At 73.8% G+C, this 56,915-nt stretch carries 48 protein-coding genes and 1 riboswitch (2 of these 49 cut by a window edge); of the genes, 25 read left to right on the plus strand and 23 right to left on the minus strand.

Annotation, left to right across the window (positions count from 1 at the left end):
• From ACI1MP_RS11325 to ACI1MP_RS11350, 6 genes are all read right to left on the minus strand, one after another.
• Window positions 1-855, minus strand: partial view of a S8 family serine peptidase gene (locus ACI1MP_RS11325; protein ID WP_380342438.1) — the 5' portion only. Its footprint begins 633 nt before the window's first position; 855 of the gene's 1,488 nt are visible here — the first part of the coding sequence; its start codon is at window positions 853-855; its stop codon lies beyond the left edge, outside the window.
• Between the two features lie 194 nt (window positions 856-1,049).
• Window positions 1,050-3,959: a glycoside hydrolase family 48 protein gene (locus tag ACI1MP_RS11330; RefSeq protein WP_380342436.1), complete on the minus strand. Its 2,910-nt coding sequence runs from the start codon at window positions 3,957-3,959 to the stop codon at window positions 1,050-1,052.
• A 183-nt stretch (window positions 3,960-4,142) separates the two neighbouring features.
• Window positions 4,143-4,367 (minus strand): hypothetical protein, encoded by a 225-nt coding sequence (locus ACI1MP_RS11335; RefSeq protein ID WP_380342434.1) that lies wholly within the window; start codon window positions 4,365-4,367, stop codon window positions 4,143-4,145.
• Window positions 4,368-4,458: 91 nt separating this feature from the next.
• Window positions 4,459-5,625, minus strand: coding sequence for a damage-control phosphatase ARMT1 family protein (locus ACI1MP_RS11340; protein WP_404868582.1), 1,167 nt, complete (start codon window positions 5,623-5,625; stop codon window positions 4,459-4,461).
• Between the two features lie 66 nt (window positions 5,626-5,691).
• Window positions 5,692-6,969: a VanZ family protein gene (locus tag ACI1MP_RS11345; RefSeq protein ID WP_404868583.1), complete on the minus strand. Its 1,278-nt coding sequence runs from the start codon at window positions 6,967-6,969 to the stop codon at window positions 5,692-5,694.
• A 36-nt stretch (window positions 6,970-7,005) separates the two neighbouring features.
• The gene (locus ACI1MP_RS11350) at window positions 7,006-7,566 is read right to left on the minus strand and encodes a GNAT family N-acetyltransferase (protein ID WP_404868584.1); all 561 of its coding nucleotides are present in this window, start codon (window positions 7,564-7,566) and stop codon (window positions 7,006-7,008) included.
• Window positions 7,567-7,742: 176 nt separating this feature from the next.
• Between ACI1MP_RS11350 and ACI1MP_RS11355 the strand changes: the two genes are divergently transcribed.
• The 3 genes from ACI1MP_RS11355 to ACI1MP_RS11365 all read left to right on the plus strand — a co-directional run bounded on the left by ACI1MP_RS11355 (window position 7,743) and on the right by ACI1MP_RS11365 (window position 10,308).
• Window positions 7,743-8,372, plus strand: a complete 630-nt coding sequence (locus ACI1MP_RS11355; protein WP_404868585.1) for a hypothetical protein — start codon at window positions 7,743-7,745, stop codon at window positions 8,370-8,372.
• A gap of 138 nt (window positions 8,373-8,510) precedes the next feature.
• Entirely contained in the window at window positions 8,511-9,047 is a 537-nt protein-coding gene (locus ACI1MP_RS11360) for a SigE family RNA polymerase sigma factor (RefSeq protein WP_380342420.1), read from the plus strand.
• A 58-nt stretch (window positions 9,048-9,105) separates the two neighbouring features.
• The gene (locus tag ACI1MP_RS11365; RefSeq protein WP_404868586.1) at window positions 9,106-10,308 is read left to right on the plus strand and encodes a hypothetical protein; all 1,203 of its coding nucleotides are present in this window, start codon (window positions 9,106-9,108) and stop codon (window positions 10,306-10,308) included.
• Window positions 10,309-10,532: 224 nt separating this feature from the next.
• Here the strand turns inward: ACI1MP_RS11365 and ACI1MP_RS11370 are convergent, their stop codons facing one another.
• A complete protein-coding gene (locus tag ACI1MP_RS11370; RefSeq protein WP_404868587.1) occupies window positions 10,533-11,843 on the minus strand; it encodes a glutamine synthetase in 1,311 nt (436 codons plus the stop codon).
• A gap of 203 nt (window positions 11,844-12,046) precedes the next feature.
• On the opposite strand from ACI1MP_RS11370, the gene ACI1MP_RS11375 reads away from it, so the two are divergent.
• Entirely contained in the window at window positions 12,047-12,682 is a 636-nt protein-coding gene (locus ACI1MP_RS11375; protein WP_380342411.1) for a TetR/AcrR family transcriptional regulator, read from the plus strand.
• A gap of 124 nt (window positions 12,683-12,806) precedes the next feature.
• Complete coding sequence (locus tag ACI1MP_RS11380) at window positions 12,807-14,294, plus strand: MFS transporter (RefSeq protein WP_404868588.1); 1,488 nt, start codon at window positions 12,807-12,809, stop codon at window positions 14,292-14,294.
• Window positions 14,295-14,358: 64 nt separating this feature from the next.
• On the opposite strand, the gene ACI1MP_RS11385 is transcribed toward ACI1MP_RS11380, so the two are convergent.
• The gene (locus tag ACI1MP_RS11385; RefSeq protein WP_380342405.1) at window positions 14,359-14,925 is read right to left on the minus strand and encodes a Uma2 family endonuclease; all 567 of its coding nucleotides are present in this window, start codon (window positions 14,923-14,925) and stop codon (window positions 14,359-14,361) included.
• A 362-nt stretch (window positions 14,926-15,287) separates the two neighbouring features.
• Between ACI1MP_RS11385 and ACI1MP_RS11390 the strand changes: the two genes are divergently transcribed.
• From ACI1MP_RS11390 to ACI1MP_RS11430, 9 genes are all read left to right on the plus strand, one after another.
• Complete coding sequence (locus tag ACI1MP_RS11390) at window positions 15,288-17,063, plus strand: 3-hydroxyacyl-CoA dehydrogenase family protein (RefSeq protein ID WP_404868589.1); 1,776 nt, start codon at window positions 15,288-15,290, stop codon at window positions 17,061-17,063.
• Between the two features lie 194 nt (window positions 17,064-17,257).
• Complete coding sequence (locus ACI1MP_RS11395; RefSeq protein ID WP_043910116.1) at window positions 17,258-18,169, plus strand: TetR family transcriptional regulator; 912 nt, start codon at window positions 17,258-17,260, stop codon at window positions 18,167-18,169.
• 370 nt (window positions 18,170-18,539) lie between these two features.
• Entirely contained in the window at window positions 18,540-19,910 is a 1,371-nt protein-coding gene (ccrA, locus tag ACI1MP_RS11400; protein WP_380342398.1) for a crotonyl-CoA carboxylase/reductase, read from the plus strand.
• A complete protein-coding gene (locus ACI1MP_RS11405; protein ID WP_380342395.1) occupies window positions 19,910-21,934 on the plus strand; it encodes a protein meaA in 2,025 nt (674 codons plus the stop codon). The genes ccrA and ACI1MP_RS11405 overlap by 1 nt, the downstream gene beginning before the upstream one ends.
• 19 nt (window positions 21,935-21,953) lie before the next feature.
• Window positions 21,954-22,913 carry a CoA ester lyase gene (locus ACI1MP_RS11410; RefSeq protein ID WP_100589450.1) on the plus strand — a complete coding sequence of 320 codons (960 nt, stop codon included), beginning with the start codon at window positions 21,954-21,956 and terminating at the stop codon, window positions 22,911-22,913.
• A 3-nt stretch (window positions 22,914-22,916) separates the two neighbouring features.
• The gene (locus tag ACI1MP_RS11415) at window positions 22,917-23,414 is read left to right on the plus strand and encodes a MaoC family dehydratase (RefSeq protein WP_043910110.1); all 498 of its coding nucleotides are present in this window, start codon (window positions 22,917-22,919) and stop codon (window positions 23,412-23,414) included.
• A 135-nt stretch (window positions 23,415-23,549) separates the two neighbouring features.
• A complete protein-coding gene (locus ACI1MP_RS11420) occupies window positions 23,550-24,782 on the plus strand; it encodes an acyl-CoA dehydrogenase family protein (RefSeq protein ID WP_380342391.1) in 1,233 nt (410 codons plus the stop codon).
• A 437-nt stretch (window positions 24,783-25,219) separates the two neighbouring features.
• On the plus strand, window positions 25,220-25,897 hold the full coding sequence (locus ACI1MP_RS11425; RefSeq protein ID WP_043910107.1) for a phosphatidylserine decarboxylase: 678 nt from the start codon (window positions 25,220-25,222) through the stop codon (window positions 25,895-25,897).
• Window positions 25,884-26,762, plus strand: a complete 879-nt coding sequence (locus ACI1MP_RS11430; protein WP_369880776.1) for a phosphatidylcholine/phosphatidylserine synthase — start codon at window positions 25,884-25,886, stop codon at window positions 26,760-26,762. Before ACI1MP_RS11425 ends, ACI1MP_RS11430 begins: the two co-directional genes overlap by 14 nt.
• A 59-nt stretch (window positions 26,763-26,821) precedes the next feature.
• Here ACI1MP_RS11430 and ACI1MP_RS11435 read toward each other — a convergent pair whose 3' ends face one another.
• The 4 genes from ACI1MP_RS11435 to ACI1MP_RS11450 form a co-directional block, all read right to left on the minus strand.
• On the minus strand, window positions 26,822-28,318 hold the full coding sequence (locus ACI1MP_RS11435) for a hypothetical protein (protein ID WP_404868590.1): 1,497 nt from the start codon (window positions 28,316-28,318) through the stop codon (window positions 26,822-26,824).
• A gap of 218 nt (window positions 28,319-28,536) precedes the next feature.
• Window positions 28,537-29,652 (minus strand): alpha/beta fold hydrolase, encoded by a 1,116-nt coding sequence (locus ACI1MP_RS11440; RefSeq protein ID WP_404868591.1) that lies wholly within the window; start codon window positions 29,650-29,652, stop codon window positions 28,537-28,539.
• A 101-nt stretch (window positions 29,653-29,753) separates the two neighbouring features.
• On the minus strand, window positions 29,754-33,083 hold the full coding sequence (locus tag ACI1MP_RS11445) for a hypothetical protein (protein WP_404868592.1): 3,330 nt from the start codon (window positions 33,081-33,083) through the stop codon (window positions 29,754-29,756).
• Between the two features lie 436 nt (window positions 33,084-33,519).
• On the minus strand, window positions 33,520-33,909 hold the full coding sequence (locus ACI1MP_RS11450) for a hypothetical protein (RefSeq protein WP_404868593.1): 390 nt from the start codon (window positions 33,907-33,909) through the stop codon (window positions 33,520-33,522).
• A gap of 384 nt (window positions 33,910-34,293) precedes the next feature.
• A riboswitch (cobalamin riboswitch) is annotated at window positions 34,294-34,376 on the plus strand.
• A 53-nt stretch (window positions 34,377-34,429) separates the two neighbouring features.
• Between ACI1MP_RS11450 and ACI1MP_RS11455 the strand changes: the two genes are divergently transcribed.
• The 5 genes from ACI1MP_RS11455 (at window position 34,430) to ACI1MP_RS11475 (ending at window position 41,418) form a co-directional block, all read left to right on the plus strand.
• The gene (locus ACI1MP_RS11455; RefSeq protein WP_404868594.1) at window positions 34,430-35,380 is read left to right on the plus strand and encodes a cobalamin biosynthesis protein; all 951 of its coding nucleotides are present in this window, start codon (window positions 34,430-34,432) and stop codon (window positions 35,378-35,380) included.
• Between the two features lie 451 nt (window positions 35,381-35,831).
• A complete protein-coding gene (locus tag ACI1MP_RS11460) occupies window positions 35,832-37,379 on the plus strand; it encodes a cobyric acid synthase (RefSeq protein WP_404868595.1) in 1,548 nt (515 codons plus the stop codon).
• Window positions 37,376-39,427: a putative cobaltochelatase gene (locus ACI1MP_RS11465; RefSeq protein ID WP_404868596.1), complete on the plus strand. Its 2,052-nt coding sequence runs from the start codon at window positions 37,376-37,378 to the stop codon at window positions 39,425-39,427. The genes ACI1MP_RS11460 and ACI1MP_RS11465 overlap by 4 nt, the downstream gene beginning before the upstream one ends.
• Window positions 39,428-39,431: 4 nt before the next feature.
• Window positions 39,432-40,028, plus strand: a complete 597-nt coding sequence (gene cobO, locus ACI1MP_RS11470; RefSeq protein ID WP_100589440.1) for a cob(I)yrinic acid a,c-diamide adenosyltransferase — start codon at window positions 39,432-39,434, stop codon at window positions 40,026-40,028.
• A gap of 4 nt (window positions 40,029-40,032) precedes the next feature.
• Window positions 40,033-41,418 (plus strand): cobyrinate a,c-diamide synthase, encoded by a 1,386-nt coding sequence (locus ACI1MP_RS11475; protein ID WP_404868597.1) that lies wholly within the window; start codon window positions 40,033-40,035, stop codon window positions 41,416-41,418.
• A gap of 76 nt (window positions 41,419-41,494) precedes the next feature.
• Here the strand turns inward: ACI1MP_RS11475 and ACI1MP_RS11480 are convergent, their stop codons facing one another.
• Window positions 41,495-43,270 (minus strand): DUF4190 domain-containing protein, encoded by a 1,776-nt coding sequence (locus ACI1MP_RS11480; RefSeq protein ID WP_404868598.1) that lies wholly within the window; start codon window positions 43,268-43,270, stop codon window positions 41,495-41,497.
• A gap of 148 nt (window positions 43,271-43,418) precedes the next feature.
• On the opposite strand from ACI1MP_RS11480, the gene ACI1MP_RS11485 reads away from it, so the two are divergent.
• From ACI1MP_RS11485 to ACI1MP_RS11495, 3 genes are all read left to right on the plus strand, one after another.
• The gene (locus tag ACI1MP_RS11485; protein WP_404868599.1) at window positions 43,419-44,060 is read left to right on the plus strand and encodes a GntR family transcriptional regulator; all 642 of its coding nucleotides are present in this window, start codon (window positions 43,419-43,421) and stop codon (window positions 44,058-44,060) included.
• A gap of 4 nt (window positions 44,061-44,064) precedes the next feature.
• Window positions 44,065-44,544 (plus strand): OsmC family protein, encoded by a 480-nt coding sequence (locus ACI1MP_RS11490; protein WP_404868600.1) that lies wholly within the window; start codon window positions 44,065-44,067, stop codon window positions 44,542-44,544.
• Window positions 44,545-44,662: 118 nt separating this feature from the next.
• Window positions 44,663-46,165 (plus strand): alpha/beta hydrolase, encoded by a 1,503-nt coding sequence (locus tag ACI1MP_RS11495; protein WP_404868601.1) that lies wholly within the window; start codon window positions 44,663-44,665, stop codon window positions 46,163-46,165.
• 80 nt (window positions 46,166-46,245) lie between these two features.
• On the opposite strand, the gene ACI1MP_RS11500 is transcribed toward ACI1MP_RS11495, so the two are convergent.
• Together ACI1MP_RS11500 and ACI1MP_RS11505 are read right to left on the minus strand one after the other, a co-directional pair.
• Window positions 46,246-47,850 carry an ABC transporter permease gene (locus ACI1MP_RS11500; protein WP_404868602.1) on the minus strand — a complete coding sequence of 535 codons (1,605 nt, stop codon included), beginning with the start codon at window positions 47,848-47,850 and terminating at the stop codon, window positions 46,246-46,248.
• The gene (locus tag ACI1MP_RS11505; protein ID WP_363480776.1) at window positions 47,847-48,752 is read right to left on the minus strand and encodes an ABC transporter ATP-binding protein; all 906 of its coding nucleotides are present in this window, start codon (window positions 48,750-48,752) and stop codon (window positions 47,847-47,849) included. Before ACI1MP_RS11505 ends, ACI1MP_RS11500 begins: the two co-directional genes overlap by 4 nt.
• A gap of 134 nt (window positions 48,753-48,886) precedes the next feature.
• On the opposite strand from ACI1MP_RS11505, the gene ACI1MP_RS11510 reads away from it, so the two are divergent.
• Window positions 48,887-49,381, plus strand: coding sequence for a GbsR/MarR family transcriptional regulator (locus ACI1MP_RS11510; RefSeq protein ID WP_404868603.1), 495 nt, complete (start codon window positions 48,887-48,889; stop codon window positions 49,379-49,381).
• Between the two features lie 7 nt (window positions 49,382-49,388).
• Here ACI1MP_RS11510 and ACI1MP_RS11515 read toward each other — a convergent pair whose 3' ends face one another.
• The 8 genes from ACI1MP_RS11515 to ACI1MP_RS11550 form a co-directional block, all read right to left on the minus strand.
• Window positions 49,389-50,042, minus strand: coding sequence for a hypothetical protein (locus ACI1MP_RS11515; RefSeq protein WP_404868604.1), 654 nt, complete (start codon window positions 50,040-50,042; stop codon window positions 49,389-49,391).
• 3 nt (window positions 50,043-50,045) lie between these two features.
• Window positions 50,046-50,645 (minus strand): hypothetical protein, encoded by a 600-nt coding sequence (locus ACI1MP_RS11520; RefSeq protein WP_404868605.1) that lies wholly within the window; start codon window positions 50,643-50,645, stop codon window positions 50,046-50,048.
• Window positions 50,646-50,710: 65 nt separating this feature from the next.
• A complete protein-coding gene (locus tag ACI1MP_RS11525) occupies window positions 50,711-51,319 on the minus strand; it encodes a DUF3592 domain-containing protein (RefSeq protein WP_380343853.1) in 609 nt (202 codons plus the stop codon).
• 61 nt (window positions 51,320-51,380) lie between these two features.
• Window positions 51,381-51,566 carry a hypothetical protein gene (locus ACI1MP_RS11530; protein WP_404868606.1) on the minus strand — a complete coding sequence of 62 codons (186 nt, stop codon included), beginning with the start codon at window positions 51,564-51,566 and terminating at the stop codon, window positions 51,381-51,383.
• 50 nt (window positions 51,567-51,616) lie between these two features.
• Entirely contained in the window at window positions 51,617-52,249 is a 633-nt protein-coding gene (locus ACI1MP_RS11535; protein WP_404868607.1) for a hypothetical protein, read from the minus strand.
• Between the two features lie 56 nt (window positions 52,250-52,305).
• The gene (locus tag ACI1MP_RS11540) at window positions 52,306-53,388 is read right to left on the minus strand and encodes a TolB family protein (protein ID WP_404868608.1); all 1,083 of its coding nucleotides are present in this window, start codon (window positions 53,386-53,388) and stop codon (window positions 52,306-52,308) included.
• 65 nt (window positions 53,389-53,453) lie between these two features.
• Window positions 53,454-54,731: an MFS transporter gene (locus ACI1MP_RS11545; protein ID WP_404868609.1), complete on the minus strand. Its 1,278-nt coding sequence runs from the start codon at window positions 54,729-54,731 to the stop codon at window positions 53,454-53,456.
• A gap of 6 nt (window positions 54,732-54,737) precedes the next feature.
• A complete protein-coding gene (locus tag ACI1MP_RS11550) occupies window positions 54,738-55,628 on the minus strand; it encodes an alkaline phosphatase family protein (RefSeq protein ID WP_380343865.1) in 891 nt (296 codons plus the stop codon).
• Window positions 55,629-55,913: 285 nt separating this feature from the next.
• Here ACI1MP_RS11550 and ACI1MP_RS11555 point away from each other — a divergent pair, with 285 nt between their 5' ends.
• Entirely contained in the window at window positions 55,914-56,354 is a 441-nt protein-coding gene (locus ACI1MP_RS11555) for a cobalamin biosynthesis protein (protein WP_404868610.1), read from the plus strand.
• Window positions 56,351-56,915 carry the 5' portion of an Rv2231c family pyridoxal phosphate-dependent protein CobC gene (cobC, locus tag ACI1MP_RS11560; RefSeq protein ID WP_380343870.1) on the plus strand. Its footprint extends 476 nt past the window's final position, so the window shows 565 of its 1,041 coding nt (coding positions 1-565); the start codon lies at window positions 56,351-56,353; the stop codon falls past the right edge of the window. Before ACI1MP_RS11555 ends, cobC begins: the two co-directional genes overlap by 4 nt.

The following is a 56,915-nucleotide window of genomic DNA, read 5'->3' on the forward strand; positions in this document are numbered from 1 at the left end:
CTGGTCGGGGTCGCCCGCGCAGTTGAACATCCACGGGTCAACGTAGTAGCTGTTGTTGGTGAGGGTGAAGTGGTGCTCGGCGGCCCAGACGAAGCCGCAGATCGCGTACTCGGGGTAGATGAATCCGCCGTTGTCGACCACCTTCACGGCGGCCACCCGGACGCCGGGGGCGATGCCCTCGATGCCCTTGCCGTTCTTGGCGGCGGCGATGGTGCCGGCCACGTGGGTGCCGTGGCTGCTGCTGGTGGGCTGCCAGGACTGCCAGCTGGTGTCGGGGCGGCCGCTGAGGCAGGACGCGGAGAGCGCCGGGTCGACGGCGGCGGCCAGGTCCTCGTGGGTGGCGTCGATGCCGGAGTCGAGCACGCCGACCACCACGTCGCGGTTGCCGAGGGCGGACTTGTGCGCCTGGTCGACGCCGATCTGCCGCATGTCCCACTGGTTGGCCCAGAGCGGCTCGTTGCCGTCGGCGGCGGCGGCGGGCACCGCGGTCTCCTCGACGGTGGACTCGACGTCGGCGGCCTGGATCCCGGCGGTGCGGCTGGCGCCGACCGAGTCGATGGTCTTCGACTGGCGGAGCCGGGCGGCGAAGCCGGGGTCACCCGAGCGGGCGATCACCACGCCTATCTGCTCGTAGGAGGCGACCACGCTGCCGCCGGCCGCCTCGATCTCGCGCTCGGCCTTCTTGGTCTGCCCGTGGTTGGCCTTGGTGTTCACCACGTAGTTCATCGGCTGCCCGGTGGCGGCCGGGGTGGCCGCCACGGCCGCGCCTGCCGCGGGTCCGGCGAGGGCGCCGGCCGTGACCAGTGCGAGACCTGCGGCGAGGAGTGCGGAGCGGCGGATCCGGGGAACGCTCATAGGGGTTGACCCTCCCGACTGTCGGCGGACGCGATCGAGGGTGATCGAAGGCGCGCGAATGGCCGGGAGACTATTCATCCCATATGACAAAAATCAAGAGGTAGTAAAACAATCGGCCTAGAGCGGACGAGTGCCCGGTCCGCTGTCGGTCGGACCGGGCACTCGGGCTGCGGGGCGGTGCCGCCGGCGGTCGGTCAGCCGCCGAACAGCTCACCGTAGGCGGCCATCGCCGTGGCGATGTCGGCCTGCGCCCAGAACCGGTGGTACGTGAAGGTCGGCGCCGCACCGCCGTTCAGGTAGCTCTGCACCTTCGCGAACGACGGATCGTTCCGGTACCAGGACCGGATCGACAGGAAGGTCGAACTCCCGTTGATCGCATCGCCGTTGGGCATGGTGCCGGTCCAACCGCCGGGCACCGACACCGAGTCCTTGAACCGGCTGTAGTCGGTGCGGGTCTCCGGCACCGAGATGCCCAGCGCGTCCTGGTTGTTGGCCCACATGCCGTCCAGCAGCTTCTGCGCGGCGGTCTTCGCCGCCGCGTTGCCGGACTTGGCCGCGTAGTAGGACAGCAGCTTGGCGTACGAGCCGGCCACCCCGACGTCGTTGGTGAAGTCGACGACGCTCACGTGCAGACCGGTGTTGGCGCCCGGCGAGGTGGCGTTCCAGCTGTCCGGCTTGCCGCTCCAGGCCAGCGTGGACGGGATCCTGAAGCTGCCGTCGGCGTTGAAGGTGGTCTGGGACAGCGCCCAGGTCACCCACTTGTCCAGGATGGCCTTGGCCCTGGTGTCACCGCTCGACCAGTAGTACTCGGCCATCCGCTCCAGGCCCCAGGCCTGGAAGCCGAACCACTGGTTGGACGGCGGGTCGTGGTAGACCGGCGCCTCGTCGTAGAACATCCCGTAGAAGGTCGGGGTGCCGGCCGGCGGGGTGTCGTAGCTGCCGTTCCAACTGTTGGTGGCACCGCCCGCGATGGCGCCCTCGCTGGACTGCAGCCACTGGGTGAACTCGACCTGGCGGGCCATCGAGGTGGTCCAGTCGGTCTTGCCGGTGCTCGACATCGGCGCCATCGCCGGGTCGTTGACCAGCGCGTACGCGGCCATCGGGTTCTGGTAGCCGCCGTGCGCCGCGCTGTCGCCGATCCGCCAGGCCCAGCCGGCCGAGGTGTCGGTGGCGCCGCCCCAGGCGTAGTACCAGGACAGCAGGTAGTGCTCGGAGCTCTTGCCGCTGCCGGCCGCGCAGGCGGTCGGGCCGACGCAGTTGCCGATCTTCTTGAAGTACTTGTCGAAGAACGAGTACCGCAGGTAGTCGCCCATCTTGCCGGCCTTGGCCACCGTGGTCGCCACCTGTGCGGCGTTGCCCTGCGCCTTGGCCCAGGTGTCCGCCCAGTACGCGGCCTGGATGGCACGGGCGTCGGCGTCCGGCGCGTCGGTGTACTTCCACTGCTTGGCGTAGGAGCTGTCCTTGATGAACAGGTCCAGGTAGCCGTTCTTGCCGCCGTAGGCGAACTTGTCGCAGGTCGGCTGCGGGATCGTCTCCCACACCGACTCCTGCGCGCCGCGCTGGTAGGTGTTGATGAACGACGGTCCGGTGTCGGTCGGCCCGGCCTCGCACTTGCCGGGCGCGTTGCCGTAGCCGTACACGTTGTCGACGTCCTGCAGCCAGTGCATGCCGTAGACGTCGTCGGTGCCGTACGCGCTCTTCAGCTCCGCGGCGATCGGGTCGTTGCCCGGGGTGACGGCGGAGTCCATCGCCGACGGGTAGTCGCTCGGCAGCGGGTGCTCGGGCGCGTAGGTGGCCGGCTTGGACGCGTTGTACGCCGAGTTGGTGGGCTGGTCGGCGTGACCCGGGATCATGTACGTCTCCATGAGCGTCCACGCCGAGTTGAACTTCGACCAGTCCTTGGTCACCCGCCCGTACTGGGCCTCCAGCCACAGCAGGTACGAGTACGCCTCCGAGGTGGTCTCGTGCCCCTGGTCGGGGGCCTCCACCAGCAGGGTCTCCACCGAGTGGTACGGGATGCCCTCCGGCGAGAAGTACCCGTTCGCCGGGTCCTTGATCTTGTTGTACAGCTGCAGGAACCGGTCGTTGTACACCCCGGACGCGGCGGCCAGTTCGGTCACCGTCACCGCCGAGGAGGTGTAGCCGGTGGCGGCCGAGGTGAACGTCGCCGCACCGGTGGAGGAGGCGTCGGCGGTGAGTGTGACGGTCTGCGCGGTGGACCAGTTGCTCGGCGTGAAGGTCAGCGTCCCACCGGAACTGACGGACAGTCCGGTGTTGCCCGACGTCCGGGTGGTGGTGACGGTGACGTTCGCGCTCGGCTGGCTGCTCAGCTTCACCGTGAAGCTGCCGGTCTTCCCCTGGTTGACCGACAGCGTCACCGGAGTGGCGGTGACGGCCGGCCCGGCCGCGACCGTGATGCCCGCCGGGGTCGACTCGCTGCTCGCCCCGAGACTGTCGTACGCCTTCGCGTACACCGAGTGGCTGCCGCTCGCCGCGCCCGTCCAACTGAAGCTGTACGGGGCGGTGGTGGCGGTTCCGAGCAGCGTGGTGTTGTCGTAGAACTCGACCTTCGCGATGCTCGCGCCGTCCGCCGCGCCCGCCGTCGCGGAGAGCGGGATCACCGCGCCCGCCTGGTAGGTGGCGCCCGGGGCCGGGCTGGTCAGCGTGGTGGTCGGGGCCGCGTGGGCCCCCGTGCAGCTGGTCCCGTTGACCGCGAACGCGGTGGGGGCCGCGTTGCTGCCGCTGTACGAGAAGTTGGCGCCCGCACTGACCGAACCACCGGCCGGGATCGTCCCGTTCCAGTCGGCGTTCACCACCGTGACGTTCTTCCCGGACTGGCTCCAGGTGCCGCTCCAACCCGCCCCGGAGAGCGTCTGGTTGCCGGCGTACGAGTAGGTGAGCGTCCAGCCGTTGAGCGCGGCGGCGCCCTTGTTGTTGATCGCCAGATTCGCGGTGAACCCGCTGCCCCAGTCGTTGACGGTGTAGTCCACCGAACACTGGACGGCGGCGGCCGACGCGGGCACCGCCACGGCGGTGGACAGGCCGGCCGTGAGCAGCAGCAGGGCGGCGCTCAGCGCCGTGGCCCGGTTGCGGGGTGGAGACATGACGGCTCCTCGGGTGGGGGTAGGTGGTGGGAGCGCTCCCAAATATCGGGAGGGGTGCGGGCAGTGTCAAGGGAGTGCGCAGCCGGGAGAGGTATCAACCCCCTTGCAGCAAAGCAAAATTGGGCGTCAGCGGTGGGAGCGCACCCGATCTGCCGCTCCCCGCTGCCACCGCCGCCATGAAACTTACGCCCGCCCGGCCGGCGCCCGCGCCACCCGCCCGCGCAGCCGATTGTCGTTCCACGCCGAGTGCCGGACCCCGGCCAGCTGCGTCAGCGTGTCCGGCGGGGTGTGCGGGTTGGCGGCGAGCGCCTGGTCGATGAAGGGCAGGCCGGTGCCCGCGAGCGCGCGCAGCGCGGCCGGGTCGCTCGCGGCGCGGGCGGCAGCCAGGTGATCGGCGGGCGTGGGCACGGGTTCGGACTCCTCGGGGCGGTCGGGCCCGCATGGTCTCAGCCCCGACCGACCGGCCACCACGGCATTTCGCGCGCGGCGGCGCTCCCGGCTACGGGCGGGCGGCGACCTGGATCAGGGCGTGGCGGCCGTCGGTGCGCCAGGGGGTGGCGGTGTTGTCGAGGCGGGTGACGGTGGCGGGGGTGAGGCCCACGACCACCTCCGACTTCAGGGTGCGCAGGGCCGCGACGGGGGACGGGAAGTGGCGGACGGTGTCGCCGAACGGCGTGGTCGGCGGCCAGAGTTGATCGCCGACCAGGCGGCGGTAGTTGAGGTCGCCCTTGAGGATCGTCATCGTCGCGGCGGCGAGCTCGGCGCGGAGGTCGGCCGGCATGGCGTGGAACGGCAGCGGCGCGCAGAAGAACGGGTGGGTGCGGACGACCAGTGCGCCGTCGTTCATGGCGCGCCACAGCCGGCCGCCGATCGCCTCGGCGGCCGGCGTGGGCGCGGTGCGCAGGCGGTCGAGGGCGGCGAGGACGTCGGCCGTCGTCGCGTCGGACACGTAGTACGGCTGCGGCTTCACGTACAGCACGACCTGCGCCGCGAGGCCGCCGGCCAGCAGGTGGTCGATCAGGACCAGGTCCGGCAGCAGCTCCCGGCCTGCGTTGTCCGCGATGACGCAGACCTGCCCGCCGCGGACCCGTTCCAGCTCGGTCCAGAGCGTCGCACTGTCGTCGGCGACCAGGTCGGCGGCGGCCGTCCCGGTGGCGTCGGCGGTGATCCCGAAGCTGAGGTCCGCGCGGTTGCCCCACAGCGCGGACGACAGCAGCGCCGCCGCCCGGCGGGTCTCCGGCAGGCCGTCGAGCCTGCTCAGCGCGGCCAGTTCGTCGTCCACCGCCGACCCGGCCAACTCGGCGTCCTTGAACGGCGCGAACGGGTCGATGCCCTGCCACGCGCCGGGCCGGAAGTACCCGATGGCCTCCAGCAGCCGCCGGTAGAAGTAGCTCTCCGCCCACAGGAACGGCGCCTCGCCCCAGGGCCGCCCCCACCGGCCCGCTCCCCACTCCCGCCACTGCGCGACGTCCGCGGCCTCCTCCTGCAGCGGTTCCAGCACGCCGCCGGTGCTCTCCTCCAGCAGCCGCTCGACCGCCGCCCGCTCGGCGGGGCCGTACGGCAGCGCGTCGAGGACCTGCTGTACGAGCTTGGGGTGACGCTCGTGGAAGACGCCCCAGGAGAAGGACCCGGGGACGTCGCTGCGGATCACGGGGGCGTTCGACACGGTGGGGCTCGTCTCTTTCGTCGACAGCGGGCGCCGGGCCTGTCCGACAGTACTGCCGACCGGGGCTCAGCCCTGGTGCGCCACAGGTTGACCGGTGACGGCGTCGACGAACTCCACGGTGCCGGACGCCCGGGTCTCGCCGGGCTTGACGAGCTCGACCGCCCAGCAGGGCCGCCACTGCCCGTCGATCTGCTTGGCCACCAGCGACGCGGTGTCCGCGCGGGAGCCGATCAGGGTGGCGACGGCCCGCTGCTCGGCCGCCTCGGCGGTGACGGTGGGGTGCGGGAGCCGGGGATCGGCGTCCCGGCGGGCGGACGACGCCGTGACCCGGCCGGAGGCGGCGACGGTGATGTCGAGCCGCATGGGCATCAGGACGTTGTCGCTGTTGTGGCGGCGGTAGCTGAGCAGGTAGGCGCCGTCGGCCGGGGTGAGGGTGGGGCTCGCGGTCGGCGTCAGGTCGGCGAACCAGGTGGCCGCGAAATCGGCGCCGGCCTTGAGGATCCGGTCCTGGGTGACGGGCTCCGCCTCGGCCTGGCGGGCGGTCGAGGTGCTGACGAGCAGGCGTCCGCTCGGCCACTCGGCCTGGACCCTGCCGCGATCGGTGACGACGGCGAGGACCGGCTGGGGCGACACCTTGGGATCGGTGGCCAGACCGACGGACGTGACCCAGGTGCCCGGGCCGAACAGCTGCGTGGCGATCCGCTCCGCCGTCTCGTACTGCTCGTGCGCGGAGGGGTCCGAGACGAAGCCCGCCGGATCGTTGTGCAGCGGCACGTACAGCCAGACGACGACCGCGACGGCCGCGAAACCGGTGCCGGCCGTGCCGAGGGAGTGCAGGGCGTCCCGCCGCCCGGACAACGGCCTGTGGCGGCGCAGCCAGAGCCAGAGGACCGCGGCGACCGTGCCGACGAGCGCGCCGAGGACGTTGTCGACCAGGTCCGCGGCGTCGCACGAGCGTCCGGCCCCCAGCAGGGTCTGGCAGGTCTCGGTCACGGCGGAGAGCACCCCGCACCCCGCGAGGACGGTCAGCGGCCGGCGCAGGGTCAGCACGCCGAAGAACGCGACCGGCACGTACATGGCGAGGTTCATCAGCCCCTGCTGGGTGACGGCGGTGTCCCACACCCCGGAGCCGATCGAACAGGTCGCCGATCCCCAGCTCCCGCCGGTGGTCGGCGTCAGCGTCGCCGCGGTCTCCCCGGCCAGGGACAGGCCGAGGAGCACCGCCGCGACCGGCGGCCACTGCCGGCGCCGGGCGAGCCGTAAGGCCGTGAACCCGAGGATCAGACCCAGCACGGCGAAGGCGGGGAACAGGGCGGGGGCTGCGGAGAGGGAGGCTTCGACCATCGGTCTTCCAGGAGGTGACGGGGTGGCAGCAGGGGTTCAGTGCGGCGCGGAGGCGCCGTGGCGGGCGGTGAAGTCCTCGGCGAACAGGGCGAGCAGCACCACGTCGACGGGTCGGCCCCAGAGGAAGGCGTGGCCGCGCAGGCGGCCCTCCTCGGTGAAGCCGAGGTGGCGGTGGAGTTCCAGGGAGGGGTGGTTGTGGGCGAAGACCCGGGCGGTGGCCTTGCGGTAGCGCCGTTCCTCGAACTGGTGGCGGACCACCAGGCGGACGGCCTCGCCGGCGTAGCCGCGGCGGCGGTGCTCGGCGGCGACGGTGATGCCGTACTCGAACCAGCCGTTGCGCGGGTCGGCGCGGTGGACGCCGACCGAGCCCACGGGGGTGCCGTCGGCGCGCGACTCGACGATCAGGGTGTAGGTGTCGCCGGACGGGTCGGCGGTGGCGTGCTCGCGCGCGAAGGTCTGCCAACCCTCGGTGGAGCGCGGCGGGTTGAGCAGGTCGCCGAGGCGCTCCTCCTGCTCGGACAGTCGGGCCAGCAGCGGCCCGTCCTCGGTCTCGACCGCTCGCAGGCGCACTCGTTCACCCAGCCAATAGCTTGTCATCTGATCTTCGTACCATTCGGGCGCGGGGTGTGTCCGGCCGTTCGCGAACCGTCCCGGGTCGGCAAAACGGCCCCCGCGCCGGCACCGGGTGCCTAGAATCGGCGAGCCCGGCGCGCACCGAGCAACATCCGGACGCCTCCGGCCAGTTGACGGCACTTCGAAGCGAGGGGCGGACGATGGCGGCCGAGGAGATACCCGGGGCGCGGGAGGAGCTGCGGCGGCGCGGCGAGCGGCTGTACGCGGAGTTCGCGGCGCTGCTGGAGGCGGTGGCGCCCGGGATGGCGCCGCCGGCCGTGCTGCCGGAGCATCCGGACATCACCGCGTTCGGCAATCCGCTGAGCTTCGGCCACCACCGCCAGGTCGCCTTCGACCGCACCCCGACCGACCCCGACCCGCTGGCCCTGGCCGAGTCCGAACTGGCCGACTGGCAGCGGACGGTGGAGCGCACCGAGACCGGTTCGAAGGTCCTGCACGCGTGGCGGGACGGGATGACGATCCGGCTGCACTTCCACCCGGTGCGCGGCCTGACGCTGGGCCGGGCCGACCTGGAGCCGATGGCGCTGCACCTGCCGGAGGTGTTCGTCCGCCCCGAGCCGCTGCTCGCGCCGGAGGACGTCCAACCCGGCTACGAACTGTGCCCGGAGTGCGAGGGCCTGGGCTGGTGCGATCGCTGCTGGGGCCGCGGTTGGACGATGGGCGGCGTCACCTGGGGCGGCCGGACCGAGGGCCGGGCCCGCTGCGGCGACTGCCACGGCAGCCGGGCCTGCCCGTTCTGCCGCGGCGCGGGCGAACGCCCGGCCCGCTGAGGTCCGGACGCTCCGGGTCCGACCCCACGGAAGTCCGGCGGCGTCCGGCAGAAATTTCCGCGTCGGCCCCGTGACGCCCCCGGCGGTCCGTTCCGTCTGAAGGGTGACAAGGCACGGAGCCGGGGGAGAACAGCAGACGTGGCAGGAGCAGCAGGGCGCAGCGGCGACCTGGAGTACGCGGAGTTCGCCGCCAACCGGTCCGGCGCGCTGTACCGTTCGGCCTGTCTGCTGACGGGTGGTGACACCCATCTCGCCGAGGACCTGGTGCAGGAGACGCTGAGCCGGATGTACGTGGTGTGGCGTCGCCCTGGGCGGTTGTTCGGCGGACGGGCGATCGAGAATCCGGCGGGGTACGCGCAGGGCGTGTTGTACCGGCAGTTCATCGACCATCACCGGCGGCGCAGTTCGACCGAGCGCCCGGTCGCCGAACTGCCGGACCTGCCGGGTCCGCAGGACGACAGCACGCTGCGGATGACGCTGCTCCAGGCGCTGGCCCGGCTGGCGCCGCGGGACCGTGCGGTGCTGGTGCTGCGGTACTGGGAGGACGTCAGTGTCGAGGAGACGGCGGAGATCCTGCGCTGCCGTCCGGGCGCGGTCCGTTCCCAGGCCTCCCGGGCGCTGGCCCGGCTGCGGACCCTGCTGGGCGAGGGCCTGGCCGACCTCGCCCAGCGCTGACGCCCGGTCAGTGCCCGTCCTGTCCTTCCCCTGTTGCCCCCGGAGACGGTGATCACGCATGCCCGCACTGCCCGAGCACGACTTCGAGGACCGGCTCTGCCAGGTCTTCCACGAGACCGGGGAGAGCTTCGTCCCGGACACCCCGCGACTGGCCATGGGCGGCGCGACCCGGGGCCGCCGCCGTCAGCGCCGCCGGCTGGCGCTGGGCGCGGCCGCGGCCGTGCTGGCGGTGAGCGGGCTGGGCGCCGCCGTCCTGCCGTCCGCCCTGCACACGAACGGCACGGGGCCGGCGGCCTCGCCCGTCCCGTCCCCGCCCGTCAGCGACCCGCCGGACGCCGCCCGGATCCCGCAGGAGGCGCACCTGGCCTCGGCGGTGGCGGAGCGGCTGCCGAAGGGGCTGAAGATCGTCCGCTCGGACGGCTCGACGCAGGGCTCGGCGGCGTTCCCGACGAACCGGGCGTGGGCGGAACTGGTGCTGGACGACGGCCAGGGACAGAGCCTGCTGTCGGTGGGCGTCTTCAATCCCCACCGGGGGGCGATCCAGCCGTGCGACCAGTCCCCGTTCACCGAACTGGAGTGCCGGCAGACGCCCCAGCCGGACGGCGGCACGGTGGCCGTCATGCAGTACACCGGGAAAGACGCGAATCCGTCGCGGTTCACCGCCGTCGAGTGGGTCACCGCGGACGGGATGACGATCACCGCCACCTCGCACAACGTGGCCCGGCGGGGGGGCACCCCGGACCGGCCGGAGCCGCTGCTGAGCGCCGCCGCACTGTCCTCGCTGGCCACCGATCCCAGCTGGCGCACCATCGCGTCGCAGCTGCTGGCGGTGATGCCGGATTCAACGTCCACCAACGCCTCGGTCCAGCGGCCCGACCTGCTGCCGCCGGGTCTGAAGGTGGTGTCCAGCACCGCCGGCGCCGAGCAGACGGCGACGCTGGCCGACGGGGACCGGACGGTCGTCCTGCGGCTCCAGGAGGAGGCGGCCGACCGGTCGGTGCTGGACTGGTTCGCCGACGCCCCGACGCTGCCGGACGACACCCGCATCCGCAGCGTCGCCAACCGTCCGGTCCCCGGCACCCAGGGCTCCACCGAGACGGTCGTCGACGTGCTGCGCCCCGACGGCCGACGGGTCCGGGTCACGGCGGTCAACCCGGCGGGCGCGGGCAGCCCCGACGCCGGCCGGGCACCACTGCTGACCCTCGACCAGTTGACGGCGATCGCCCGCTGCCCGGGCTGGACGGTGCCCGCGCCGGACTGACCCGTCCCGGGTCCGGGGTGGAACAACGGGAGGACAGCACGGCCGACCGCGCATGGGCCCGTCCGCACCCCGACGACGACTCCTTCGAAGCTGCGCGGCACACCGGGCGGCGGATCGGCGTGAGGGGCCGACCACCCCGAGGCCGGCGCCGGCCTGGGCCCCGCGCGTCCGCGAGGCGCCGGCCTGGCTCGCGCTGCTGGACCGCTCGCCCAGCTGACGGGGCGTCAGTACCGGTAGCGGACCGCCTCGATGATCTCCGCCGGGCGGCGGTCCGCGAACCGGGCGATCTCCGCCTCCCGGACGTCGATCACCGCTTGCCACAGCGACTCCCCCATCGCGGCGCGCAGCACCTGGGACTTGCGCAGCGCGTCCACCGCCTGGCCGAGCGTGGCGGGCAGCCGTTCGGCGACGCCGTCGGGGTCGCCGGTGGTCTCGGCGGGCAGTCGCAGCGCGTCACCGAGGCCGGCCAGGCCGGCGGCCAGCACGCCGCCGACCGCCAGGTAGGGGTTGGCGGCGGCGTCGAAGCACTTGACCTCGGCGTTGGCCTGCTCGGGGGCCGAGCCGGTGATCAGCCGCAGCGCGGCCTCCCGGTTCTCCAGCCCCCAGCAGCGGTGCGGACCCGACCAGTGGCCGGGCACCAGCCGCAGGTAGCTGGCCACCGACGGGGCGCCGAGCGCGAGCAGCGCGGGCAGTTCGGCCAGCACCCCAGCGAGGAACGCCTCCATCTCCCGGGTGAGGCCGTGCGGGCCGCTGCCGCCGTGGCCCAGGTTCCGGCCGTCGCGCCACAGGCTCAGGTGCAGGTGGCCGCCGTTGCCGACGCCGTCGGCGGCGACCAGCGGCGCGAAGCTCGCGCGCAGCCCGTGCCGCAGCGAGACGGCCTGCACGGTGTGCCGGACCAGCAGGGCGGTGTCGGCGGCCTCGACCGGCCCGCCGGGGGCGACCGACAGTTCGAACTGGCCGTCGCTGTACTCGGGGTGCAGCTGGAGCACCGTCACCTTCTGCTCGCGCAGCGTGCGCAGCAGGTCGCGCAGGTAGTCGCTGTTCCCGATCAGGCGGCGCATGCCGTACGCGGGGCCGGCCTCGCCGCCCTCGACGATCCACTCGACCTCGATGCCGGCCTGCACCGTCAGCCCGCGCTCGGCGAGTGCCTCGGCGGCGCGGCGGGCGAACCGGCGCTGGCAGCCGGGGTGCGGCTCGCCCTGCTGGGTCCAGCGGTCGCCGGGGGCCCAGGCCCAGCCGGGCTGGGCGGCGAGCCGGTGCAGGGCGGCCAGGTCGGGCACCAGTCGCAGGTCGCCGACCGGGCTGCCGGACGGGGCGAGCGAGTCGTCGACCAGGAACGAGTCGAAGCAGGGCGCGGTGCCGACGCCCCACCGGGCGGCGCTCTCCAGGCCGCGGACGGGCACGGACTTGACCCGGGTGACGCCGGAGTTGTCGACCCAGCCGACGATCACCCCGTCGACGCCCTCGGCCTCGATCCTGGTGGCGGCCAACCGGGCCTCGGCGGCGCGCTCGGCGCGCGGCTTCACGGTGCTCATGCGCCCATGCTGGCCTGCGGCGATGCAGTGCGCGGGCGACCCCGCCGAGACGTCACTCGTCCGTGCAAACCTGAATGTGACGCAGCTCACATAAAAAGATGAAATTCCGGGGACCGAGTCCCCGTTTGAACCTCTGTCCAAGCAGAACCGGGGAATACCTCCCCACTCTCTGCCGCTCGCCGCTCGAAGGGAGCACCGCACTCATGACCACCGTCGCCGCTCCCCGCCGGCGCGCGGACGCCACCCGTAACCGCGCACTGATCGTCGCCGCGGCCCGCGAGGCCTTCGTCGAGTACGGGGCGATGGCCCCGCTCGACGAGATCGCCCGCCGGGCCGGCGTCGGCAACGCCACGCTCTACCGGAACTTCGCCGACCGCCGCGCCCTGATCCACCAGGTGTCGCTCGCCGTCATCGACCGGATCGTGGCGCACGCGCACGCGGCCACCGCCGAGGAGCCCGACTCCTTCGCCGCGCTGAGCCGCTTCGTGCACGCCGCCGCCGACGAACGGATCGGCGCGCTGTGCTCCCTGCTGTCCGGCACCATCGACCCGAACGACCCCGAACTCGCCGACGCCCGCGCCGAGATGAAGCAGGCCACCGACGACCTGGTGCTCCGCGCGCAGGCCGACGGGCTGCTCCGCGCCGACATCGGGGCCGGCGACATCGTGGTCGCCGTCTCCCAGCTCACCCGCCCGCTCCCCGGCACCGCCTGCCTCGACCTGGACCGACTGGTCCACCGGCACCTCCAGCTCCTGCTGGACGGGCTGCGCACCGCCGCCGCCCCGTCCACGCTGCCCGGCTGTGCCGTGACCCTGGAGGACCTCACGCAGCGCGCCTGACCTTCCTCGCGCTCGACTTCCGCTCCGCACGCACGACTTGCGGCAGACCGCCCGGCCGGGCCGGCTGCCGACCGCACGTTTTCGCACGTCTCGTACGCTCTCGCACACACAGGTGGGTACCTCCATGTCCGAAACCCTCCAGCCGGATCCACGTCGCTGGAAGGCCCTGCTATTCATCGCGCTGGCCCAGCTGATGGTCGTCCTCGACGCCACCGTGGTGAACATCGCCCTCCCGCGCGCCAAGGAAGACCTCGGCTTCGCCGACAGCACCACCCAGTGGGTCATCACGGCCTACGCGCTGGCCTTCGGCGGACTGCTGCTGTTCGGCGGCCGGATCGCCGACCTGTGGGGCCGCCGCCGGACCTTCATGGTCGGCCTGGTCGGCTTCGCCGCGGCCTCCGCGCTCGGCGGCGCGGCCGTCAACACCTCCATGCTGCTCGGCGCCCGCGCCCTGCAGGGCGTGTTCGGCGCGATGCTCGCCCCCGCCGCGCTGTCGCTGCTCGCGGTCATGTTCACCGACGGCAAGGAGCGTGCCAAGGCGTTCGGCATCTTCGGCGCCGTCGCCGGCGGTGGCGGTGCGATCGGCCTGATCCTGGGCGGCGCCCTCACCGAGTACCTGAACTGGCGCTGGACGTTCTTCGTCAACATCCCGTTCGCCGCGGTCGCCCTCGCCGGCGCGATCCTGGTGATCCGCGAGCCCGCCGTCGGCCTCAACCGCAACCGCCTCGACATCCCCGGCGTGCTGCTGGTCACCACCGGCCTGGTCTCCCTGGTCTACGGCTTCACCCGCGCCGAGAGCGAGGGCTGGGGCGACAGCAGCACCATCGGCCTGTTCGTCGCCGCCGCCGTGCTGCTCACCGCGTTCGCGTTCGTCGAGAGCCGGGTCAAGGCCCCGCTGCTGCCGCTGCGCGTCCTCACCGACCGCAACCGCGCCGGTGTCTACCTCTCGCTCGGCATGGCCGTGATCGGCATGTTCGGCCTGTTCCTGTTCCTCACCCTCTACATGCAGGGCGTGCTGGGCTACAAGCCGCTGGTCAACGGTTTCGCCTTCCTCCCGATGGTGGCCGGCATGATCACCGGCTCCACCCAGATCGGCGCCCGCCTGATGACCCGGGTCCCGGCCCGCTACCTGATGGCGCCCGGCTTCCTGGTCGCCTCGCTCGGCCTGCTGATCCTCACCCGGATCGACGTCGGCACCTCGTACTGGCAGATCCTGCCCGGCCTGATCCTGATGGGCCTCGGCATGGGCACCGCCTTCATGCCCGCCATGAGCCTGGCCACCTACGGCGTCCAGCCCCGCGACGCGGGCGTCGCCTCCGCGATGGTCAACACCTCCCAGCAGGTCGGCGGTGCGATCGGCACCGCCCTGCTCAGCACCGTCGCCCACAGCGCCGGCACCGAGTGGGCCAAGTCCCACGCGGCCACCGCCACCGACCCGAAGCTGTTCGCGCTCCAGGCCCAGGTCCACTCCTACTCCACCGCGATCTGGTGGGCCGTCGGCATCCTGGCCCTGGCCTCCCTCACCGCCTTCACCCTGATCAACGCCGGCAAGCCCGAGCACCACGACTCCGCCGCCGAGATCGAGGACGCCGTCCCGGTCATGGCGCACTGACACCGCAGCACGAACGAACGGCCCCGCCCGGAACCCTCCGGGCGGGGCCGTTCCGCATGCGGAGTCAGCGACTGAAATCCTTGAGTTCCTCGGTCTCCAACGTGACGTTCACCGGCTCCGGCAACTGCACCACGTGCCCGTGGGCCAGCGTCACGACGCTCTCGTAACGCCCGCCTCGGGGCTCGCTGAACACCATGACGACCCCGGCAACCCGATCGATCAGGAGGAACACCGGCATACCGGCCTTGGCGTAGGCCACCGGTTTCTCCTCCCGGTCGCACCCGCGGGCATGAAGGTCCTGCGAGGTCACCTCGACCACCATCAGCACCTCTGCGGGGTCGGACCACTCCCCATCGCCGACGAACGCACGCCGACGGGAAAGCACTCCGTCGGGCTTGGTGCGGCAGTCGCCGGAGAGCCGCAGGCGCCGACCGGGGTACAGGCGAAGATCCGGCCGCTGCGCCAGGCAGCGCTCCGTCAGCCACATGACGATCTCGGCGTGGTCGCCGTCGGGCATGGGCTTGACCCGGAGCCTGCCGCCGACGAACTCGAATGTCACATCGCGTCTGTCGGCCGCCTCCGCAATCGATTCGAACTGGTCGGGAAACATCTGCGGACGTTCGTCGGTCATGACGGCAACGTAGGGTCACCCGCCGTTGCGCGGCCCGCGATTGCCTCTTCCTACCCGCCAGTAGCTGGGCTACAGTGTCCGCACGCGCCAGCGCCGGGCTTCGGGAGCCGCACCGGTGGGCTGCGTCTCTTCTCTCGTGTGCGCGTCGGCGTCGCTTCATGATCCTGTCGGAGCGCCTGAGCACCACGGCACTGCCCCTCGACGGAACCGGAGCGGACCGGTCCGTACTGCGGGGTCGCCGCTGTTCTTCTTCCGTTCCCCCTCATTTCTCCCGTGCCGTCGGCACACCCTCCCCTGTCACGCCCGCTGCCCGGGCGGTGGCGGGGGCCGTCGGCGCGGGCCCATGACAAGGAGTCTGGACAATGGAGCGTCCCTTCCCCACTGTTGCCGTGGTCGGCCTGGGCACCATGGGTGCCGGGGTGGCCGTGGCGGTGGCCCGCAGCGGCCGTCGGGTGATCGGCGTGGAGGCCGGTCCGACCCAGGCGGTGCGGGCGCTGGCCCGGATCGAGGCGTCCACCGCCCGGGCGGTGGCCCGCGAGCGGCTGACGGCCGAGGAGCGCACCGCGCTGCTCGCGCTGATCGAGGTCGGTGACGACCTGGCCGCGGCCGCGCAGGCGGACCTGGTGATCGAGGAGGTCCCGGAGGACCTCGAGCTCAAGCGCGGCCTGTTCGCCGAGCTGGACCGGATCTGCCCGCCGGAGACGGTGCTGGCGACCGGCACCACCGCGCTGAGCGTGACCCGGATCGCGGCGGCCACCGCCCGCCCGGAGCGGGTGCTGGGGGTGCACTTCTTCAACCCGGTGCACTCGATGAAGCTGGTCGAGGTCGTCCGCACCGTGCTGACGTCCCCCCGGGCGGCCGAGCAGGTCGCCGAGTTGGCCCGGGACCTGGGCAAGGAGCCGGTCGCCGCGGGCGACCGGGCGGGGTTCATCGCCAACGGCCTGCTGTTCGCGTACCTGAACCAGGCGGCGGCGATGTTCGAGTCCCGGTACGCCACCCGGGAGGACATCGACGCGGCGATGCGGCTGGGCTGCGGCCTGCCGATGGGCCCGCTGGCGCTGCTGGACCTGATCGGCGTGGACACCGCCCGCACCGTGCTGGAGGCGATGTACGAGCAGTCGAAGGACCGGCTGCACGCCCCGGCGCCGATCCTCGGCCAGCTGGTCGCGGCGGGCCTGCTGGGCCGCAAGTCGGGCCGCGGTTTCTACACCTACGAGGCCCCGGGTTCGTCGACGCCGGTCGCCGAGGAGGCCGCGGCGGCCGAGGCCCGCCCGGCCGGCCGCGAGGTGCGCAGTGTCGGCGTGTGCGGCAGCGGGACGATGGCGACGGGCATCGTGGAGGTGTTCGCGAAGGCGGGCCTCCCGGTGCTGCTGGCGGCCCGCAGCCAGGAGAAGGCGGAGCGGGCGAAGGCCCAGCTGGCGAAGTCGCTGGAGCGTTCGGTGGCCAAGGGCCGGCTGACCGAGCAGGCCCGGGACGCGGCGCTGGCGCTGGTCACCCCGACCGGCGGCTACCAGGACCTGGCGGACGTGGACCTGGTGGTGGAGGCGGTGGCGGAGGACCTCGCGGTCAAGCGCGAGCTGTTCACCGCCCTGGACCGAATCGTCAAGCCGGGCGCGGTGCTGGCCACCACCACCTCCTCGCTGCCGGTGATCTCCTGCGCGACGGCGACCTCCCGTCCTCAGGACGTGATCGGCATGCACTTCTTCAACCCGGCGCCGGCCATGAAGCTGGTCGAGGTGGTCTCCACCGTGCTGACCGCCGAGGACGTCACGGCGACCGTGCTGGAGCTGTGCGCCAAGGTTCGCAAGCACCCGGTGGAGTGCGGCGACCGGGCCGGTTTCATCGTGAACGCGCTGCTGTTCCCGTACCTGAACGACGCGGTGCGGATGCTGGCGGAGCACTACGCGACGGTGGACGACATCGACACCGCGATGAAGCTGGGCTGCGGCTACCCGATGGGCCCGTTCGAGCTGCTGGACGTGGTGGGCCTGGACGTGTCGCTGACCATCGAGAAGGTGCTGCACCAGGAGTTCCGCGAGCCGGGCCTGGCGGCCGCGCCGCTGCTGGAGCACCTGGTGGCGGCGGGCTGCCTGGGCCGCAAGACCGGTCGCGGTTTCCGCGACCACGCACGGCGATGACCGGCCGTCCGGCGCCCTCGCCGGGCCGCCGGCCGCCGCCCGGCGAGGGCGTCAACCCGGCTGCGCCGAGGCCCCCTTGGGGTGCCGGCGCGGTCTCCTCGCGGTGGCCGCGGCCCGCGGTGGTGCCGCCCGCGGCGCCGGTGCGCAGGGCCAGGCCGGCGGGGGCGGCACCGGGGGCGTGTAGCGTTCCGGACATGGATCGCCAGACCTCGCCTTCCCAGCAGCAGCAGCCGGCCGCCGGGCCGGACCAGTCGCGGTCGGGGGTGGAGTCCGGGGCGGGCAGTCGCCGGGCCGCCGCCCAGCGGCTGCAGATGCGCCAGGACCTCACGGCGGCGGCCATGCAGCTGTTCGCCACCCAGGGGTACGAGGAGACGACGGTCGATCAGATCGCGGCCGCCGCCGGGGTGGCCCGGCGCACCTTCTTCCGGTACTTCCGGTCGAAGGAGGAGGCGATCTTCCCGGACCACGACGACACCCTGGTGCGGGTGGCCGACCTGCTGGCCAGCGCCGAGCCGGAGGAGCACCCACTGGACGTGGTGTGCCGGGGCATCAAGGAGGTGCTGCGGATGTACGCCTCCACCCCGGACATGTCGGTGGCCCGCTACCAGCTGATCCGGCAGGTCCCGGCGCTGCGCGAGCGGGAGATCGCGGTGGTCTCCCGGTACGAGCGGCTGTTCACCCGCTACCTGCTGGGCCGGTTCGACGCGGCCGAGCAGACCCCGCCGGGCTGGCAGCGCGGCGGGGACGACGACTCGATGCTGGCCGAGGTGTCGGCGGCGGCGGTGGTCGCGGCGCACAACCACGTGCTGCGGCGCTGGCTGCGGGCCGGCGGGCACGGCGACGTGGAGGCGCAGCTCGACCACTCCTTCGAGGTGATCCGGGGGACGTTCTGGCCGACCCCGCCGAGCGGCGCCCGCCGCCGCGGCACCACGCTGGCACCCGGTGCCAATGGTGACGGAGTGACGCCGGAGGACTCCGCTGCCGTGAGCGCACTGAGTGCCAGCCCGAGCGGTGAGGTACTGATCACAGTGGCCCGCACGGATGCCCCGCTGGAGACCGTGGTGGATTCGATCCGGGCCGCGCTGGCGGGTCGAAACACCATGTAATCCAGGCAGTTTCAGCAGGCGACAAGCAGAATCGAAGGCCCGTTCCCGGTTCCGGGAGCGGGCCTTCGGGCGTTCCCGCCAACCCTCCGGCCGGCGTGTCCTGACTCACTCAAGAAGTTGGCACCCCGTGTCTTTACGAGTGGCACAGGGTGCCACTACCTTGTTGCCACCGGTCGCGGCGCCGCGGCTCCCCACCTCGGCGCGCCGTCGTCCGGCGTCCCCCGACCCGGGGGACATGCACCTGCGACTCCACCCTTTCGTCGCACCACCGCAGTACCCGACCCCTCAGACCCTCAGCGAAGCCGGTGTCCGCTCCCGGCTCCCCCAGACGCCCTGTGTCCCTCGCACAGGTACGCCTTCGGAGGCAGCCATGCAGGAAATTCTCGACGCGATCCTCAGCGGCAACGCCACGTCCGCCGACTACGCGGGCCTCGCGCTGCCCGAGTCCTACCGGGCCGTGACGCTCCACAAGGACGAGGAGCAGATGTTCGCCGGCCTCGCCAGCCGCGACAAGGACCCGCGCAAGTCGCTCCACCTGGACGACGTCGCGCTGCCCGAGGTCGGCCCGGGCGAGGCCCTGGTCGCCGTGATGGCCAGCGCCGTCAACTACAACACCGTGTGGAGCTCGATCTTCGAGCCGGTCTCCACCTTCTCCTTCCTGGAGCGCTACGGCCGGCTCTCCCCGCTGACGAAGCGTCACGACCTTCCGTACCACGTGGTCGGCTCCGACCTGGCGGGCGTGGTGCTGCGCACCGGCGCCGGCGTCAACGCCTGGCAGCCCGGCGACGAGGTCGTCGCGCACTGCCTGTCGGTCGAGCTGGAGTCCCCCGACGGCCACAACGACACGATGATGGACCCGGAGCAGCGCATCTGGGGCTTCGAGACCAACTTCGGCGGCCTGGCCCAGCTCGCGCTGGTGAAGACCAACCAGCTGCTGCCCAAGCCCAAGCACCTCACCTGGGAGGAAGCCGCCTCCCCGGGCCTGGTCAACTCCACCGCGTACCGCCAGCTGGTCTCGCGCAACGGCGCGGGCATGAAGCAGGGCGACAACGTGCTGATCTGGGGCGCCAGCGGCGGCCTCGGCTCGTACGCCACCCAGTACGCGCTGGCCGGCGGCGCCACCCCGATCTGCGTGGTCTCCAACGACGCCAAGGCCGACATCTGCCGGGCCATGGGCGCCGAGGCGATCATCGACCGGTCCGCCGAGGGCTACAAGTTCTGGAAGGACGAGAACAACCAGGACCCGCGCGAGTGGAAGCGCCTGGGCGCGAAGATCCGCGAGTTCACCGGCGGCGAGGACGTCGACATCGTCTTCGAGCACCCCGGCCGGGAGACCTTCGGCGCGTCCGTCTACGTCACCCGCAAGGGCGGCACCGTCGTCACCTGCGCCTCCACCTCCGGCTTCATGCACCAGTACGACAACCGCTACCTGTGGATGTCGCTGAAGCGCATCGTCGGCTCGCACTTCGCCAACTACCGCGAGGCGTTCGAGGCCAACCGCCTGATCGCCAAGGGCAAGATCCACCCGACCGTCTCCAAGGTCTACTCCCTGGAGGAGACCGGCCAGGCCGCCCTCGACGTGCACCACAACAAGCACCAGGGCAAGGTCGGCGTGCTCTGCCTGGCCCCCGAGGAGGGCCTGGGCGTGCGCGACCACGAGCTGCGCGAGAAGCACCTGCCCGCGATCAACCTCTTCCGCGAGCTCGACGAGCGGAACAACAAGCCCAGCCGGAACGTCTGATGGGCGCTCAGGAACGCGACCGCCCCTGGCTGATGCGCACGTACGCCGGCCACTCCACCGCGAGCGACTCCAACGCGCTGTACCGGCGCAACCTCGCCAAGGGCCAGACCGGCCTGTCGGTGGCCTTCGACCTGCCGACCCAGACCGGCTACGACTCCGACCACGTCCTCGCCCGCGGCGAGGTCGGCCGGGTCGGCGTGCCGGTCGGGCACCTGGGCGACATGCGGACCCTGTTCGACGGGATCCCGCTGGAGCGCACCAACACCTCGATGACCATCAACGCCACCGCCATGTGGCTGCTGGCGCTGTACCAGGTGGTCGCCGAGGAGCAGGGCGCGGACATCGCGGGGCTCACCGGCACCACCCAGAACGACATCGTCAAGGAGTACCTGTCGCGCGGGACGCACGTCTTCCCGCCCGGCCCGTCCGTGCGGCTGATCACCGACATGATCGCCTACACAGTCGCGAACATCCCGAAGTGGAACCCGATCAACATCTGCAGCTACCACCTGCAGGAGGCCGGGGCCACCCCGGTCCAGGAGATCGCCTACTCGATGTGCACCGCGATCGCCGTCCTGGACGCCGTCCGCGACTCCGGGCAGGTCCCGGCCGAGCGGATGGGCGAGGTGGTCGCCCGGATCTCCTTCTTCGTCAACGCGGGCGTCCGCTTCGTCGAGGAGATGTGCAAGATGCGGGCCTTCAACCGGCTGTGGGAGAAGATCACCCGGGAGCGCTACGGCATCGAGGACGCCAAGCAGCGGCGCTTCCGGTACGGCGTGCAGGTCAACTCGCTGGGCCTGACCGAGGCACAGCCGGAGAACAACGTCCAGCGCATCGTGCTGGAGATGCTGGCCGTCACGCTGTCCAAGGACGCCCGCGCGCGCGCCGTCCAACTCCCGGCCTGGAACGAGGCGCTGGGCCTGCCGCGGCCGTGGGACCAGCAGTGGTCGCTGCGCATCCAGCAGGTGCTGGCGTACGAGTCGGACCTGCTGGAGTACGGCGACCTGTTCAACGGCTCGCACGTGGTCGAGGCGAAGACCGAGGAACTGCTGGCCGGCGCCGAGGCGGAGATCGCCAAGGTGCTGGGGATGGGCGGGGTGATCCCGGCCGTCGAGTCCGGCTACCTGAAGTCCAACCTGGTGGCCTCGCACGCCGCCCGGCGGGCCCGGATCGAGGCCGGCGAGGACCGGATCGTCGGCGTCAACTGCTTCGACACCACCGAGGACAGCCCGCTCACCGCCGACCTGGACACCGCCATCATGGTGGTCGACCCGGCGTCCGAGCGCTCCGTGCTGGCCAACCTGGAGGCCTGGCGCGGCAGTCGGGACGAGGGCGCGGTGCAGACCGCGCTGGCCCGGCTGAAGGAGGTGGCCGGCACCGAGGAGAACCTGATGGGGGCCACCCTGGCCTGTGCCCGGGCCGGCGCCACCACCGGCGAGTGGTCGTTCGCGCTGCGCGAGGTGTTCGGCGAGTACCGCGCCCCCACCGGGGTCGGCGGCGCGCCGGTCGCGGTCGCCGCCGAGCCGGGCGGCGAACTCGCCGCCGTGCGCGAGGCCGTGGCCGCCACCGCCGCCGAACTCGGCGCCGGCAAGCTCCGCCTGCTGGTCGGCAAGCCCGGCCTGGACGGGCACTCCAACGGCGCCGAGCAGATCGCCGTGCGGGCCCGTGACGCCGGTTTCGAGGTGGTCTACCAGGGCATCCGATTGACGCCCGAACAGATCGTCTCCGCGGCCGTCGCCGAGGACGTGCACTGCGTGGGCCTGTCCATCCTCTCCGGCGCGCACCCCGAGCTGGTGCCGGACGTCCTGCAGCGGCTGCGCCGCGCGGGGGTGGAGGATGTGCCGGTGATCGTGGGTGGAATCATCCCCGCAGCGGACGCCGAGGCCCTCAAGGCCGCCGGAGTCGCTGCCGTGTTCACACCCAAGGACTTCGGCATCACCACCATCATCGGCCGGATCGTGGACGAGATCCGGCTGGCCAACAGGCTTCAGCCGTGGGCCGCGACCACCGCCGCGACCAGCTGACCCGGAAGGAAACTCCCCAATGACTGTGAACCGTCTCCGTCCGCGCCGTTCCTGCCTGGCCGTGCCCGGCAGCAACCCGCGCTTCCTGGAGAAGGCCCAGGGCCTGCCCGCCGACCAGGTCTTCCTGGACCTGGAGGACGCCTGCGCCCCGCTGGTCAAGGAGAGCGCCCGCCACACCATCGTGGACGCCCTGAACAACGGCGACTGGGGCGGCAAGACCCGCGTCGTCCGGGTCAACGACTGGACCACGCACTGGACCTACCGCGACGTCATCACGGTCGTCGAGGGCGCCGGCAACAACCTGGACTGCATCATGCTGCCCAAGGTGCAGGACGCCCAGCAGGTGATCGCCCTGGACCTGCTGCTCACCCAGATCGAGAAGACCGTCGGCCTGGAGGTCGGCAAGATCGGCATCGAGGCGCAGATCGAGAACGCCAAGGGCCTGATCAACGTCGACGCGATCGCCGCGGCCTCGCCGCGCCTGGAGACCATCATCTTCGGCCCGGCCGACTTCATGGCCTCCATCAACATGAAGTCCCTGGTGGTCGGCGAGCAGCCGCCCGGCTACGGCGCCGACGCCTACCACTACATCCTGATGCGCATCCTGATGGCCGCCCGCGCCAACGACCTGCAGGCCATCGACGGCCCCTACCTGCAGATCCGCAACCAAGAGGGCTACCGCGAGGTCGCCCGCCGCTCCGCCGCCCTCGGCTTCGACGGCAAGTGGGTGCTGCACCCGGACCAGGTCGCCGCCGCGAACGAGATCTACTCGCCCGGGCAGGAGGACTACGACCACGCCGAGCTGATCCTCGACGCCTACGACTGGTGCACCTCCGAGGCGGGCGGCGCCAAGGGCTCCGCGATGCTCGGCGACGAGATGATCGACGAGGCCAGCCGCAAGATGGCCCTGGTCATCGCCGGCAAGGGCCGCGCCGCGGGCATGCAGCGCACCACCAAGTTCGAGATCCCGGAGAGCTGAGCCATGCAGTTCGGACGCACCTACGAAGAGTTCGAGGTCGGCGCGGTCTACAAGCACTGGCCCGGGAAGACCGTCACCGAGTACGACGACCACCTCTTCTGCCTGCTGACCATGAACCACCACCCGCTGCACCTGGACGCCAACTACGCGACCACCACCGTGCAGGGCCAGAACGTGGTGGTCGGCAACTACGTCTACTCGCTGCTGCTGGGCATGTCCGTCCCGGACGTCTCCGGCAAGGCGATCGCCAACCTGGAGATCGAGTCGCTGCGCCACATCGCACCGACCTTCCACGGCGACACCATCTACGGCGAGACCACCGTCCTGGCCAAGAACATCACCTCGAAGCCGGACCGCGGCATCGTGTACGTCGAGACCAAGGGCTACAAGCAGGACGGCACCGTCGTCTGCATCTTCCGCCGCAAGGTGATGGTGCCGACCGAGACGTACGTCAAGGAGCGCGGCGGCGAGCAGCCCGGACGCCCCGAGCCGCTGGCCTGACGCCCCTTCCAGACCCCGGACGGGCGGGCCGCCGTCATCGGCCCTGCCCCTACCCGGTTCCCGGGGGCTCCGCGGCAGCCACGCGCCGCGGAGCCCCCCAACCCCACCCCTCTTGAGCAGTCACGGAGCCGCACGATGGGACGCCTCGCACAGACCGACGGCCTCACCGAGATCCAGCGGGACATCCTCGCCACCGTGCGGGATTTCGTCGACAAGGAGATCATTCCGGTCGCGACCGAGCTGGAGCACAAGGACGAGTACCCGACCGCCATCGTCGAGGGGATGAAGCAGCTCGGCCTGTTCGGGCTGACCATCCCCGAGGAGTTCGGCGGCCTCGGCGAGTCGCTGCTCACCTACGCCCTGGTGGTGGAGGAGATCGCCCGCGGCTGGATGTCGGTCTCCGGCATCGTCAACACCCACTTCATCGTGGCGCACATGATCAACGCGCACGGCACCCAGGAGCAGAAGGACTACTTCCTGCCGAAGATGGCCGCCGGCGAGCTGCGCGGCGCCTTCTCGATGTCCGAGCCGGCCCTCGGCTCCGACGTCTCGGCGATCTCCACCAAGGGCGTCAAGGTTGGGGGCACCTCCCAGCCCCCTGGGGCTGGGGGAGAGTTCTACGTCCTGAACGGCCAGAAGATGTGGCTGACCAACGGCGGCACGTCCAGCGTCGTCGCGGTGCTGTGCAAGACCGACGAGGGCGGCGACACGCCCTACAAGAACATGACCACCTTCCTGATCGAGAAGACCCCGGGCTTCGGGCCGAACGAGTCCGTCCCCGGCCTCACCGTGCCCGGCAAGATCGAGAAGATGGGCTACAAGGGCGTCGACACCACCGAGCTGGTGCTCCAGGACGTCCGCGTCCCGGCGGACCGGATCCTCGGCGGCGTCCCCGGCAAGGGCTTCTACCAGATGATGGACGGCGTCGAGGTCGGCCGGGTCAACGTGGCCGCCCGCGGCTGCGGCGTGGCCCGCCGGGCGTTCGAGCTGGGCATCGCCTACGCCCAGCAGCGCACCACCTTCGGCAAGAAGATCGCCGAGCACCAGGCGATCCAGTTCAAGCTCGCCGAGATGGCCACCAAGGTCGAGGCCGCGCACCAGATGATGGTGATGGCCGCCCGCAAGAAGGACAGCGGGCAGCGCAACGACCTGGAGGCCGGCATGGCCAAGTACCTGGCCTCCGAGTACTGCAAGGAGGTCGTCGAGGACTCGTTCCGGATCCACGGCGGCTACGGGTTCTCCAAGGAGTACGAGATCGAGCGGCTGTACCGGGAGGCCCCGATGCTGCTGATCGGTGAAGGTACGGCGGAGATCCAGAAGATGATCGTGGGACGTCGCCTGCTGGAGGAGTACCGGCTCGCCGACTGAGGCAGTCCCCCGTACCGGGCCGGAGGACGGGCGTGCGGGCCCGCCGCCGGCCCGGCCGTGCCCGCCCCCGGCCTGGTCAGCCGGACCGCGGCGGGGCACGGCACTCGATGCGGTCGCCCGGCGCGTTTCCCCAGGTACGCGCCGGGCGACCGCTTCCGTGCACGGCCCGTGACCGGCGTGTCGCTGAGACGTGAATCACCCGTGACCCGAGACCTCTTGGGGAACCGGACTCGGTCCGGTTACGGTCGTACACATAGCAGGTGCCCGACTCGGCAGGCAGGCGTAGTTCCACTAGCAGGCGGCTTGCCCAGATACCGGCAGGTCCCGATAGCATCCACCGGGACAGCAGCCGTCCCAGACAACTCGATCCCCGCGGTGGCCCTCGTCCAGGGGCCATTCTGTGTTCCCCGCGCGGGGCCCGCGACTAAAGGTCCTCGATGCCCATCAGCCCGTCCTCTCACACCTCCGCCCAGGGATTCGCCCCCGAGGGTCGGCGTCCCCGCGTCACCATCGCGCGCGGTGCCACCCCCTGGTTCGTTCCCACGCTGGCCACCGCCGCCGTGACGACCGCCCTCACCCGGCGTTCCGGCAAGTGGGCCCTGGCGGCCGTGCCGGCCTGCGCGCTCAGCGCGGGCATGCTGTGGTTCTTCCGCGACCCCGAGCGTGAGATCGGTGCCGGCAGAGTGATCTCCCCGGCCGACGGCGTGGTCCAATCCATCGACGAGTGGCCGGACGGCCGCACCCGCGTCGCGATCTTCATGAGCCCGCTCAACGTCCACGTCAACCGCGCGCCGCTGGCCGGCAACGTGACGTCCGTCGAGCACATCGCCGGTGGATTCGTCCCGGCGTTCAACAAGGACAGCGACCGCAACGAGCGCGTCGTGTGGCACTTCGACACCGAGCTCGGCGACATCGAGATGGTGCAGATCGCGGGCGCCGTCGCCCGCCGCATCGTCCCCTACATGGACGCCGGCACCAAGGTCGAGCAGGGCGAGCGGGTCGGTTTGATCCGCTTCGGCTCCCGCGTCGACACCTACCTGCCGGCGGGCGTCGAGGTCGGCGTCACGGTCGGCCAGAAGACGACCGCCGGGGTGACTCGCCTTGACCGTGACTGATCCGGAGACCCTCGTGGGCCTCGGTGACGAGGAATCCACCGAACTTCGCCGACGCCGCTGGGCGCGGGACCGCGAACTCCGCGCCCCCCGCTCCCCGCAGCACCTGTCCACCGCCGACTTCCTGACGCTGGGCAACGCCGTCTGCGGCTTCCTGGCGATCTACTCGACCACCACCGGCATCCTGATGCCGCACCTCACCGGTGAGTCGAACGCCCCGGTCAAGCACAGCGCCGCCACCGTCGTGACGCTGCTGCTGATCGGCGCGATGTGCGACCTCTTCGACGGCCTGGTGGCGCGCAAGCTGCGCTCCTCCGCGCTCGGCGCCGAGCTCGACAACCTCGCCGACCTGATCAGCTTCGGCATCGCGCCGGCGTACTTCGTCGCGGTGTGGGGCCTGGTCTCCTCCGGCTCCAACCAGCAGCTGTCCGCGTTCATCGCGCTGACCGTGCTGCTGGCGGTGGTGCTGCGCCTCGCCAGGTTCTCGGCCGTGAAGATGCGACCGGGGATCTTCCAGGGCATGCCCTGCCCGATGGGCGCGATGACCGTCATCGCGATCGTGCTGCTCGACCCGCCGTTCCTCCCCGGCCTGCTGCTGATCTTCGGCGTGGCCTACCTGATGGTCAGCCGGATCGAGTACCCGAAGCCGCAGGGCCTGCTGGCCACCGCGACGGTGGCCTGGATCGTGGTCTCCATCGGCTGCCTGGCGGCCTGGGCCGCGGGCCTGCCCGGCGGCGACACCCTGATGCACATCGGCGCGCTCGCCCAGATCGCGCTGGCCGCGATGGCGCCGCTGCTGGTCATCCGCCGCAAGGTCGGCGAGAAGGTGGGCGTCGTCCGCGCCCGCCGCGCCGAGAACCGCGGCTGACCCGCACAGCACGAAGCCCCCCGTTCGAATCGAACGGGGGGCTTTCGCGTCACCTGGGCTCAGGCCCCGCCGGTGTGCACCGAGAAGGCGCTGCGGCGGGCGGCGCGGGCCACGGCCGGGTCGGGGTGGACCGAGGCGACGGCCGTCAGGACGCTCGCGGCGCGCGGGTGGCCGGACTGGCGGGCGCGGTGGAACAGGCGGACGGGTTCGCCGGCCGACGCGCCCTCGACGTGGCCGACCAGCAGGTCGGTCTCGCCGTGGTCGAGGACGGCGGCGGCGGTGTCCACCCAGAGCCAGGCGGCGTCCTCCGCGCCGAGCACGTCGGCCGGGGAGGCGCCCCCCTCGTCCAGCTGTTCGGCCAGCCAGAGCAGCGCGTAGGGCCGCAGCACGGCCTCCTCGACGGCGGCCCGGACGCCCTGCTCGGCGGTGGAGCCGGCCACCACCCGCAGCGCCTCGAAGGCCAGGCCGCGGACCAGCGCGTCCTCGCCGCGGGCGGCTTCCAGGAGTTCGGCGACGGCCCGGTCGGCGGGGCGGGCGGCGACCCAGGCGCGGAACTCGGCGCGGGCCGGGCCGGGGCTGTAGTCGGCGCAGGCGCTGAGCAGCTCCAGGGCGCTCTGTTCGATGTGCCCGGCGGCGGTCTGCGCGACGGTGCAGATCTCCTCCAGCTTGGCGCGCACCGCCCAGTGGCCGAGCGGGGAGAGCTCGGCGGCCTCGTCCTGCCGGCCGAGCGCGCCGACGGCGGCCAGGCCGTCGAGCATCCAGTCCAGGACGGCGGCCACCTCGGCGGGCGAGTGCGGGGTGTCGATCTGCGGTTCCCGGCAGGTGCCGCGGACCGCGGAGACCGCGGAGGCGGCGTGCGGGACCGGGGAGAGCGGGAAGGTGCCGCTGCCGGGGCCGAGGCGGCGCTCGTCGAGGCCGCGGCGGAGCAGTTCGAGCAGCTCGCTGTCGGCGACCGGCCCGTCCACCAGGTGCAGGAAGGACAGCAGCTGCGGGGCCTGGTCGACGGCCTGGCCGGCCAGCTGGGCGAACACGCCGCGCAGCGCCGCGGGCGGCACGGGGGCGAGCAGCGTCCAGGCGTCGAACAGCGCGGACCAGCCGCGGACGACGGCCTCGTCGTCGCGTTCCCAGGCGTGCAGCCGCCAGCCGGGCCCGGCGCCGCCGTCGCGGAGCTCGACCAGGCCGACCAGCAGCGCCTGGCCCCAGGCGTTGGCGGCGGCGCCGACCGTCATGGCGAGGGCGCGGCCGGCGGCGCGGGCGTCCTCGGGGAGGAGTTCGCCGCGCTTGTCGACCTCGGTGAGGTCGCCGGCCCAGCGGGCGACGCGGACCGCGTCGGCGAGCATCCGGCGGGCCAGCGGGGCGAGCTCGGCGGGTGCGGGGAAGCCGTCCGGGACGGGCACTCGGCCCCGTCCGGGCTTGGCGGGTACCCGGCGGCGGTTGGCTGCGGGTACGGTGCCCTCCGCACGCCCGACGGCCGTTCCGGGCAGACGGGTCACCGTCGCACCGGTGCGGTGGGGCGGGTGCGGGGCATCACGGTCGCGCGGGTTCCGAGACGTCACGCCGTGCAGTCTTCCCCTTGCACGGGCCTTCTGTCACATCGACTGCCGGGCTGTCTCGGCGCATTGTCCGAACCGTTCGAACGACGGGGGGACAAGCGGGTCCAAAGCGGGACGAACCACTCCGCTTTCCGGCATGGACATGGCGCTTGACGTGATCGCTCCGCGACGGGTTTCGGGAACAGGACGCGGTGGGACCGGTTCCGGTTCCCCTCCCGAGGTCACAGCAGCGGGGTGAGGAAACGGCGCAGCGCCTCGGTGTACCGGGCCGGGTCGGCGTTCCACAGCGCGGCGTGCTGCGCGTGTGGCACCGAGTGCAGGCTGACCAGGTCCGCGCGCTCGGCCGCGAGCCGCTCGGCGGCCGCCCACGGGCTGATCGGGTCGTCCGGGCTCTGCAGCAGCAGGGTGGGCGCGGGCAGGTCGGCGCCGGACGCGATCCGGGCGAAGCCCGCCAGGTCCACGCCGGTGCGGCCCTGGGCGGCGAGCGCGCCGAGTTCGGCGAGCATCGGGGACGCCCCGCCGCGGCCGGCCGCCCGGCGCGCCGACTCCGGCCAGTCCAGCACCGGGGAGTCCAGCACCAGTCCGGCGATCTGCGCCCGCCGGGCGGAGCGGGCGGCGGTGTACAGCGCGACGGTCGCGCCGACCGACCAGCCGTACAGCACGACCCGGCCCGCGCCCTGGTCGAGTGCGGCGCGGATCGCCGCGTCGACGTCCTGCCACTCGGTCTCGCCGAAGTGCCCCAGCCCGTCCGGGGAGGCGGGCGCGCCCGCGTCGCCCCGGTAGGTGACCGTCAGGGTGGGCAGCCGCAGCGTGTGCAGCAGCGGCAGCACGGGCAGCGCCTGCGAGCGGTCGGCGGCCGCGCCGTGGATCAGCACCACGCAGGTGCCGCGGATGCCGGCGGTGCGCCAGGCCGGGAAGGCGCCGAGCTCGCCGGCCACGGCCGTCTCGGAGTAGTCCAGGCCGAGCGCGGTGCGCGGATCGCCGAGCAGCACCCGGGGGGTGAGCCGGACTTCGGTGCCGACGGCGAGGGTGCCGTGCTCGGCCCGCTCCAGCCGCCGGGTGACCGTCCCGCCGCCGGAGCCGAGCACCTCGCCGACCACGGCGTGGCCGCCCAGGCCCCACTCCAGCGCGTAGTGGCCGCGGCGGACGGTGTCCGGGGTCGCGGTCAGCGTGACCCGGCCCGGGCCGAGCTCGTGCACGGTGACCGCCGGCGGCGGTTCGACCGCGCCCGGCTGCACCACCTGGTCCGACATCTTCCGGCCGAGCAGCAGGAACGCCGCCGCTCCGGTCCCTGCGGCGGCGGCTGCGACGACGGCGGCGGCGGTTCCCCAACGCATGGCGGTCTCCCGGGGGCTGGCGGGTCCTGTGCCTCCAGTGCACCCGCCCGCGGACCGCTCGGCGAATCGGGACGGCACCGGGGGTGACGCTCGGTGACCGGTCAGTCGGTTTCGGTGCGGATCGTGTGCGCCTCGTCGCGGACGTCCGGATCGGGGTGGCGACGCAGCTCGCGCAGCAGCGCCCGCCACGGCTCGGACCAGCGGTCGCGGGCGCCGGCCCGGGCCAGGGCGACGGCGAGCATGCCGCCGGCGAACGAGCCGTCCGGGGCCAGCCGGCGGGCGGCGGCCAGCGCGGGGGCGGTCCTCGCCCACCCGTACTGCGCCTTGCGGCCCAGCTCCTCGGCGGCCCGCACGGCGAGCGCCGGACGGTCCGCCAGCAGCGGCAGCAGCCGGACCAGCCGGTCGCCCAGGTCCTCGGCGCTCACGTCGACCGCCCCGACCAGCAGCTCCACGGCCGACCGGCGCAGCGCGGGCTCGACCAGCAGGACGGCGGCGGCGGCCCGGCACACCGCCGCGGCGTTCGGGTTGTTCCAGGAGTGGAGGAACAGCCGGTTCTGCAACCGGGCCAGCCGCTCGCGGCTCCGGTCCTCCCCCGCGCCGACGGACGCCGCCAGAGCGGTCAGCACGCCGCTGAGCACGCTGCCGGGCGCGCAGCCGCCCAGCGGGTGCGGGGTGTCGCCCAGGGCGATCACCGCGAGGGTCTCGGCGGCCGACTCCCAGCGGTGCCGGTCGTCCGGATCGAGGACGGTCCGGGCCAGCCCGGCGACCGCCTGCAGAACGTGCCCGGCGAGGTCCGCGAGGCGGGTGCGGACGGCGCCCTCGACCGACCGGTCGCCGCTCTCCAGCAGGCCGGCGACCAGTTCGGCGTACCGGGGGTGGTCGGCGGGCGGCAGGCGGTGCGGGTCGACTTCGGTGAGCCGTCGGCGCTGGTCGGGGGTGCCGTGGGCGGCGATCTCGGCGAGCAGGGCCCAGCGCAGTTCGCCGGTCGGCGCCGGCGTGTCGTCGGCCCGGCGGTCGCCGAGCCGGTGCAGGGTCTCGGCCAGCGCGGCGGTGCGGACGTCCGGGTGCCCGCCCGGGGCCCGGACGGCGTCCAGCAGGAGGGTCGCGGCGGCCTCGGCGGGCAGGTGGCGGGCGGCCAGGCGGACGGCCTGCTTGCGGCTGGTGATCCTGGCGGGCGCGTCGCCGAGCGCCGGCGGGCGCAGCAGGGCGGCGAGCGCCCCGGGCGGGGTGTGGCGGGCGGCGCGGTCGGCCGCGTGCAGCGCGACCCGGGCGCGGTCGTCGGCGGCCCGGGCCAGCAGGTCGGGCAGCACGGCGGCGGGGTCGTCGGTGGTCGGCAGGGCGGCGAGCGCGGTCTCGGCGAGCACCGTGTCCGGGTGGTCGGCCCAGCGGCGGAGCAGGGCCGCGCCGTGGCCGGGTATTCGGGCGGCGGCCCGGAGCGCCGCGGCGCGCTCCTCGACGGGGCGCTGCGGGTCGTCGGCGACGGCCGCCGGCCCGGCGACCGCGGCCTGCTGCTGACGGTGTGTCCAGCGGTCGGCGGTGGCGGTGTCCGGCGGGGTCGGGGCGGTCAGCAGGCGGTCGACCAGGTCGGTGCGGACGGCGGCCAGGGCGGCGGTGAGGCCGTCGAGGCGTTCGCTGCGGCCGGTGGCGCCGGGCCCGGCCTGGGCGGCGTCGCGTTCCAGCAGGTCGAGGAGGGCGAGCAGGTCGGGCAGCGCGGCCGGGTCGACGGGCAGCAGGGCCGTCGCGCGGCGGGCGGCCGGATCGCTGCCGCCGCGCACCGTCCGGATCAGCAGGTCGGCGAGGGTGCGCCTGGTCCGGGGGCCGACCGCCTCGGCGACGGTGAGCAGCAGGGTGGCGTCGGCGGTCGCGGCCGAGCGGTGCAGGGACGGGCGGAGGGCCTCGACGACGGCCCGCTCGCTGCCTCGCGGCAGGTCCAGGCCGGGCGCGCCGGTGCGTTCCAGGACGTGGCCGGCCCAGTCGGCGAGGGCCGTCCCGGCATGGTGGCGCCCGAGGACGGCGACGGCTGCGACCGTGAGCGCGGCGCGGGTGCGGTCGGAGCAGTCGCGGGCGGTGAGCGCGTCCTCGGCGAGGCGGTGCAGGTCGGGCGCGTGCTCGTCCCGCAGGCCCCGGGACAGTTCGACGAGGCCGACCGGCGCGGCCCGACGGACCAGGTCCTGTTCGTTGCGCAGGCGGCGGGTGAGCGTCAGGAGCTGCTGCACGGCCGCCGGATCGCCGGAGAGGCCGGCGTTGCGGATCAGCAGACGCCAGGCGTGGGCCCGGCCCTCGGGGTCGGGGGCGCCGGTCCCGGCGAGCAGCTCGGGCCGGGCCTCCGCGGGCGGCAGCAGGGCGATCAGCCGGTCGGCGCTGTCGTCGCCCCCGTCAGTCGCCCGGCGCAGGCGGTCGATCCCAGCCCGGGCCCGGACGTACCGGTCGGCGGCGGGCAGCAGGGCGAGCGCATCGGCGTGGCCCGCCCACCGGCGGCCGGCGTCGGCATGCGCGGCGTCGTGGAACGCGGCGCGACGCCCGGGCGGCAGCGCCCGCAGCACCTCCAGGCCGTGGCCGACGCCCTGGTGGGCGAGCTCGGTCAGCGACGGCGGGGCGGCCGCGGCCAGGCGGCGGGCGACGGCCGGGCGCAGCGGCGGGTCGTGCCGGCTCCGACCGGCGGTGATCAGCAGCCGGACGGTGCGCTCGGCGTCGGCGGCGGCCAGGTCGGCGAGGCGGTCGCGCAGCGGGTTCGACAGGCCGCCCCCGTGCCACCGTTCCAGCAGGTCGAGCATCCGCAGCGGCCGGTGCCGGGCTGCGGCGGCCAGGCCCCGGGCGTGCCGGGCCCAGGCGTCGCGCCGGCTCGCCCGGGCGGCGAGCTGGGGCTCGACCGCGTCCAGCACGGCCTGCGGATGCCGGTGCCCGAGCGCGGCCGTGACGTCCACGGCGTGCACGAAGGCCGGGAGTTCGACGGCCACGAACCCGGGCGAGCACAGCGGCAGCAGCGGCGCGGCGGCCACCGGCCCGTGACTGCGGCTCAGCGCCGTGACCAGCCGCTCCGCGAGATCCGACCGCCCCGAGCGGAGGACCGCCCCGACCAGCTCGCCCCGGACGGCCGTGGGCGCGGCGAGCACCGCCCGCTCCACCGCCTCGTCCGGCACCGGCAGCCGACGGATCGCCCGCTGCGCGTACCGGCGCACCACCGGATCGGGGTCGGCGAGGCGGGCCGTGAGGTGGGCGGTGTGCCGGCCGGCCTGGGCGGCGAGTGCCGCCAGCCGTCGGCCGTAGCGGCCGTGGTCCTCCAGCTCGTCGAGCAGAGCGGCGAGTTCGCCGGTGGCGGCGAGGGCGTGGGCGGTGCGGGCCACCGTCCGCAGGCGCTCGGCGTGGGGCAGTGGCTCCACGGCGGCGAGCAGGCGGTCGGCGGAGGAAGACGCGTGGATCGTGTGGATCATCGTGCGTGATTCTTACCGGCCGACCGGGCCCGGCACCAGTCGCCCCGGTGTCGCCCCGCCGTTCCGGGCGGTGCGGCAGCGGCAGCGGCAGCGGCGGCGCTCGGCAGGCGCGGGGCGATCCGCCCTTCCGTGCGCCAACGGAGCTTCCTTGGAAGGAAGTTGAAGGATCTCCCGGCAGGCTGTCGCCGGAGCTACCCGCAGCGCGCGGGCGCGGCGACCCGCCGATCGAGCGCTGCGCTGCCGTCCCTGGTCGACGCGACCAGAGGGTCGGGCCCTGAGGGCGGGCGTCCGGCGTCGGATCGACCGGTTGTCCGCGCTGGAGGCCGTGGCGCGCCGGGCCGAGGAGCAAGCGGAGAGCGAACTGGCCGCCCGTATCCGGAAGTTCGCGGCGTGCGCGCGCGGCGAGCTGACGCCGGCCGCGCTGCGCCGAGCGGGGTCAGTGCTTCTTACAGGCCGTGGCCTCGAACTCCGCGACGGGGACGGTGAGCGTGGAAGTGGGCCCGTAGTAGCGGACGTGTCCCGGCGCGAGCTGCTCCAGGTCCTCCGGGGTGAAGTCGACGGCGGTCGACGATCGGGAGTCGTCCTTGGTCCAGCCGCGCAGGTGGTAGGTGGTCCCGGCGTCGAGCGGGGCGGCGGCCCTGGCCGTCTCCCAGCCCTCGGCAGGCGCGTCCAACGCCCAGGTGCTCAGCCCGGGCCCGAGAGCCGACTTGGCGGTCCACTCCCCGACCGTCTCCGTGTGGCTGCCCTCACTGGTGTAGAGGCTCGCCCCGTCGATCCGCTGCCCACAGACCATCAGCACCCCCAACGGCCGCCCGTCCTCGGTCACGGAGATCCCTGCGACGGCACCGCTCGAACCCGCACACCCCGAGACCCCCGCCAGCGCGGCCGTCCCCACGACGACCGACGCGGCTCGCCGGACCAGCTGTCGCACGGTGTCTCCCTCGATCTCCCGCCCGTCCGGGCCGGTGAAATGCAGTGACAGCCCGGAACCCGTCGGGCGACGGCCGGAGTTCATGGACGGTACCAATGGGGCCTCAGGCGGTCACCGGGGCGGTCCTGTTGAGGACCCGTGCGTGCCCTCCGACCTCGGGCCCGGGCCTGGACGGGCCTTCGGCGGGGCGCGCGACGGGGTGTGACCAAACCCTCCGTCGGCTCGGTTGACTGTCGCGAAGCGGGCGTGGTGGGATCTTCGGGCCAAACGGAGGCAAGCAGAGGAAGCCGGTGCGAGTCCGGCGCGGTCCCGCCACTGTGACCGGACACCCCGCGCGGGGGTGACCGGAAGTCAGGAGACTCTGGCCCCCGTTCCGTCGATCCAGGGCGCGGACCCTGAGTGAGGACACAACGCCATGCGGGCTGCCCCGTACCTGGTGGGCGCGGTCGCGGGATTCCTCGCGGACGCCCGGCTCGGAGACCCCCGACGCGGACACCCCGTCGCCCTGTTCGGCACCGCCGCGGCCCGGCTGGAACGCCTGCTGTGGCGCGACCGTCGCGCCGTCGGGGCGGTGTACACGGGGCTCGCCGTCGGCGCGGTCGCGGGCGGAGCGGCACTCGTCGCGCGGGCCGTCCGTCGTTCGCCGCTCGCCGCGGCGGCACTCACCGCCGGTGCGACGTTCACGGTCCTCGGCGGGACGTCACTCACCCGGGAGGCCCGGGCCATCGGGGACTCCCTGGCCGCCGGTGATCTGACCGCCGCCAGGGAGCGGCTGCCGCACCTGTGCGGGCGCGACCCCTCCGGGCTGGACGAGCAGCAGATCGCCCGGGCGGTGGTGGAGTCCGTCGCGGAGAACACCGCCGACGCGGTCGTCAACGCCCTGGTCTGGGGCGGCATCGCGGGCGTCCCCGGGCTGCTGGCCTTCCGGGCCGTCAACACCCTGGACGCGATGGTCGGCCACAAGTCCGAGCGGTACCGGCGCTTCGGCTGGGCCTCGGCCCGGCTCGACGACGTCGCCGGCTGGCCCGGCGCCCGGCTCACCGCCCTGCTCACCGTCGCCGCCTCCGGCTCCCCCGGCCGCACCTGGCGCGTCTGGCGCCGCGACGGCTCCGCCCACCCCAGCCCGAACGCCGGCCAGGCCGAAGCCGCGTTCGCCGGCGCCCTCGGCGTCCGACTCGGCGGCACCCTCCGCTATGGCGACCGCGTCGAACACCGCCCGGTCCTGGGCGCCGGCCACCCCCCGGTCACCCCCGGCGACATCGACCGCGCCTGCCGCCTCTCCCGCCGCGTCTCCACCCTGGCCCTCGCTGTCACCACCACCGCCCGAATCACCGCCCTCACCGTCCGCACCCGGCGGCCCAGGTGACCGCGTCCCCGGACGCAGCCCTTCGCCGTTCCTGGTGCCCCTCGCCCGTGCAGGACGGGCGTGCTGCGCACGGACCAGCCGTGAAACGGGCTGCGGTGCCGGGCGAGTGGGCCGCCCGACCGGCGGCGGTGCCGGGCGGCTTCGGCATGTCTTCGTCCGCTGCGCGCAGTTCTTCGTGCCCCGGGCGCTCGCCGGGCGAGAAGTCGGCACCTGGGCGGGCCGCGCAGCGCGAACTCGGCACACCGCCCTCCTCGCGGATCGGGACACTCGCGGACGAGTGGACGGGGCAACGTGCCGCAGCACCGGGAAACGTCGGCATGTCTTCTTCTGCCGCGCGCAGTTCCTCGCGCCCCGGGCGCTCGCGGAGCGGAGCACCTGCGGCCGCCGTGGGCGCGTGCGCGGTTCGTCCGCTTTCCCCTGTTGCTGTTCTCGTCTCCGAAGGAGGCCCTCGGTGAGTGGTGCGTTGTTGGTGGCCGGGACGACCTCGGATGCCGGGAAGAGCGTGGTGACGGCGGGGATCTGTCGGTGGCTGCGGCGGGAGGGGGTGCGGGTGGCTCCGTTCAAGGCGCAGAACATGTCGCTGAACTCGTTCGTGACGGCCGACGGGGCGGAGATCGGGCGGGCTCAGGCGATGCAGGCGCAGGCGGCGGGGGTGGAGCCGGAGGCGGCGATGAATCCGGTGCTGTTGAAGCCGGGGGCGGACGGCCGGAGTCAGGTGGTGCTGATGGGGCGGGCCGTGGCGGAGGTCGGGGCGCTGGACTACCGGGACCGGAAGCCGGTGCTGCTGGAGCGCTCGTTGGAGTGTCTGGCGGACTTGCAGTCGCGGTTCGAGGTGGTGGTGTGCGAGGGCGCGGGTTCTCCGGCGGAGATCAATCTGCGGGACCGGGACATCGCGAACATGGGTCTGGCGTCGGCGGCCCGGCTGCCGGTGGTCGTCGTCGGCGACATCGACCGCGGCGGGGTGTTCGCGTCGATGTTCGGGACGCTCGCGCTGCTCTCGGCGGACGACCAGTCGCTCGTCGCGGGCTGGTTCGTGAACAAGTTCCGCGGTGACGCGCGGCTGCTCGCGCCGGGGTTGGAGATGTTGCGGGAGTTGACGGGGCGTCCGGTGCTGGGGACGTTCCCGATGCTCCAGGGGCTGTGGCTGGACGCGGAGGACTCGCTGGATCTGGCGTCGGTGGCGCAGCGTCCGGCGGCGGGCGGGCCGGTGGGGGCGGAGGTGCTGCGGGTCGCGGTGGTGCGGTTCCCGCGGTTGTCGAACTTCACGGACGTGGATGCGCTGGCGCAGGAGCCGGGGGTGCTGGTGCGGTGGGCGACCCGTCCGGAGGAGCTGGCGGATGCGGACCTGGTGGTGCTTCCGGGTACCCGGGCGACCGTCGCGGACCTGGACTGGCTGAGGGGGCAGGGCCTGGTGGAGCCGCTCGCCCAGCGGGTCGCCGCGGGGTTGCCCGTGCTGGGCGTGTGCGGCGGCTACCAGATGCTGGGCCGGGAGATCGTGGACGAGGTCGAGTCGCGGGCCGGCGCGGTGGACGGCCTGGGGCTGTTGCCGACCCGGGTGGTGTTCGGTCCGGAGAAGGTGCTGGCCCGTCCGACGGGCGTGGCGCTCGGCGCACCGGTGGCGGGTTACGAGATCCACCACGGGGTGGTGTCGGTGGACGGCGGCGAGGCGTTCGTCACCGATGTCGACGGCGCGGCGCTGGACGGCTGCCGGGTCGGGCCGGTGTGGGGGACGACCTGGCACGGGGTGTTGGAGAACGACGCGTTCCGTCGGACGTTCCTGACCGCGGTCGCCACTGCTGCGGGGCGGGCCTTCGTGCCCGCCCCGGACACCTCGTTCGCGGCGGCGCGCGAGCAACGACTGGACGCGCTGGGCGACTTGGTCGCGGAGCACGCCGACACGGACGCGCTGTGGAAGCTGATCGAGAACGGGGCGCCGGCGGGCCTGCCGTTCGTGCCGCCCGGGGCTCCGGCCCCGGTGCAGATGGAGAGGGCGAAATGAGTGAACTGACCGATGCCCGTTACCCGTTCACGGCTGTCGTGGGGATGGACGACCTGCGGCTGGGCCTGTTGTTGAACGCGGTGTCGCCCGCGGTGGGCGGCGTGCTGGTGCGGGGCGAGAAGGGCACCGCGAAGTCGACGATGGTGCGCGCGCTGGCGGGGCTGCTGCCGTCGATCGCGACCGTGGCCGGCTGCCGGTTCGCGTGCGACCCGCTGTCGCCGGACGCGCAGTGCCCGGACGGGCCGCACGCCGGCGCGGACTCGGCGGAGCGTCCGGCGTTCCTGGTGGAGCTGCCGGTGGGTGTCTCCGAGGACCGGGTGGTCGGTTCGCTGGACCTGGAGCGGGCGCTCGCGGAGGGCGTGAAGGCGTACGAGCCGGGGCTGTTGGCGAAGGCGCACCGGGGCGTGCTGTACATCGACGAGGTGAACCTGCTCCAGGACCACCTGGTGGACCTGCTGCTGGACGCGGCGGCGATGGGGCGTTCGTACGTGGAGCGCGAGGGCGTCTCGGTGCGGCACGCGGCCCGGTTCCTGCTGGTCGGGACGATGAACCCGGAGGAGGGCGAGCTGCGGCCGCAGCTGCTGGACCGGTTCGGCCTGACGGTGGAGATCGCCGCCACCCGGGACGCCGACGAGCGCGCCGAGGTGGTGCGCCGCCGCCTCGCCTACGACGCCGATCCGGCGGGCTTCGCGTCGAGTTGGGCCGCACGGGAGCGGGAGCTCGCCGAACGGATCGGCGCGGCGCGGGAGTTGCTGCCGTCCGTCGAGCTCTCCGATCTGGCGCTCCGTCAGATCACGGCGGTGTGCGCGGCGTTCGAGGTGGACGGCCTGCGGGCGGACATCGTGATGGCGCGCACGGCGGTGGCGCTGGCCGCATGGGCGGGGCGCACCGAGGTGCTGGAGGAGGACGTCCGCAAGGCCGCGCAGCTGGCCCTGCCGCACCGGCGGCGGCGCAACCCGTTCGACGCGCCGGGCCTGGACCAGGAGCAGTTGGACCGGACGCTGGCCGAGCACCAGGAGCCCGGCGACGAGGACCCGGACGGTGACGGCCCGGACGACGGAGGCCCCGGCGACGGCGGCCCGGGGGGCGGCGGTTCGCCCGCCCCGTCCGAGCCCGATGAGCCTGCTGCGACCGGGAGTTCCGAGGACGCCCCGGCCGCGCCGCCGCAGCAGCGGCCCGGCGGCACGAAGGCGGCGTCGCCGGTGGCGGCCGACCGGCCGTACCGGACGCGGCTGTTCAAGGTGGACGGCACCGGCCGGGGTGCGCAGGGGCGGCGCTCCCCCGCCGAGACGGACGCCGGGCACACCGTGCGGGCGCGCCGTCCGCAGGGGCGGCTGACCAGGCTGCACCTGAGTGCGACGCTGCGGGCGGCGGCGCCGCACCAGGTGGCGCGCGGGCGGGCCGGTCGGGCGCTGGTGCTGCGGCGCGACGACCTGCGCGAACAGGTGCGCCGGGGGCGGGAGTCGAACCTGGTGCTGTTCGTGGTGGACGCCTCGGGGTCGATGGCGGCCCGGCAGCGGATGACGGCGGTCAAGGGCGCGGTGCTGTCGCTGCTGATGGACGCCTACCAGCGCCGCGACAAGATCGGCATGGTGACGTTCCGGGGCTCCGGCGCGGAGTTGGCGCTGCCGCCGACCTCCTCGGTGGAGGTGGGCGCGGCCCGGCTGGAGCAGCTGCCGACCGGCGGTCGGACGCCGCTGGAGGCGGGCCTGCTGCGGGCGCACGAGGTGCTGCGGGTGGAGCGGCTGCGCGACCCGGACCGGCGGGCGCTGCTGGTGGTGGTGACCGACGGCCGGGCGACCGGGGCGCGCGACGCGCTGGCGCGGTCGCACCGGGCGGCCGGGCTGCTGGCGGCGCAGGGCGTGGCCGCGGTGGTGCTGGACTGCGAGTCCGGCCCCGTCCGGCTGGGCCTGGCACGGGAGTTGGCGGCGCACCTGAACGGCGACGCGGTGAGCCTGGACGAGCTGCGGGCCGACGGGGTGGCCGCGCTGGTGCGGGAGACCCGTTCGACGATGACCTCTGGTTCCATGACACGAAAGGCGGCGTGACCGAATGCCCAAGGGAGTTGCGGAGAACGTCCCGGACGACGGCCTGACCACCCGGCAGCGGCGGACGCTGCCGATCACGGCGGTGCACACCGGTCCGGGCAAGGGGAAGTCCACGGCGGCGTTCGGGATGGCGCTGCGGGCGTGGAACCAGGGCTGGCCGATCGGGGTGTTCCAGTTCGTCAAGTCGGCGAAGTGGAAGGTCGGCGAGGAGAACGCGCTGCGGGTGCTCGGCGAGTCCGGGCAGGGCGGCACGGTCGCGTGGCACAAGATGGGCTCGGGCTGGTCGTGGGTGCAGCGGGACATCGAGTCGTCCGAGGAGGCGGCCCGGGAGGGCTGGGAGCAGGTCAAGCGGGACTTGGCGGCCGAGACGTACCGGTTCTACGTGCTGGACGAGTTCACCTACCCGCTGCACTGGGGGTGGATCGACGTGGCGGAGGTGGTGGAGGTGCTGCGGGAGCGCCCGGGCAGCCAGCACGTGGTGGTGACGGGCCGCAACGCGCCCGAGCCGCTGCTCGAACTGGCCGATCTGGTCACCGAGATGACGAAGCTGAAGCATCCGATGGACGCGGGCCGCAAGGGCCAGCGCGGTATTGAGTGGTAGATCGTTGAACGACAGCATTCCTCGGCTGGTGGTGGCCGCCCCGTCCTCCGGCTCGGGCAAGACCACGGTGGCGACCGGCCTGATCGCAGCGTTGGCGGCGCGCGGGTTGAAGGTGTCGCCGCACAAGGTCGGCCCGGACTACATCGATCCCGGCTACCACGCGCTGGCCGCCGGCCGCCCGGGCCGCAACCTGGACTCCTGGATGAGCGGCCCGGACCGGATCGCCCCGCTGTTCGCGCACGGCGCGGCCGGGGCGGACGTGGCGGTGGTCGAGGGCGTGATGGGCCTGTACGACGGGGCCGCGGGGCAGGGCGAGTTGGCGTCCACCGCGCAGGTGGCGAAGCTGCTGCGGGCACCGGTGGTGCTGGTGGTGGACGCCTCCTCGCAGTCCCGTTCGGTGGCGGCGCTGGTGCACGGCTTCGCGTCCTGGGACCCGCAGGTGCGCCTGGCCGGGGTGATCCTCAACAAGGTGGCCTCGGACCGGCACGAGACGCTGCTCCGGGAGGCGCTGGAGGAGGGCTCCGGGGTGCCGGTGCTCGGCGCGGTGCGGCGGGCCAAGACGGTGGACACCCCGTCCCGGCACCTGGGCCTGGTGCCGGCCGTGGAACGCTCGGCGGAGGCCCTGCGGGCGGTCCGCGAGATGGGCGAACTGGTCGCCGCCTCGGTCGACCTGGACGCCGTGCTGGCGCTGGCCCGCACCGCACCGCCGCTCTCCGTGGACGCCTGGGACGCGGCGGCGGAGGTCGAGCCGATCGTCGGCCCGCGGCCGCGGATCGCGCTGGCGGGCGGCGCCGCGTTCTCCTTCTCGTACGCGGAGAACGCCGAACTGCTGGCCGCCGCCGGGGCCGAGGTGGTGCCGTTCGACCCGCTGCACGACGAGCGACTGCCCGAGCGGACGGCGGCGTTGGTGATCGGCGGCGGCTTCCCGGAGGTGTACGTCTCCGAGCTGAGCGCGAACGCGTCGCTGCGGCGCGCGGTCGCCGAACTGGCCGCGAGCGGCGCGCCGGTGGTCGGCGAGTGCGCCGGACTGCTGTACCTGGGGCGGGAGTTGGACGGCCTGCCGATGTGCGGGGTGCTGGACTCGACGGCCCGGATGACGCCCCGGCTGACGCTCGGCTACCGGGAGGCGGTGGCGCTCGCCGACTCCCCGCTCGCGGCGGCCGGATCGCGGGTGCGCGGGCACGAGTTCCACCGCACCGTCACCGACCCGGCGGCCGGCCCGTCCCCCGCCTGGGGCTGGCGCACCCCCACCGGCCCGCACACCGAGGGCCACCTGCACGGCTCGGTGCACGCCTCCTACCTGCACCTGCACTGGACGGGCGCCCCGGCCCTGCCGACCCGACTGGTCCGGCACGCCGCCGCGTGGGCCGCCTCGCACGACGGGAACTGACGGCGGGAACTGACGGCGGGAACCGACGGCCGGTCCGGCCGCGCGGGCCGAGATGCTCGCGCGGCCGGCGGGCGGTTCAGACCGCCTTGCTGTTGCCGCCCTGGTGCTTGGCCGGTTCCTCCTGCTGGGTCGCCAGGCCCAGCGCACGGCGCAGCGAGATGATCTCGGAGTCGCCCAGGTTGTCGTCGGCGAGGCCCAGTTCGGTGCGGAGCGTCGCGTTGTCGGTGGACTGGGCGGCCAGCTGGTAGTGGGTGGCGGCGATCCTGGACTTGGCGACCAGCCGGTCGACGGTCGCCTTGTCGGCCGTGGTCCAGCGGTAGTTCGACAGCAGGGTGGCCTGCTGGTTCGCGGCCGTGCTCATGTCCTTGGCCCAGGTCCGGTACGCCTGCGGGTCGTCCTCGATCCCGGTGTCCTCGTCCGGGCCCTTGCCCCAGGCCTTGTCGAACTGGTTGGTGGCGTCCAGCAGTTGGCGCTGGTCGGGGGTCAGGCTGCTGGCGGACTTCCGCAGCATGCCGGTGCGCGAGGACTTGTCCTCGTTGGCCAGGAAGCAGACGATGCGGCGGGCGGCGGGGGCCTTCCAGGCCGCCCGGTCGGGGTAGAAGTAGAAGGTCACCACCTTGTCCGGGATCGACCAGGTGTCCGCCACGTAGGTGTCCACGCGGTCCGCGCAGAGCTTCTCGGCCTCCTCCTTCATCACGTCCTCGCCCGGGTAAGCGCCGGTCTGCTTCGTGGCGGGCTGCACCCAGTACGTCTCGCCGAAGTGCGCGGACGCGCAGTCGACCGGCCTGGCATTGCCCGCTGCGGCGCGGTCGAAGCACTGGCCGAGCGACAGTCGGAACGGGGAGTTCGCCGAGAGGCCCGAGTCCGAGGTCGGCGAGACGTGCGAGGGCCGGGAGCCGTCCTCCTCGAAGTCGTCGACGCTGAAGGCACCGCCGATCACCGTGAGGACGAACAGCACCATGCCGAGGCTGCCGGCCACGATGCCGGAGATGGCCAGCCCCTTGCCGCGCTCACCGGTCCGCTTGATCTGCCGCAGCGCGCCGATGCCCAGGCCGATGCCGATGAAACCGAAGTAGCAGCAGACGATGCCGACGATCAGCGAGGCGATGGCCAGGTTGTTGGTGTACAGCGAGCGCTGCGGGGCCGGGTACATCATCGGCCCGCCCGGCGCGCCCGGCATTCCGGGCGGCGGGTACCCGCCCGTCCCCCACGGCTGCTGACCACCCGCCGCCGCCCACGGACTGCCCCCGTCGGGCACCGGCCCCGGCGCACCCGGCGGCACGTGAGCCCCCGGCGGCACGTGGCCTCCGGGCGGGGCCGCGGCCCACGGGTTCGCACCCGGCGGCAACGGCGCACCGACCGGCGCCGCACCCGGGACGGGCGGCGGCGCACTGGGCAGCGCCCACGGGTTCGCGGGCGCGGGCGGCGCGGCGGGCGCGGGCGGGACGGGCGGCGCGACGGGGGCCGGCGGGGCGTCCACGGGTGCCGAAGTCTCGGGCTCAGCAGGCTGCTTGGTGAACGAGATCGCGACCGGCGCGGCGTCCTCGACGTCCGACGCAGTCGCGGCGTCCTCGATGTCCGGTGCAGGCGCGGCGGGAACCGACGGCGCCTCGGTCGGCGAAGGCTCGACCGACGCGGCCGCCTCTGCATCTGCGACGGCGGTCTCGGGCTCGGGCTTGGCGGGCGGCTTGGTGAACGAGAGCGCGGCCGGCGCAGCGTTCTCGGTGTCCGGCGCGGGCCTGGTGTCCGTCGCGGGCCTGGTGTCCGGCGCGGGCGTGGTGGGCGTGGTCGGGGAGTCGTTCCGGGCGGCGTCGGGGCCGGCCTCCCCGGAGCGCTCCTGGTCGAACGACATGGGTTTCCCCCCTGGGCGTGGAACTGTTCGACGGCTGCGCGAATATAGCGGACCGGTCCGTCGGTCTCCCAACGAGTTCGGTGTCCGAGCCCGGGCACCGCCCGAAAGTCCATTGCATGCAATGCATGCAGCGCACTACGCTGCCGCTGTGCAGACCGAGAGCACCCGCCGCAGCCTGCGGGCCCTGATCCTCGACGGCCGCTACCCACCGGGGGCGCGACTGGGCGAGGTGGAGGTCGCGGAGACCCTCGGGGTGAGCCGCACCCCGGTCCGGGAGGCGTTCCGGGCGCTGGCGGCGGACGGCCTGCTCGCCACCGCCGGGCGCGGCGTCCGGGTGGTGGAGCTGTCGGCGGAGGAGCTGGCGCACGTCTACCGGGTGCGGGCCGCGCTGGAGGCGCTGACCGTCGAGCTGGCCGCCGAGCGGCAGCGCGCGGGGCGGCTGGCCCCGGCCGAGCTGACCGACCTCGCGGAGCTCGCCGACCGCACCCACCGGGCCACCGTGGAGCGCGAGTTGACCGAGGCGGTGCGGCTCAACCGGCAGTTCCACCGGCGGGTCGCGGAGCTGGCCGGCAACCCCGTCGCCCTGCACTCGCTGGAGCGGCTGTGGGACCAGATCCAGGTCTCCACCCACCGTTCTCTGCACGCGCCCGACCGCACCGCCCTGGTGGACGACCAGCACCGTGAGCTGCTGGCCGCCGTGACCGCCGGGGATCCGGCCGCTGCCGGGGCGGCCGCCCGGCGGCACGTCCTGGACACCTGCGCCGCCGCCCGGCCGCCCGAGAAGGAGTGACCCGATGGCCCTGTCCCACCACTACGCGGTCCGTGTCGACTGGACCGGCAACCTCGGTACCGGTACCGACACCTACCGCTCGTACTCCCGCGACCACGACGTCTCCTCGGACGGGGTGCCGACCCTGCTCGGCAGCGCCGACCCGACGTTCCGCGGCGACCGCTCGCGGTGGAACCCGGAGCAGTTCCTGCTGGCCGCGCTCGCCCAGTGCCACATGCTGTCGTTCCTGTCGCACTGCGCGCGCAGCGGCGTGGTGGTGCTGTCCTACACCGACGAGGCGGAGGCCACCATGGAGACCTCGGGCGGCGGCGGCCGGTTCACCTCGGCGATGCTCCGGCCCCGGGTGGTGATCGCCGAGGAGTCGATGCTCGAGAAGGCGATCGCGCTGCACGGCCCGGCGAGCCAGGACTGCTTCATCGCCTCCTCGGTGAACTTCCCGGTCCACCACGAGCCCGTGGTGACGGTGCGGGCCGCCCGTTCCTGACGACTCGTCAATTTCCTTGGTGTGGCTGGCTCCAGTATGCGCATGGGGGCTGGCTCCAGGGAAAAGACGGTGGCCTGCGGGATCGATCCGGGCGGCGCGACGGCGAAGACTCACTGCCATGCGAATCACCCGACGAGGCGCCGCGCTGGCCGCCACCACCACCGTCCTGCTCGGCCTGACGGCACCGCTCGCCGCCGGAGCGTCCGCCCCCGACCGCCCCGCCTGGGGCGCGTGCGCGGGCGGCGCGCCGGACGGGCGGCAGCAGTGCGCCGAGCTCACCGTCCCGATCGACTACGCGCAGCCCGCCGGGCCGACCCTCCGGCTCGCCGTCTCCCGGATCCCCGCCGCCCGGCCCGATCAGCGGCGCGGCGTGCTGGTGCTGATCCCCGGCGGGCCGGGCGGCTCCGGCCTGAACGGGCCGAGCAGCGCTGCGAAACGGCTGCCCCAGTCGGTGCTGGACAGGTACGACCTGATCGGCTTCGACCCACGCGGCGTCGGCCGTTCCAGTCCGGTCTCCTGCGGGCTCGACTACGCCGACCTGGCGCCCGGCAAGCTGCTGCCCTGGCCCGCGCCCGACGGGCACGGCGGCGATGCCAACCTGACCACCGGCCGACGCATCGCCGACCGCTGCGCGGCCAACGGCGGCCCGGTGCTGCGCAGCATCACCACCCGGAACGAGGCGCGGGACATCGACCGGATCCGGCAGTCCCTCGGCGAGCGCCGGATCTCCACCTGGGGCGTCTCCTACGGCACCTACGCGGGCGCCGCGTACGCCACGATGTTCCCCGACCGCACCGACCGGATCCTGCTGGACAGCAACGACAACCCGGATCCGGTCCTGGCCGAGCGCAGTTGGCTGGCCGCCTTCGCCACCGGCGCGGAGGACCGCTTCCCGGATTTCGCGGCCTGGGCGTCCTCCCCCGAGGCCGGCGAGTTCCGGATCGCCGACACCCCCGAGCAGGTCCGCACCGCCTACCTGACGGCCGCCCAGCAGTTGGACGCGGCCCCGCTGCCCTGGCCCGGCCACAACCCGGACGTACTGGACGGCAACGGCGTGCGCGGCACGCTGCTGAACAGCCTGTACGCGGACGCCAAGTTCCCCGCCGCGGCCGCTCTGATCCAGGCCGCCCAGGGCCACCGCGCGCTGCCCGAGCAGGGGCCCGCGCCGGACGCGGCGGAGCTTGCGCAGATGCAGGCTTCCACGGCGGTCACGGTCGCCACCCTGTGCAACGACGTCAGCTGGCCGCGCGACCTCGGCTCGTACGCCACGGCGGTGGCCGCCGACCGGGTCGCGCACCCGCTCACGGCCGGCATGCCGGTGAACGCCACGGCCTGCGCGTTCTGGCACTGGCAGCCCGCCGAGCCGCCGGTTCGGGTCACCTCCGACGGGCCGTCCAACGTGCTGCTGGTGCAGAACCTGCGAGACCCGGCCACGCCCTACGCGGGGGCGCTCAAGCTGCGCGCGGCGTTCGGCGACCGGGCCAGGATGGTCACGGTCGACTCCGGTGGCCACGGCGCCTACCTGTCCCACGGAAACGCCTGCGGCGACGCGCTGGTGTCGGAGTTCCTGGCCACCGGCCGCCGCCCGGCCCGGGACGCGTTCTGCCCGAAGGCCGGGTGAGGCCGGTGCGCGGCCCGATCAGCACCCGTCCGTCCGGGGTTCGTCCGGCCCGTGGCGGTGCGTCGGGCCGCGCCCGGTCGTCAGCCCAGGTCGCGGCGGCGCAGCCCGGCCAGGCCCGCCAGGGCGGCGAGCGCGGCCAGCGCGGTGGTCCACAGCAGCGGCGCGGCGGTGAACGTCCCGCCGGGCAGGTGCGGCAGGTGGGTGAACGGGGACAGGTCCAGTACCCACTGCGGCAGTTGCAGGATCGGTCCGAGCCAGGCGACCAGCACGAACACGCCGTACCCGGCCCAGCCGGCCGCCGTCCAGCGCGGCAGCAGGCCGTACACGGCCAGCGCCACGGCGGCGGTCAGCCACACCGCGGGCAGCTGGACGAGCGTCCCGCCGAGCATCCGGCCGACGGCGTCGCCCGTCCCGCCGCCGAGCGCGGCGCCCTGCGCCAGCCCGGCGGTGGCGCCGGCGACGGCCAGCAGCACGGCGGTGCCGAGCAGCGGGAACAGCAGGTGTCCGCCCGCCCAGCGCAGCCGGGAGACGGCGCCCGCCAGCACGGGTTCGGCCCGGCCGGAGCTCTCCTCGGCGCGCAGTCGCAGCACGGACTGCACGGCGTACACAGCGGCGATCATCCCGAACACCCCGGCGATGGTGGACAGGTAGGCGTTCAGCACGCCCTGCTGTCCGCCGAGCCGGGCCATCAGGTCGGCCATCTGCCGGTTGTCGCCGACCAGGTCGACCACGCCCTTGGCGACGCTGCCGAACACCGCGCCGCCCGCGGCGAAGGCCAGCGCCCAGCCGAGCAGGGCGCCGCGCTGCAGGCGGCGGGCCAGCGCGGCGGCGTCCGCCAGGCCGGGTGCGGCGGCGGCCGGGCCGGGGCGCTGCGGGAGCATTCCGGCACCCAGGTCGCGGTGTTCGACCAGGGCCCGGGCCAGCACGGTGAGCAGTGCGGCCCCGCCCAGCGGCAGCGCCAGCACCCACCAGCGGTCCCCGGCGAACGCACGGACCTGCTCGCTCCAGCCGATCGGGGAGAGCCAGCTCGCCCAGCCGGTGCCGCTGCCGGAGTCGCCGACGGCGCGCAGCACGAACGCCAGGCCGATCGCCGCCCCGGCCAGGCCGTTGGCGGCCCGACCGGTCTCGGCGACCTGCGCGGTGACGGCGGCCAGCGCGGCGAAGAACACTCCGGTGGCGCCGAGCGCCAGCCCGAACGCCAGCGCCCCGGCCAGGGCCTGACCGGCCGCCAGCAGCACGACCGTCACCAGTGCGGCCAGCGCGGCGTTCGCGGTGAGGGCGGTGGCCAGGGCGGCGGTCAGCGGGGCGCGGCGGCCGACGGCGCCGGCGCCGATCAGCTCGAAGCGGCCGTCCTCCTCCTCGGCCCGGGTGTGCCGCACCACCAGCAGGGTGGACATCAGCGCGGCCAGCACCGCCCCGAACACGCCCATCCGCCACGCGGTCAGCCCGCCGATGGTGGAGCCGTCGAAGATCGGGCCGTACAGGGCGCGCAGCGAGCCGTTGCCGTCGATGCCGGCCGCGAAGGTCCGCCGGGAGGCCTCGTCGCCGTACAGCTTGCGGAAGGAGAAGGCGGTGGAGGCGATCATGCCGGTGCCGACGTACACCCACACCGGCAGGGCGATGCGGTCGCGGCGCAGGGCGAGGCGGTAGAGGGTGCCGGTGCCGGTCAGCGCGTAGCCGCTCATCGGACGGCCGCCGTCGACGGGGCGTCGGAGACGTTCTCGTAGTGGCGCAGGAAGAGTTCCTCCAGCGTCGGCGGCCGGCTGGCGAGGCTGCGCACGCCGACGGCGGTGAGTTCGGCGAGCAGGGCGCCGAGCTGTTCGGTGTCGACCTGGCAGCGCAGCCGATTGCCGTCGACCGTCAGGTCGTGGACGTAGTCGGGGTGCGGCGGCGGCCCGGTGAGCACGGCGTCCACCGAGGTGCGAGTGAGGTGGCGCAGGTCGTCGAGGGTGCCGGTCTCCACGGTGCGGCCGGCCCGGATGATCGACACCCGGTCGCAGAGCGCCTCCACCTCGGACAGGATGTGGCTGGACAGCAGCACCGTGGTGCCCCGGTCGCGGGCCTCGGCGACGCACTCGCGGAACACCTCCTCCATCAGCGGGTCCAGGCCGGAGGTCGGCTCGTCCAGGATCAGCAGGTCGGTGTCGCCGGCGAACGCCGCGACCAGCGCGACCTTCTGCCGGTTCCCCTTGGAGTAGGCGCGGCCCTTCTTGGTGGGGTCGAGCTCGAAGCGCTCCAGCAGCGCGGCCCGGCGGGTCGGGTCGAGCCCGCCGCGCAGCCGCCCGAGCAGGTCGATCGCCTCCCCGCCGGAGAGGTTGCGCCACAGCGTCACATCGCCCGGCACGTAGGCGAGTCGGCGGTGCAGCGGCACGGCGTCGCGCCAGGGGTCGCCGCCGAGCAGCGTGGCGGTGCCGGAGTCGGCGCGCAGCAGGCCGAGCAGAACGCGGATGGTGGTGGACTTGCCCGACCCGTTGGGGCCGAGGAACCCGTGTACCTCGCCCTGTTCGACCGTGAGGTCCAGTCCGTCCAGGGCGCGGGTGCGGCCGAAGGTCTTCACCAGGCCGGACACCGAGATGGCGGTCGTCATGAGTTCGACGCTACTCTTGTTTCACAACTTCGTGAAGGCACCGAAAGTCCCGGATCTTCGCGTGGCGGCCGAAGTGTGTGAAGGTGGGCGGACGCCCGGCCGGGCGGGGTGTCGGGGAGGTTCGGGTGGTGCGGGTGAGCGAGGTGGGCGACGTGGGTGACGTGGACGCGCAGCGGAATCCGGCGGAGGTGTCGGAGTTCGTGGAGCGGTTCGCCACGGTGCTGACGGACGCCGGCTTCCCCCGGATGTCGGCCCGCGTGTTCACCGCCCTGCTGACCGCCGACTCCGGCCGGCTGACCTCCGCCGAGCTGGGCGAGCTGCTCCGGATCTCCCCCGCCGCGGTCTCCGGCGCGGTCCGCTACCTGACCCAGGTCGACCTGGTCAGCCGGGAGCGCGAACCCGGCACCCGCCGTGACCGCTACCGCATCCACGACCACGTCTGGTACGAGGCCACCGCCAACCGGGACCGCACCCTCTCCCGCTTCGAGTCCAGCCTCGCCGAGGGCGTCGACGCGCTCGGCGCGGACACCCCGGCCGGCCAACGCCTCGCCGAATCCCTGGAGTTCTTCGCCTTCCTGCGGGTCGAGATCCAGCAGATGATGCAGCGCTGGCGCGACCGCGAGAAGTGAGCGACCGCTATCGCTGCCGTTCCCGCACCCGCGGGCCCCGCGGCCCCCACAGCGGCATCGAGAGGACCAACAGGACCAGCACGGCCACCAGCCCCCCGGTCCACCGCACCGCACCGCCCGGATCGGGCAGGTTCTCGGTCGGATCCTGCCGGCCGGCCGGGTCGTACGTGACCTCCAGTTGGTTGCCGACGTCGCGGCCCTCGCAGGGGCTCAGCCGCTTGGCGATGTGCTGACCCTCGGCGGTGCGCAGCAGGCAGTACCCGGCCGCCTTGCCGTTGCGGGGATGGACGGCGGTGATCTGGGCGACCGTGCGCTTCCCGTCCGTGCTCAGCACGGTCCCGCTCACCGCGCCGCTGCCGAAGAACCCGATCCCGGCGAACAGCACGAGGACGAGGAGAGCCGCGATCGACGTGGCCCGGGTGCGGTACGCATTCCCGACCAGCCCCGTCAGAGCCACCCCCAGCAGGCAAATCACCACCCACGCAACGGGGTTGGCCGCGCCGAACTGCCAAACCGCCAGCCACGACAGCGCAAGGCTCCCGAACAGCGCGGGCACCGTGTACCACGCCCAGAAACGGTGCGGGTGTTCCGTCGACTTCAAAGCCGTCGTTCCTGTCGATCGTTCAAACACCTGGACGGGACACCTGTTGGTGCCCGCCATCGGCTACCGCTTCCGCCCCTCCAGGCTCCGCCCCCGGAGCCCCCACAGCGGGAGCAACAGCACCAGCAGGGCCAGCGCCGCACTCAGCCCGGCGACCCAGCGCTCCGCACCGGACGGGTCGGGCACCTCCTCGGTCGGATCCTGCCGGCCGGCCGGGTCGTAGGTCACGCCGAGGTGGTCGCCCACCTTGCGGCCCTCGCAGGGGCCGAGTCGCCCGGGAATGCCCCGGCCGTCCGCTGCCCGCAGCAGGCAGTACCCGGCCGCCCTGCCCTCGCTCGGGTGGACGGCGGTGACCTCGGCGAGCGTCCGCTCGCCGTCCTCGGCCAGCACGCTCTGGCGGTACGCGACGGTGCCGACGAATCCGATCGCCAGGAGCAGCACGAGGGCGAGGACCGCCCCGACCGCACCCGACCTGGTGCGGTACGGGTACACGATCACCTGCATCAGCAGCACCGCCAGGACGAAGATCGTCACCCCCTCGGCGAACCCCGTCCAGCCGAGCTGCCGGTCCGTCAGCCAGATCACCGCGAGACTGCCCGCCAGCGTCGGCAGCGTGACCCGCGCCCAGAAACGGTGCGGATGCTGCACCGGCTTCACACTCATCGCCGCTCCCCCGTTCGTCGTTCGAACGAGGGGAGGTTACTTCGCAGTTGGCGCGGTGTGAACGGTCAGTCCTCCGCAGCGTCCCGGTCGCGCTCCAGACGCGGGCCCAACCGTCCCCACAGCGGGAGCGACAGGACCAGCAGGGCCAGCCCTCCGCCCAGCCCGGCAGCCCAGCGCACCTCGCCGTCCGGGTCGGGCGCGCCCTCGACCGGGTCCACCCGGCCGGCCGGGTCGAAGGTGACGCTGACGTGGTCACCGACCCGGTAGTCGTTCGAGTGGATCCGGCCGGAGATGTCCCGCCCGTCGGCAGCCCGCAACTCACAGGTCGGCGTCCCCCTTCCCTTGCCCGGGTCCACGGCAATGACCTCGGCGACCGTCCGCTCGCCGTCCCGGGCCAGCACGTCGTGCTGCGCCGCGTCGACCCCGGCGAACCCGAGAAGGACCACCAGCGCGCCGGACGCGAGCGCCGCGACCAGGCCGACCACGGTGCGGTAGGAGAACGCCATCACCAGGAACATGGCCGGCGCCAGCAGCGCCAGCGCCCCCTTCAGGGTCCCCGTGCGCCAGCCGAGGTGCTGGCTGATCAGCCAGATCAGAGCGAAGCCGGCGACCAGCGTCGCAGGCGCGAACCGCACCCAGAAACGGTGCGGGTGTTCCTCGGACTTCACGTCCATGTCGATCCCCCCATTGATCATTCGGATCAAGAAGGACGCTACTCCTGCCCATGAGCCACCGTCAGTCGAGGTGCCCGGCCCACCGCTTGCGGGGCTCCGGGGCCGGGGCGTAGGTGACGTAGAGGCGCTGGCCCACGCTGCGGCCGGCGCAGGGGCCGAGGTGGCCGGGGATGTCGCGGCCGGCCTCGTCGCGCAGCAGGCCGTACCCGGCCGCCTTGCCCTGGCGGGGGTAGGTGGCGGTGACCACGGCGAGCGTCCGACGACCGTCGCGAGCAGCTGCCGGCCATCGGTGGCCGGCTACACCCGCCAGTCCGCGGGCCCGCCTGCGGCCACCGGCTCCGACGGCCCGCCGGAGCGCTGCCGGCGGCGGCCGGCCCAGAACGGGAGGGAGACCAGCAGCGCGACCAGTGCGGTGCCGACGCCCGCCGCCCAGTGGAGGGGGGTGTCCGCGTCGAGGGGTTCCCAGATCGGGGCCTGCCGGTCGGACGGGTCGGCGGTCACCGTCAGCCGGCGGCCGACATGGAGGTTGCAGGCGTCGAGCGGGTGGCGGATGGCGGTGCCGTCGGGTCGGCTCACCTCGCAGGTGGGGAGGTGGGTGCCGTTGCGCGGGTGGACGGCGGTGACGGTGACGGTGACCTGCTGCCCGTGGTCGGCCAGTGACCCGGTCCGGACCGCCGCCATCCCGGCGAAGCTCAGCCAGAGCGCCAGCCCGCCGGCGACGAACGCCGCCACCCCTCCCCGGGGGGTGCGGTAGTTCAGCGCGACCACCAGGATCAGCGCGGTCGGTGTGACGGCGTGCAGCAGCTCGACGGCCTCCGAGCCGCCGAACAGGTAGGTCAGCAGGCCGATCGGCGCCGCGCAGCAGAGCAGGGTGAGCAGCGCGTACAGCGACCCGCGCCAGGGCCGGCCGGTACCGGTCTTCTCGTTCATCGCGTCCTTCGTGTCGATCTTGACGCGGGGACCCTACCGGCGGCGCGACCGGGCTGTCAGCCGAGATACGCGGGGGCCACCGCGGAGCGCACCAGCACGGCGGGGGCGCCGGTGCCGTCGGCGGGGACGGTCCACAGGTCGGAGCCGTAGTCGCCGGGCAGCGAGTACAGCAGGGTGCGGCCGTCGGCCCACAGTGCCTGGTCGTCGATGTTGCGCTGCTCGGCGGTCGCGGTCTCCGCCATGGTGGCCAGGTCGAGCACGTACAGCCGCCACGGCGCGGCCGGGTCGGCGCCGGCCACCCGCTTCTTGTAGGCGATCCGGGTGCCGTCCGGCGACAGGGACGGGCATTCGACGTTCTGGTGCAGGGTGGTCAGGGTGCGGGCGGCGAGGTCGCCCTGCACCAGGTAGGTCTGGCCGCCGGTGGCGACCGTCGCGTAGAAGCGGTTGTCGTCGGCGGCGAAGGTGGTGCCCCAGACGTTGAGGTCGGACGCCTGGACGGGGTGGCCGTCCCTCAGCACCTGGAAGGTCTCCAGGTTGTCGTAGAACTGCCAGTTGCGGGTGTCGACGATCGCGGTGCGGGTGGAGAAGTCGGTGCCCGCGTAGGAGTCGCCGCTGACGAACACCGTCCAGCCGACCAGGTGGCCCGACGGGGAGACCCGGGCGCGGGTGGGGATGCCGGGCGCGGGGAAGCGCCTGGTCTCGTGCAGCGAGGCGTCCAGTACGGACGCGTGGTAGGTGTCGTCCAGCGCGCCGTGCTCGGCCTGCAGGCAGATGCCGGTGCCGGCGGCGGCGTGGAAGCGCAGGCACTTCACGCCGGACGCGGTGCGGGGGCCGTCCGGGTGGTCGGCGGGCACCGCGGCCACCTCGTCGCGGTGCGGGCCCCAGGCCAGGTTGCGCAGCAGCAGTTGACGCTCCGTCGGCTGCAGCGTCACCGATCCCTCGCGCACCGGCGGCCCGCCGGCCTGCTCCTGGTTGCGCCGGTCGGCCCGGTCGGCGGCGTACCGGACGGCGACCGTCCCGACCCCGGCCAGCAGCAGCACCGCGACCACCAGCACCACCACCTTGCGCCGCACGGAGGCGCCCTCGACCGGGGGTTCGGGCGTCGCGGAGTCCGGGTCGACGACAACGGGAGCAGTCATGGGGGTGTCCTCCGGGCGGGTTGACGGGGGAAGGGAGGAGCCGCCGCGACCTCTGTGGCGGTGCGTCAGTCGGTGGCGGCGGGACGGAGCAGGCGGGTGGCCGCGATCGCGGCGGCGGCGAGGGCGATCGTCGTCGCGGTGAGGGCGGCGCGCGGGCCCCAGAGGGTCCAGGCGGCGCCGAAGGCGAGGGAGCAGGCGAAGCGGGCGAGGGCCTGTCCGGTGCCGACCAGGGCCTGCCCGGCGCCCTGCTGGCCGTCGGGGACGGTCGCGGCGGTGGCCGCGGCGAGCACCCCGTCGGTGGCGGCGTAGAAAGCGCCGTGCAGCAGCAGGACCAGCACGGCGGCACTCGCACCGCGCAGCGGGGAGAGCACCACCCCGTACGCGCCGAGCAGCACGGCGTGGCCGGCCAGGAACAGGGTGCGGCGGCCGATCCTGTCCGCGATCACGCCGAGCGGGACGGCGAGGGTCAGGAAGACCGCGGCGGTGCCGAGCGGCAGCAGCGGGAACAGGTGGGCGGGCAGGCCGAGTCGGCGTTGCAGCAGCAGGTAGAGGAACGAGTCGCTGACGGTGGTGAGGCCGAGCAGCACCGCGGCCAGGGTGAGTCGGCGCAGCGCGGGGCGGCGCAGCAGCGCGAGCGCGTCCCGCAGGGTGGGGCGCGGACCCGTCGGCGCCTCGACCGGGGTGGTCCGGGCGGGGACGAACAGCACCAGCAGCAGGACGCCGAGCACGGCCACGCACCCGGAGACGGTGAACACCGCGCTGTAGCCGGCGCGTTCGGCCCGGTCGTCGGCGATCCGCAGCACCGCGAAGGCGAGCAGCGGGCCGAGCAGCGCGCCGGTGGTGTCCATCGCGCGGTGCACGCCGAACGCGCGGCCGCGGTGCTCGGGGGCGGTGGCGAGCGAGATCATCGCGTCCCGGGGCGCGGTGCGCAGGCCCTTCCCGGTGCGGTCGATCGCCAGGACGCCGCCGATCAGCGGCACGGTGTGGACCAGCAGCAGCAGCGGTTTGCACAGCGCGGACAGGCCGTAGCCGATCCCGGCGACGACCTTGTGGCCACGGGCGCCGCGGTCGGCGAGGTGGCCGCCGAGCAGCCGGACCAGCGCGCCGACGCCGTTGTTGATGCCGTCGAGCAGGCCGAAGCCGAGCGGGGACAGGCCGAGCGCGGCGACCACGTACAGCGGCAGGACCGCGCTGACCATCTCGGAGGAGACGTCGGTGACCAGGCTGACCGCGCCGAGCGCGAGCACGGTGCCGGGGACGGCGGCGCGCCGCCCCGGGCGGGTGCCCGGGGCGGCGGCCGCGGCGCGGCCGGTCTTGGTGGAGCGGGCGTCCGCGAGGTACATCCGGCGTCAGTTCCAGATGCCGGTGATGTCGGAGGCGGAGGCGGCGTTGCCCGCGTGGGCGCTCAGGCCGGCCAGGTCCTCCAGGGTGCGCAGCACGTTGTAGTGGTTGTAGGTGGTGGCGCTGGTGGAGCCGGGGATCACGTGCTGCCCGTAGACCACGGTCGGGATGCGGTTGCCGGAGAGGCTGTTGTCCTCGTCGAAGGTGACCACCAGCAGGCTGTTGTGGGTCTGCGCCCAGGTGGCGTACGCGCCGAGGTTGTTCTTGACCCAGGTGTCGCCGGTGGAGACCGAGCAGTCGTGCATGTCGCTGCACAGGTTCGGCACCACGAAGGAGACCTTCGGCAGCGTGGTGTAGTCGGTGGGGAACTGGGCGAAGGTGTAGGCGGTGTTGGTCGGCACGTTGGAGAAGCCGAACCACGGGTTGTGCTTCTGCGCGTACTTGCCGCTGGAGCAGACCGTGGAGCCCTGGCTGGGCAGGGTCTCGTTGTAGGAGCCCCAGCTCTTTCCGGCGGCGATCAGCTCGGACGCCAGGTTGGGGGCGGTCATCGAGCCGACCTTGACGCAGCTGTCGTCCGTACGGCCCTGGTTGGAGCCGGAGAACAGCATGTAGTAGTTCGGCTCGGACGGGTGGGTCAGGCCGTAGGACTGGGTCAGGTTGGCGCCGCCGGCCACCAGGGTGCCGTTCAGGTACGGGGCACTGGAGCTGCCGATCACCTGGCTGTAGGCGTGGTTCTCCATCACCACCACGACGACGTGGTCGGGCGCGGGCAGCGCGGCGGCCTGCGCGGTGGAGCCGGTGGCGGCCCACAGGCCGAGCGAGGCGGCGGCGAGCGCGACGGTGCTTCCGATCGCGGTGAGGCGGCGCTTGGTGCGGCGGCTGAGCGGTGCAGCGGTCATGGCGAGGTCCCTCCGGGGCAGGGAACGTGCGGGACAGGGCTGATGGGGCGCGCGCTTGTTGGAGCGCCGGAAACCCTAGGCGCGGGCGGTGGCCGACGAACCTTTTGACAGGTTAAGAACAAGCGAACGCTTGGTCGGCCGACAAGGCCGCCCCGGCGCTTTTCGGCCAGCGGAGCGGCACGGCTCACACCTGTCCCGATTGACCCGCCTCGGACCGACATGGTGGGATCTTTCCGGCCCGGCGCGCACGACCGGCACGGTGAACGAGGAACGGGAGGGCCGGGCGTGACAGCCGCCTTCGCTTCTCCCCTGCCCGCCCCCCGCGTGGTGCTCGGCCTCGGGCTGCGCCGCGGCGCCCCCGCCGCCGAACTGCTCCGCACCGCCGACGCCGCCCTCTCCGCCTGCGGCCTCGACCGCTCCGCCGTCGTCCTGGTCGCCACCCTGGACCGCAAGCTCGTCGAGCCCGGACTGCGCGCCGCTGCACGGGAGTTGAACGTCCCCGTGGTCGGCCACCCGGCCGCCGTGCTGGCCGCCGTCCCGGTGGCCGGCTCCGCCCGGGTGGCCGCGGCGGTCGGCACCCCGAGCGTCGCCGAAGCCGCCGCGCTGGCCTCGGCCGGACCGGGCGGCCGCCTGCTGGCGCCGCGCACCGCCTCGGCCACGGCCACCGCCGCGCTCGCGGAGAGCGCCCCCGCAACCGCCGCCCCGCCCCAGGAGGCCACCAGGTGAACGCCGAGCCCGATCTGCGCCATCACGGCGACGCCGAAGTCCGCTCCGCCGGACTGGTCGACCTCGCGGTGAACGTCCGCACCGGCACCCCGCCGCCGTGGCTGCGCGCACACCTCGCCGCCACGCTGGACACGCTGGCCGCCTACCCGGACGGCACCGCGGCCCGTGCCGCCGTCGCCGCGCGGCACGGGCGGCCGGTCGCCGAGGTGCTGCTCACCTCCGGCGCGGCCGAGGCGTTCGTGCTGCTCGCCCGGGTGCTGCGGCCGCGCCACGCGGTGGTGGTGCACCCGCAGTTCACCGAACCGGAGGCGGCGCTGCGGGACGCCGGGCACACCGTCCACCGGGTCCTCCTCACACCGGAGCAGGGCTTCCGCCTGCTGCCCGGGGCCGTTCCGGAGGACGCCGACCTGGTGGTGGTCGGCAACCCCACCAACCCCACCTCCATCCTGCACCCGGCCGCCGCACTGGCCGAACTCGCCCGGCCCGGGCGGACCCTGGTGGTCGACGAGGCGTTCATGGACACCGACCCGGGCGAGACCCAGACCCTCGCCGGGGCCCGCG

It is taken from the genome of Kitasatospora griseola (genome assembly GCF_044999035.1).
GTDB classification, from domain to species: domain Bacteria; phylum Actinomycetota; class Actinomycetes; order Streptomycetales; family Streptomycetaceae; genus Kitasatospora; species Kitasatospora griseola.

Bases quoted from the DNA above. Each gene is read 5' to 3' on its own strand.
- ACI1MP_RS11375 (WP_380342411.1), top strand. From the start codon at position 12,047: ATGACCACCGTCGCCGCTCCCCGCCGGCGCGCGGACGCCACCCGTAAC.
- ACI1MP_RS11440 (WP_404868591.1), bottom strand. From the start codon at position 29,652: ATGCGTTGGGGAACCGCCGCCGCCGTCGTCGCAGCCGCCGCCGCAGGG.
- ACI1MP_RS11540 (WP_404868608.1), bottom strand. From the start codon at position 53,388: ATGACTGCTCCCGTTGTCGTCGACCCGGACTCCGCGACGCCCGAACCC.
- ACI1MP_RS11420 (WP_380342391.1), top strand. From the start codon at position 23,550: ATGGGACGCCTCGCACAGACCGACGGCCTCACCGAGATCCAGCGGGAC.
- ACI1MP_RS11550 (WP_380343865.1), bottom strand. From the start codon at position 55,628: ATGACCGCTGCACCGCTCAGCCGCCGCACCAAGCGCCGCCTCACCGCG.
- ACI1MP_RS11495 (WP_404868601.1), top strand. From the start codon at position 44,663: ATGCGAATCACCCGACGAGGCGCCGCGCTGGCCGCCACCACCACCGTC.
- ACI1MP_RS11405 (WP_380342395.1), top strand. From the start codon at position 19,910: ATGGGCGCTCAGGAACGCGACCGCCCCTGGCTGATGCGCACGTACGCC.
- ACI1MP_RS11395 (WP_043910116.1), top strand. From the start codon at position 17,258: ATGGATCGCCAGACCTCGCCTTCCCAGCAGCAGCAGCCGGCCGCCGGG.
- ACI1MP_RS11385 (WP_380342405.1), bottom strand. From the start codon at position 14,925: ATGACCGACGAACGTCCGCAGATGTTTCCCGACCAGTTCGAATCGATT.
- ACI1MP_RS11415 (WP_043910110.1), top strand. From the start codon at position 22,917: ATGCAGTTCGGACGCACCTACGAAGAGTTCGAGGTCGGCGCGGTCTAC.
- cobO (WP_100589440.1), top strand. From the start codon at position 39,432: ATGCCCAAGGGAGTTGCGGAGAACGTCCCGGACGACGGCCTGACCACC.
- ACI1MP_RS11515 (WP_404868604.1), bottom strand. From the start codon at position 50,042: ATGGCGGGCACCAACAGGTGTCCCGTCCAGGTGTTTGAACGATCGACA.
- ACI1MP_RS11390 (WP_404868589.1), top strand. From the start codon at position 15,288: ATGGAGCGTCCCTTCCCCACTGTTGCCGTGGTCGGCCTGGGCACCATG.
- ccrA (WP_380342398.1), top strand. From the start codon at position 18,540: ATGCAGGAAATTCTCGACGCGATCCTCAGCGGCAACGCCACGTCCGCC.
- ACI1MP_RS11535 (WP_404868607.1), bottom strand. From the start codon at position 52,249: ATGAACGAGAAGACCGGTACCGGCCGGCCCTGGCGCGGGTCGCTGTAC.
- ACI1MP_RS11410 (WP_100589450.1), top strand. From the start codon at position 21,954: ATGACTGTGAACCGTCTCCGTCCGCGCCGTTCCTGCCTGGCCGTGCCC.
- ACI1MP_RS11545 (WP_404868609.1), bottom strand. From the start codon at position 54,731: ATGTACCTCGCGGACGCCCGCTCCACCAAGACCGGCCGCGCCGCGGCC.
- ACI1MP_RS11330 (WP_380342436.1), bottom strand. From the start codon at position 3,959: ATGTCTCCACCCCGCAACCGGGCCACGGCGCTGAGCGCCGCCCTGCTG.
- ACI1MP_RS11425 (WP_043910107.1), top strand. From the start codon at position 25,220: ATGCCCATCAGCCCGTCCTCTCACACCTCCGCCCAGGGATTCGCCCCC.
- ACI1MP_RS11520 (WP_404868605.1), bottom strand. From the start codon at position 50,645: ATGAGTGTGAAGCCGGTGCAGCATCCGCACCGTTTCTGGGCGCGGGTC.
- ACI1MP_RS11365 (WP_404868586.1), top strand. From the start codon at position 9,106: ATGCCCGCACTGCCCGAGCACGACTTCGAGGACCGGCTCTGCCAGGTC.
- ACI1MP_RS11350 (WP_404868584.1), bottom strand. From the start codon at position 7,566: ATGACAAGCTATTGGCTGGGTGAACGAGTGCGCCTGCGAGCGGTCGAG.
- ACI1MP_RS11490 (WP_404868600.1), top strand. From the start codon at position 44,065: ATGGCCCTGTCCCACCACTACGCGGTCCGTGTCGACTGGACCGGCAAC.
- ACI1MP_RS11345 (WP_404868583.1), bottom strand. From the start codon at position 6,969: ATGGTCGAAGCCTCCCTCTCCGCAGCCCCCGCCCTGTTCCCCGCCTTC.
- ACI1MP_RS11380 (WP_404868588.1), top strand. From the start codon at position 12,807: ATGTCCGAAACCCTCCAGCCGGATCCACGTCGCTGGAAGGCCCTGCTA.
- ACI1MP_RS11445 (WP_404868592.1), bottom strand. From the start codon at position 33,083: ATGATCCACACGATCCACGCGTCTTCCTCCGCCGACCGCCTGCTCGCC.
- ACI1MP_RS11500 (WP_404868602.1), bottom strand. From the start codon at position 47,850: ATGAGCGGCTACGCGCTGACCGGCACCGGCACCCTCTACCGCCTCGCC.
- ACI1MP_RS11525 (WP_380343853.1), bottom strand. From the start codon at position 51,319: ATGGACGTGAAGTCCGAGGAACACCCGCACCGTTTCTGGGTGCGGTTC.
- ACI1MP_RS11465 (WP_404868596.1), top strand. From the start codon at position 37,376: ATGAGTGAACTGACCGATGCCCGTTACCCGTTCACGGCTGTCGTGGGG.
- ACI1MP_RS11505 (WP_363480776.1), bottom strand. From the start codon at position 48,752: ATGACGACCGCCATCTCGGTGTCCGGCCTGGTGAAGACCTTCGGCCGC.
- ACI1MP_RS11455 (WP_404868594.1), top strand. From the start codon at position 34,430: ATGCGGGCTGCCCCGTACCTGGTGGGCGCGGTCGCGGGATTCCTCGCG.
- ACI1MP_RS11480 (WP_404868598.1), bottom strand. From the start codon at position 43,270: ATGTCGTTCGACCAGGAGCGCTCCGGGGAGGCCGGCCCCGACGCCGCC.
- ACI1MP_RS11370 (WP_404868587.1), bottom strand. From the start codon at position 11,843: ATGAGCACCGTGAAGCCGCGCGCCGAGCGCGCCGCCGAGGCCCGGTTG.
- ACI1MP_RS11355 (WP_404868585.1), top strand. From the start codon at position 7,743: ATGGCGGCCGAGGAGATACCCGGGGCGCGGGAGGAGCTGCGGCGGCGC.